Below are 57,671 nucleotides of genomic sequence, written 5' to 3' on the forward strand. Positions count from 1 at the left end.
AGCGGCAGGAGGAGCTGGCGATGAACGGCTGGGCGATGGAGGCTCGGCTGTATGCGGAGGATCCGGCCAAAGGGTTCCTGCCGTCGATCGGCCGGCTGGACGCGTTCGACCTGGGGAAGGCGGTGCGGGTCGACACGGGTGTTGTTCAGGGCGCGGAGATCACGTCCTTCTACGATCCGATGATCGCCAAAGTAATCGCGCACGGTGAGACGCGAGAGAAAGCGCGCGATGCTTTGGTGGACGCGCTGGACGGCGCGGTGGTCTGGCCGCTGCACACCAACGCCGGCTTCCTGGTGAAAACGCTGGACCACCCTGTTTTCGTCGCCGCCAAACTCGACACTGGCCTGATCGCGCGCGAGGGCGACGTCCTCATGCCGCCCGCCCTGCCGCGCGACGAGACATTAGTCCAGGCGGCGGCCGCGCTCGCGCGGCCGGGACCCATCGCCGGCTTCCGTCTTAACGCCGCGCCCTGCCTAGCCAGCTGGTTATCCGTCGGCGGCGAGCGCGTCGCAGTGGATTTCGACGGCGCCGAGGCAGTCGGCACCGAGGCGTTAGACAGCCTGCTCATTATGGAGGGCGGGCAGACCTGGGAAGTGATGCCTTGGCGCGCGTCTGGCACGATAGCGGGCGGAGCCGCCGATGGCGCGATCCTGTCGCCCATGCCGGGCCGCGTCATCGCCGTGGACGTGGCCGCAGGCGACCGTGTGGCTTCCGGGCAAAAGCTCGTGACATTGGAGGCCATGAAGATGGAGCACAGCCTGCTCGCGCCTTTCAATGGCGTAGTGGCGGAGTTGTCGGCGCAAGCCGGCGGGCAGGTGGCCGAGGGCACCATGCTAATTAGGGTGGAGCGGGAAGAAGACGCATGAACGATGCGCTCACGGCAGCGCGCGCCGCGCCGACCAGGTCGGCGACGCCGCCGCACGACGCTGACCTCACGTTCGAGATATGGCGACACCCCGCGCCGACCCCGCCCGGCGAGCGCGCGCGACCCCTCTTGAGCCCGGGCTTCAGTCGCGTTTTCGTCGATCACATGGTCACGATTCGCTATGCCGCCGGCTGCGGGTGGCACGACGCCCAGATAGGGTCGTGTGAGCCGATCCCGCTCAATCCCATCATCGCGGTCCTACACTACACGCTTGGCACCCTCCAAGAAAGCGATGGGGCGGGTCTCGGCGGCCTGGCGGCGCTGAAGGCCCGCGGCGCACACGACGCCACCAACCAGTTCGCTGCCTGACGTGACCGAGGAGCACTTGGGCCGGCGACGCGCTCCTTCCTCTCTCGCCTGGGCGTCGCCGGCCCGCTACGCAGCCGGACGATGGCCGTGCTGGAGTTCCACAAAGACTGTCTGCGCTCGCTCGAGCGGTCGGGGCGTCTCCGCGTCCTGGCTGCCCGGCGGGGGTTGGACTTTTCGTCCAACGACTATCTCGGGCTGGCCGGGTCAGACCGGCTGCGCCGCGCCGTCGCCGATGCGCTCGAGCGGGGAGTGGCGATCGGCTCCGGCGGATCGCGGCTGCTGCGCGGCAACGCGGAGGAACACGAGCTGCTGGAGGAGGAGGCAGCGCGCTTTTTCGGCGCGGAAGCCGCTTTGTTCATGGGGACCGGCTACGCCGCCAACGCGCTGCTATTCGCAACGCTGCCCCAGCGCGGCGACCTCGTCATCCACGATGCCCTCATACACGCTAGCGCGCACGAGGGCATGAGGCTCAGCCGTGCCGAGCGCATCGGCTTCGCGCATAATGATGCAGACGCCGCCGCCGACGCGATCGCGTCGTGGCGTCGTCGCGGCGGTGCGGGGACGCCCTGGCTTGCGGTAGAGAGCCTCTACAGCATGGATGGCGACCGCGCGCCGCTGGAGTATCTCGTCGCCGTGGCGGAGCGCGAGGGCGCGATGCTGTTGATCGACGAGGCGCATGCAACAGGCGTGTTCGGGCCGGAGGGCAGGGGGCTGGCGGCCGGGCTGGAGGGGAGGCCGGACGTGCTGACGCTCCGCACCTGCGGCAAGGCGCTGGGCTGCGAGGGCGCGCTGATCCTGGGCTCGTCCATCGCGCGCGACTTCCTGATCAATCGCGGGCGGTCGTTCATCTTCTCCACTTCGCCCTCACCGCTGATCGCGGCGGCGGTGCGCGAGGCACTGCTCCTCCTGCGTGACGAGCCTGAGCGCCGCGAGCGGCTGAGCGCGTTGATCCAACACGCCGGGCGCGAGTTCGCCCGCCTCGGGCTACCCACCACAGCCTCGCCGATCCAGCCCCTTGTCCTAGGCGAGGACCGGCGCGCGATGGAGGCCGCAGCCGCGCTGCAGGCCCGCGGCTTCGACGTGCGCGGCGTCCGCCCGCCAACCGTGCCGCCGGGCACGGCGCGCCTGCGCCTTTCCATTACGCTGAACGTCGACGAGGCTGCGGTGACGGCGCTCGCCGGTGCGTTGAAGGAGCTGCCGTGACGGGGACGGTCGTGGTTACGGGAACTGATACCGGGGTCGGCAAGACCGTGTTCTCCGCCGCGCTCGCGGTCGCACTCGGCGCACGATACTGGAAACCGGTTCAATCGGGGCTGGAAGACGGCGGCGACGCGGCTGCTGTCGCCGCTCTGGGGGTGCCCGCCGACCGGGTTCTGCCGGAGGCGTATCGCCTGGCGACGCCCTGCTCGCCGCACCGCGCGGCCGAGCTGGACGGGGTGGAGATCGACGTCAAGCGCCTGACACCACCGGTCGCGCCGGGTCCGCTGGTCGTCGAGGGAGCGGGCGGGGCACTGGTCCCAGTCACGCGCCGAATCCTCTACGCCGACCTGTTCGAGCGCTGGGGGCACCCGGTCGTCATGGTGGCGCGCACTGAACTAGGCACGATCAACCACAGTCTGCTCACGCTGGAGGCGCTGCACGCCCGCAGGGTGCCAGTCCTGGGCGTGGCGTTCGTTGGCGATCCGAACGAGGACAGCGAGGCCACCATCGCCGCGCTCGGAGGCGCGAAGCGGCTCGGTCGCCTACCACGCCTCGGCCGCCTCGCGCCGAAGGTGCTCCACGCGGCGTTCGCCGATCATTTCCGCATCGGCGACTTTCGGTGAGCGCGTCTTCCATATGGCACCCGTTCACGCAGCACGGCCTGGGAGAGCCCATCCCGACCGTCGCGCGCGCGAAGGGGGCGATCCTGCACACTGCGGACGGACGGGAGATTGTCGACGCAATCTCGTCCTGGTGGGTGACGACGCACGGGCACGCAAACCCGCGCATTGCCGCCGCGATCGCCGAGCAGGCAAGCAGGCTCGACCAGATCATCTTCGCAGGCTGGACGCACAAACCTGCGGAGGAGCTGGCGGCGGGCCTGCGCGCGATCATGCCTGCCGAGCTGACGCGCGTCTTCTTCTCCGACTCGGGGTCGACCAGCGTCGAGGTCGCGCTGAAGATGGCGCTCGGCTTCTGGCTCAACCGGGGCGAGCCGCGCCACCGCATTTTGATGCTGGAGCACGGCTACCACGGCGACACGATCGGGGCGATGTCGGTGGGCGCGCGCGGCGTATTCAACCGCACCTACCAGCCGCTGCTGTTCGACGTGGGCACGATCCCCTTTCCCGCCGGCCGCGAGCAGGACACGCTGGACGCGCTGGAGCGGGCCTGCCGCGACGGCGCGGCCGCCTTTATTGTGGAGCCGCTGATCCTGGGCGCCGGCGGCATGCTGACCTACCCGCCCATGACCCTGGCCGAGATGCGCCGTATTTGCGCCGTGCACGGCGTGCTGTTTATCGCCGACGAGGTAATGACCGGCTGGGGCCGCACCGGCACGCTCCTTGCCTGCGAGCAGGCCGGCGTCGTTCCCGACATATTGTGCCTCTCCAAGGGGCTCACCGGCGGTGCCGTGCCGCTGGCGGTGACGATGGCGACCGAGCCGATCTACGAGGCGCACCTAAGCGACAATCGCGCGCACATGTTCTTCCATTCGTCCAGCTATACCGCCAATCCGATCGCCTGCGCGGCGGCCAACGCCAATTTGGCGATCTGGCGCGACGAGCCGGTGATGGAGCGCGTCGCCGACCTTTGCCGCCGTCAGGCGGACTACTTCACCGCGCTGACTGCGCATCCGGCGGTGACGGGCGCCCGCCGGCTGGGCACGATTGTCGCTTTGGAGCTTGGCGGCGGGCGGGGTTACCTGTCCGACTTGGCACCCAGGCTGCTCGCTTTCTTCGCAGCGCGGGACGTGCTGCTGCGGCCGCTGGGCGACACGGTCTACGTCATGCCGCCCTACTGCATCAGTGACGCGGAGCTGGGCCGCGTCTACCAGGCGATCGAGGATGCCTGTGCGCTGGTCTGAGCCGTTGCGACTCGTCAGCCGGTCCTGACCATTCCGGTAGTCGATAGCTCGGTGCGCGGCCCCCTTGTTGCCTATGCCGCTGAGCCTACAGGAGGAACACGGCTTAGAAACGTGCCGCGGACCGGCTTAGCGCTTACGCTCATCGGCGGGTTGGATCAGCGAAGGTGTGGTGCTTGCTCGAGTCAGGCGACGGGGAGGCGGACGGTGCCCAGTGTCTTGTCAACTTCCGGCACGAACCGGCTGATCTGGACGGCGAGGAGGTCGGGTGGCCCCGGCCGAGATCTGACGCTGGCTGATCGGCCACAAGCCGCGCCGGCCGCAATGAAGGTCGGGTCCGTTCCACCGATGTCCCAAGCCGCATCTTCCGATGCGCGGCGCTCAGCGCAAAGAGGCGAGAAGTCGCCTCGCTTGGTCGAGATGCGGCTTATCGACCATCCTGCCGTCCAGTTTCAACGCTCCGGCCCCGCCGCTCGCCTCGAACGCGTCGACGATTGCCTGGGCATGCGCGATCTCCGCAGCACCCGGGCTGAAACCCGAGTTGATGATCGGCACCTGAACCGGGTGGATGGCCATCATGCCCGAGTAGCCGTCCCGCCGCCCGCGCGCCGCATAGGCGGCGAGCCCTGCGATATCGGCGATGTCGGGAAAGACGGTCTCGATTGCGGGTACGCCCGCCGCGTGCGCGCCGAACAGCGTCAGCGCGCGTACCATCTCGTAGGGCGCGGTGTAGCTGCCGTCGGCGTTGCGCGACGCGCTGGCACCGATCGCGGCGGGCAGGTCCTCCGCGCCCCAGGTCAGCCCGGCCAGCGCGTTGGTCACCTGCTGGTAGCTGCCGAGCTCGAATACCGCGGACGGCGTCTCGCTCGCGATTGGCAGGATCGGCGGCCCGACCCCGCCCATCATGTCGACCAGCGCGTAGACCGAGGCGGCCCCTTCCGCCTTGGGCAGCATGATCCCGTCGGGCCTGGCGCCGAGCACCGCGTCCAGATCGGCCCGCGCTTCGCCGCCACTTAGCGGATTGATGCGCACGAGGCACGGGACCGTTCGTGCACCGGCAAGCCACCGCGCGATAGCGGCCCGCGCGGCGGGCTTCCTTTCGGGCGCGACCGAGTCCTCCAGGTCGAGGATCAGCGCATCGGCACCGCTTGCCTCCGCCTTGGGAAAGCGCTCGGGGCGATCCCCGGGGACGAACAATAGGGACCGGGTTCTCATGCCCGCGGTTCACTTACCGACGACTGGGTCCCTGACGACGTCGAGGCCGCTCGCGTCATGCGGCCGGTCGGGCGTTCTCCGTATATCACCACGCGACCTGTACCGATGCCCCGATGATGCGCGGCGGATTCGAATAATCGGCGAGGTAGGCGGCGTTCGCCGAGAGTGCTTGGCTGAAGACCGCCTCGTTCAGGAGGTTGTTGACGTACAGCCTCACCGAATAGCGAGTATCGGGCGATTGCCACCTGATCGATGCCCCAATGAAATGGTAGCTCCCCTGGCGCAGGATGTTGTCGACTTCGGCGAAGAAGCCGTCGTTATAGCTATCATTCACATTCAGGGAGAACTCGCCGATCGGACTGGGGATCGTGTAGTCGGCGCCCAACGTGTAGGTCAGCGAGGGTGAGTTCGGCAGGGTCCTACCCTCCGCGCTCCTGGTCGACAGCACCGCGCCTTGATTGCCCAGTCTCGGAACGGCGAACGGGGCGTTCGGGAAATCCCTGAAGCGGGAATGCAGGTAATTCGCGCTCGCATTGACGCGGAGCCGATCCGTCAGCCTTGCTTCCACGTCGACGTCGGCGCCGTAGATCCGGGCCTCGGCACCGTTCAGGATGAGCGTCTGCGTACCGGTATAGATGGGCACCTGGATGTTCTTGTAGTCGTAAAAGAACCCGCCGACATTCAGCCGTACCTTGCGCCCGAACAGCTCGCTCTTCACGCCCGCCTCGTAGGCATCGAGCTGTTCCGGGTTGAACGCCGGATTGGCCGCGGCGCGGACGCTGAAGCCGCCGCTCTTGACCCCTCGATTATACGACACGTAGCCCAGGATGTCCTCCACCAAATCCTGGTCCAGTGATAAACGCCATGCGGGTTTCGCGAAACTTATCTTCTGGTCGCCCGAGTTGAACAGCACCAATCTTGCCCCAGTCGCGCTCGATAGGCCGATCGACTGCGCCGCGAACTCGCGCTTCTCGTCAGTGTAGCGAAAACCGGCGGTCACCCGGGTGCTCTCGGCTAGGCGGTACGTCGCCTGCGCAAAACCCGCGATCGAACTCGTCTCCTGCCGCGCGGGAAACAGCAGCCGCGCGAACGGGACCGCAAAGCTCCCGAAATTGTCGATCGTGAAGTCGGATACGGCGGTGTTGTCGAAGTAATACGCTCCGATCGTCCAGGTGAAGCGCCCGGAAGAAGGCGAGACGAGCTGGATCTCCTGCGTGAACTGCTCCGATATGTCGTCCAGGCGCACGATGGCCGTCGGGGTCGCCGACGGGATGTTGGTGAACTCGGCAAGCGGCGTCGACCGCCGAAATGCCGAAATGGTCGTCAAGGTCGCGAAGCCGAATTCGTGCGCCGCCGTCAGGGAGGCGCCGCCTCCCTGATATTCGTTCACGGTGTCGTGGAATTTGTTGGTGTCCCACTTTCGCCTGGGCTGCGGCGAGGGAAAGACCGAGCTCCGTCCGGGAAAGGTCTGGAAATTCGGCGCCTGCGCGCCCGAATGTTCGGAATAGTCCCCCTGTAGCCGAATAGTGGTCCGGTCGCCGATCTCGAACCTGATCTTGCCACGTACGGAGAACGAGTCATCGATCTTGTAGGTGTCGTTGCCGGTGGCGACGTTCGTGCCATACCCTTCGCCTTGCCGGGTATAGGACGCTGACAGGCTGGCCGCCACGCCGGCCGCCAGCCTGCCGGAAATAAAGGCGTTCGACCGCCATGTCTCGTAATTGTCGATGGAGGTGAGCACGGTGGCGCGAAACTCGTCGGTGGTGTCCCGCGTCGTGATCTGCAGGACGCCGCCGGTCGCGTTCCTGCCGAACAGGGTCCCCTGGGGTCCCTTGAGCAGCGCGACCTGCGAAACGTCGGCGAAGTCCAGCACCAGGTCCGATCCGCTGGCGTAATATACCCCGTCGACATACGTCGCCACGGGGCTTTCCAGCCCCGGCGATGCGAAGCTGCTGCCGATGCCACGGATACGCGGCGACAATTGGTTGAGGACGTTGAGCAACTGGAGGCCCGGAAGCGCCGCGGCCAGGTTCTGCGTCGTCGTCACGCCGACGCTTTCCAGGCGGGCCGCAGGCAGGGCGGTTATCGCGATCGGCACTCTCTGCAGGTTCTCGTCGCGTTTCTGCGCGGTGACGACGATCTCCTCCAGCGTGTCCGACCTCTGAGCGGTGTCGGTTCCGACGGCTTGCCCCGCATCCGCTGACGGCCCAGTGCGGGCGGCGCGCTCCGACGCCGGATTATCGACCGCCTGCGCGCGGGCGTCGGTTGCGAACGGAAGCGATCCGCAGAACATGAGACCCGCGAGCAGGATACCTTTCCCCATCATCTCTCTCCCCGGCGTTGGAGGCCTACCCGCCCTTGATCGGGTGGTGCGGGCCAACTGCATCTTTGCCTTGGAACCGGCATAAATTAGCCGCACACAAGCAGCAAATTGCAATATGAGAAGGTTTGATAGATTTAGCGGATCAATCTTGGCAGCTCAATGAACGACGGCAACGGCGCCTTTCCCAAGTCGCGGCGCCGGTGATCGGCGGCTACATCACGACGGTGGCCGCCGAGCGCGGCTGCATCGCGCGTTCCGCGGCCGCCGCCACGGGCAGGTCCGGATCCCAGTCGCGCGCGACGATCCGGCGTCCGCTGGTCTCGGCGGACCCGTCGCTCGCCAGCCACAGCATGGGCGGGGCCATGATCTCGGGCGGCAACAGAAACCGGTTGACGTTGGTGCCCTCCAGCCCGGCCGATTGCTTGCCGGCGGCGAAGACGGGCGCGCGGACGCCCACATCGCCGCCGGGGATAAACGCCGTGTCGGTGGGGCCGCCAGGAAGCAGGACGTTGGCGGTGACGCCGCTGCCCGCGAGTTCCTGCGCCCACACCAGCGTCGACGCCTCGACCGCCGCCTTGACTGGGCCATACGGGCTAAATCCCGGCATCCGCATGACGGGTACCGAGGTCGAGATGTTGACGACCCTTCCGAAACCACGCTCGACCATTGCGCCCGCAGCCGCCTGCGACATTTGGTAGACGCCGCTCAGATTGGTCGCGATCAGCCGCGCGCAGGCGTCAGGATCGGTTTCCCAGAAGCGCAGCCGTTTCGCCGGGTCGGGATCCATGAACCGGTCGCTCGTGCCGGCGGCGTCGCGCGGCACCAAGCTGCCCGGGCCCACGCCCGCATTATTGACCAGCACCCCAACCGGTCCGAACAGGCGTTCGGCCGCCGCGACGGTCGCCTCGCAATCCCGCCGCTCCGAGACGTCGGCGACCATGCCCTTGCACGCGCCCGCCGCCAGGCTCCGGGCATCAGCGACGGTGCGGTCGATCTCGGCCGGCGAGCGCGCGGTGATCAGCACTTGCGCGCCCGCGCGCACCAGCGCGAGCGCCAGGATCCGGCCGATGCCCCGTGCGCCGCCGGTGACGATCGCCACGCGGCCGATCAGGGATGAGTCGCGCATCTATGCTCTCCTTGGCTATCGTGCGATTCCGGCCGCGTCGATGCGGCATGGCCGGGTTAGATGTGCAGGCCGCCACTCAAGAGCAGGTGCTGCCCGCTCACGAACGACGACAACGGCCCAGCGAGATATTCCGCCGCGTCGGCCACCGCATCGACCGTCGCGCCGTTCTTGATCGGGCGCATCTCCTCGATGAAGGCGAACCCTTCGGCATTGTCGCCCGCGGAAAATACGCCCGCATCTTGCGTCGCGGTCGGGATGATCGAATTGACGGTGACGCCACGGTGGCCGATCTCCTTGGCGAGCACCTCGACAATGTAGCGCGGCGCCATCTTACTGGACCCATACAGCCCCAGTCCCGGCAGCGCGAACGCCGTCGTGCTCGACCCGATGAAGATGATGCGGCCGCCATCGACGACATGGCGGGCCGCCGCCTGAAGCGTGAAAAACGCGCCCTTGGTGTTCAGGGCGAACAGGCGGTCGAATTGCTCCTCGGTGGCGTCCGCGATCGCCTGATCGATCACCTCGATCCCGGCGTTGGCGACCGCGATGTCGACCTTACCGAATTGCGCCACCGCCGTCGTGAATAGGCGTTCGATGTCGGACAACTGCGACATGTCGCCATGCACGGCGATGGCGGTTCCGCCCCCCGCCTCGATCGCGCGGACCGTGTCGTCCGCCGCTGTCTTCCCGGAAGCGTAGTTGACGACAACCTTGGCGCCCAGCGCGGCGTACCGAAGCGCGATGGCCCGTCCCAGGCCCCGGCTGGAGCCGGTCACGACGGCGACTTGCTCGCTGAGATCGGTCATTTTGGAATTCCTTGGTGTTTGGTGGGAACGTCGGGCGATGCCACCCGGGTCGGGGGACGGCGGTACGGACCGGGGATCCAGGACGACCCCCACGTCCATCGGGTGATCACAACCGTCACGCCTCCGCCATCCGCACGATCGGCTTTATTGCCGTGCCGTTGACGCTGTCTTCGGCGGCCTGGTTGATCTCCTCGAAATCGTAGTACCGGACCAGCCGGTGGAAGGGGAAACGCCCTTGCCTATAAAGCTCTACGAGTTGGGGGATGAAGATTCGGGCGACGCTGTCCCCTTCGACGATGCCCTTGATCGTGCGCCCACCCGAAAATAGCCGGGTGACGTCGAACTCCGCCTTCCTGCCGCCGATGCCCGCGACTAGGCCGATCGTTCCGCGCGGCGCCAGGCTCTCGATACCCATCGATATCACCTCGGACACGCCCGTCGTATCGAGGACGAAGTTCGCGCCGCCCCCGGTCAGCTCGAGGATCTTCGCGGGCGTATCCGGCTCTCGTCCATCGACGGCGTGGGTCGCGCCGAGCTCCATTGCCAAATCGAGGCGGGACGGGACGACGTCGACCACGATGGCCCGGCCCGCGCCGCAAATCCTTGACGCCAGCAACGCGCTCATGCCCACGGCACCCGCGCCGAGGCACAGGAAGCTGCTACCCGTCGTTACCCGCAGCGAGTTCATGACCGCGCCCGCGCCGGTCTGGATGCCGCATCCCAGCGGACCCAACAGCTCAAGCGGCGCGTCCTTCGGCACGCGGATCGCGCTGCGCTGATTAACCGTCGCGTAGGTCGCAAAGGACGATTGCCCGAAAAAGTGGTCGCCAAGCGGCTCGCCATGTGCGTCGTGCAGCGCCTTGTGCCCGCGCCGGTCGGTGGCGGACCAGTTCATCGCGAAAGCATGGTAGCAGTAGGCCTGCTCGCTGGACAGACAGCGGTCGCACGCTCCGCAAAAGGCGAAGCTGAGAACCACATGATCGCCGATCTCGACCCCGTCGACATCGACACCGCGCTCGACCACGATGCCCGCGCCTTCATGGCCTAGGACGATCGGCAGCGGTGGCCCGACCTCCTGGTCACGAACAAGTATGTCCGCATGACACATGCCCGTCGCGACGATACGGACGACCACCTCGTCCGGACGGGGCGAGGACATGCGCACGGGTTCAATACGGAACGGGCCTCCCGCCTGCCGGAGAACCGCCGCGCGAACTTCCCTCATGACCTCATCACCTTCCCCCATCGCTTCGGGCCGTCCGGCCTCGCCGATGCTTACCCACGTCGGCGGGTCCTAGAACCTGAAGCCGGCCGTCACTCCGTAGATCCGCGGGGGTGCCTCATAGGCGACAAGCGACGCGAAGCTGAGCGTCGCGCCTCCGGTGACGATCAGCTCGTTGGTCAGGTTCCTGCCCCAGGCGGTCAGGCTGTAACGCCCGTCGAGCGACGTCAGCCGGACCGACGCGTTCAGCATCACATAGTCGTCTTGACGAATGAAATTGTCCGGCTCGAAGAACAGCTTCCCGTTGTAATTCGCAGTAACGTTGAAGTTTAGCTTGCCGAACGAAGCGTCCGTTACGTAATCGGCAAGCAGGTTGGCGGTGTACTTCTGTGCGCCGGGAAGCCGGTTGCCTGATGCGTCGAACGCCGCCTGGGTCGTGCCGCCGGGCGGGAACGCATTGGGTGTGGCACCCAGGGCGTTGAGATATTCGACGAACTTGTTGTCGACGATTGACAGGCCGCCCGAAAGGGTCAGCTTGCTAGTTAGGCGCGCCAAGAGGTCGACATCCACACCGTAGAGCCGGGCTTTCGCGCCATTGCTAATCAGGTTTCCGCCGTCGATGAATTGCGTGACCTGAATATTGTTGTAGTCGTAATAGAATCCACCAATATTCAGGCGCAACCGGCGGTCGAACAGTTCCGACTTGATGCCCACCTCGTAAGCGTCGAGCTGTTCCGGTTCGTAGGCCGGTGCCGCGGGGCTCGCGATGTTGAACCCGCCGCTCTTGAAGCCTCTGTTATAGGACGCGTACACCATCACGTCGTCATCGAACTCGTGGTTCAACGCTACGCGCCATGTGGGCTTGTTCGCTGTGGTCGACTGCGCGACCTCCTCACCCGGGACCGTGACGCCGCCGAACAGCTGAAGGTTGGTCTGGCCGCGGACACGACGCTTCTCGTAGGTGAAACGCCCGCCGAGCGTCAGCGTCGTGCGCGGCGTCAGGTCGATGTCGGCCTGCGCGTAACCTGCCACCGATTCGGTTCGCTCCCTGCCGAACGTCTCGATCGTGAGCGATGGCACCGACGGATCGGTCGAACCCGGAATCAGGGACGGGAAGAAGATGAGGTTCTGCGGCCGGTTCGCGTCCCTAGCGCGGAAATAGAACGCCCCCGCCGACCACCGGAAGGCCGAACCCGGGCTCGAGTTCAACTGCAGTTCCTGCGAGAAGCTGTTCGCCGGTGAGCGCGGAAACTCCACATAGAACGCGGGGATGCCCTGTGGGAGCGCGTCGAAGATGTTCCTGGCGGTGCTTTGCCGATAGGCGCTGACCGACTTGACCGTGGCGAAGTCCAGTTCATGCTCAATCTTGAGGCTGCCGCCGCCCGACTCGAGCTTGAAGTTGGAATTCACGTTCGAATAGTAGTCGCGCCGGCTTCCCAGGGGCCCGAGCGGCAGGACGAAGCTTGTGCCCGGCGTCGGGTGCAGTGCGTGAAGGTTCGCGTCCCGATCCAGATAGTCGCCCGCGAGCGTGATGCTGGTCTGGTCGGTCGGTTCGAACAGCAGCTTGCCGCGTATGGCGAAGGAATGCAGCAGCTGCGATGCGCCGCCGCCGGTGATGAGGTTGCGGCCGTAACCCTTTCCCTGTTCTTCGTACTGTGCAGACAAGCTGGCCCTGATATTCTCGCTCAGGCCGCCGGAGACGAAGCCGTTGAAGCGGACTGTTTCGTAGTTGCCCACCGTCGCGTCGGCGGTGACAGTCAGATCCTTGGTCGGCTCGCGCGTCGTGATCTGGATAACGCCGGCCGTCGCGTTGCGGCCGAACAACGTTCCTTGCGGCCCCTTGAGGACCGCGATCTGTTCCACGTCGGGAAGCTCTCGCAGCCCGTCGCGCTGCAGCGGGAGGTAAACGTCGTCGATATAAATCGCGGCCGTGTTCTCGCCGCCGTTGATCGACGACCCGACCCCGCGGATGCTGGTCTGGACGGAACCGGCGGCTTGGCGCAGCGTCAGGCCGGGGACCAGCGTGCTGATCTGCGCCAGGTTGGATATCCCCGAGTCCTTGAGCCGGTCGCCCGAGACCGAACTGACGACGATGGGCACGTCCTGAAGGTTCTCCGACCGCCGCTGCGCCGTCACGACGATATCCTGCAGCGCCGAGTCGCCGGGCTGCTGCCCCGCGGTCGCGGCGGCGGCGGGCTCCTGGTCCGTGACGACTGCAGGCTGTTGCCGCTCGGCGGTCGCGGGAGGCTGCGCTTGCGCCGCGTCCGCCTGCTGCGCCCGACCCACGCCCTCGAGCACGAATGCCGACATCATCGTCGTGGCGTACAAAAACACTTTCATGACGTTCCTCTCCTGGGACCGGCGGTTTGTCCGCCTGGCCGACGACAAAGGCGCGGGATAAACCCGACCGTTTCCGCGTCGCGCCGACGATATGATGGAGTGAACATATACCGTCAAGATGGATCATACTTGTGCAAATGCGGAACTCAGCCGCATTGCTGATGGTCAGCCGACCGCCCTGTACCGATCGACCCTGGGCGGTAAGGCCAACATGCTCTGCAATTGAGGCGCAATCGCCCGTATGTGAGGGGTCGCGAGATGACCGGCCATGTCCTCCTCGGACCGCCATTCCTCCACGAACACGAACAAATACGGCCGGTCGACGCTTTGCTGCAGCTCGTAGCGGACGCAACCTTCCTCGGCCCTGGTCGCGTCGCGCACGCCGGCCATCAAGGATTTGAACTCATCCACCCGGTCCGGCACCACCTCGAAATGGGCCAGCACGCGCATCGTCCCGTCGGTCATCCCATTTTCTCGGTGGAGAGCGGTGCCCGGCGCTCCCCGTCGCCTGAGAACATCGGCGACACCGCGTTAGAAAAGGCTTGCTCTCCCAATATCAAAAACCCCTTGCCAGCATCACTTATATTGACGATTACTGTCCAGTCTGAAAAATGATGTCAACCGCGGGCGGCTCGCAAGCGTCGCCGGACGACACGGAAAAGACGAGAGGAGCAGGATATGTCCGTTGCGACCCAGGAGAGGATCGACACGAGATGGGTCGATCGGACGCCCGAGCTCGACGATTTGCAGACGGGGGCGATCCGGCGGATCGTTAACCTTTCGCGCCAATTGCCGGGCGACTGGTCGGGCATGATGGGCCGGGACATCGTGCTGAGCGAGGATTTCAGCGCGCTCAGGTTCCAGATCAGCTACATGTCCTACGCGCTGGCGCTCGCGCATGTCCACCGCCTGCCCGCCGCGCCGGGGGTGTTCAAGCAGCCATTCGACAGCCTGATCAAGCAGCTGCTGCATCCCGACGTCTGGTACTATTGGACGGACGCCAGCACCGGCATGGGTCCGGCCAACAAGGACCTTGGCCCGCTTCCCCGCCAATGGGATCCGGTGGCCAAGGACAACATTATGTACAGCGCCTACCTGCAATCGATGGCGCTGATGTACCACTACCTGTTCCGCGACGACAAATACGCACAGCCCAAGTCGCTTCGTCTCCGCCTTAAGACGCTGTACTGGCATGAGGGCGGTTACACTTTTGAGTATGACGAGAAGCAGCTCACCGACCTGATCTATTGGCAAATGGCCGAGCAGGGGTTCCTGGGCGTCGCGTGCGAGCCCGGTCTGATCTTCCAGATCTGCAACCAACCCAGCATTATCGGGTTCCGGATGCACGACCTGGTCTATGGAGGATCGCTGGCACGCGACGCGGAGAAGGGGTATGTCGCCGCCTGGAAAGAATTTGGGATGGTTGATGAGGTCGGTAACTTCAAGACGTTGGTGATGTCGAACTCCCGCCAGCCGGTGACGATCGACAACTCACAGATGAACTGCTGGCTGATGACGCTTCTCCATAGCTGGAACCCGGAGATCGTCGAGCGACAGTATCCGATCCTGATGAAACGTTTCCTGCTCGACGGACCGAATGGGACCAAATGGATCAGGCCGCATGACGTGCCCGCCGATCGAGGCGAGGAGGTGCTCCTGCCGATCATCGACATGGCGTGGGGCGCCTGCGCAGCGTCGGAGGTCGGCGACGCGGAAACGCTGGACGGCCTGCTCGGTTACGCGGACCTGATGCTGAATCCAGCCTGGCAGGACGGCGGCTTCTACTACAAGCGGCGCGACGCGAATTTTGATGAGAACGGGTATTTCATCGGCATGGACGCCGCCGCAGGCAACGCGCTGCTGCATTATGCGCGGCTCAACGTGAAGGACGGCCTCAACAAGCTGTATACCGAACCGCTCGGAGAGGACCATTTCACCCAGCCGGCGTTGATCGACCTGCCCGACGATCTGGACGTGCGGCGCGCGATTTTCGATCCGGACCGCAACGCACTCGCCCTTACCTTGGGGACCCTAGCCGCCGGACGGACGATCCGGCTTGGCATCCGCGCGCCGGACGGGGCCGACCTGCCGCAGGTCGTCGTGGACGGCGAGCTGATCGAGGGTGGCGTTGAGCGCACGGCGACCGGCCTGACGCTTTCGTTCCACCACCGTGACCGCGCCACGGTGGTGCTGCAATGGTGACGGCGGCTCCGGTCGCGAGCTTCAGCCTTGTCGACCATCACAGTCGGTCGGTCACGGAGGCTGACTTCGCCGGATCCTACCTTCTCGTCTATTTCGGCTTCACGAATTGCAAGGTCGTCTGCCCCCGCTCGCTGGGCAAGCTCTCGCGGGTCCTGGACGCGTTGGGGGAGAAGGCGGACCGGGTGACGGCTCTCTACGTGACCGTCGACCCCACGCGCGACACGCCGGCGGTCATGCGGGCGTATCTGGAGCGCGACCATCCGCGGTTTTTGGGACTGACGGGCGCGGAGGATCGGATTGCGGACGCGAAGAAGGCTTTCCGGGTCTTCGCCGAGTTCAAGGGCGATGACGAAGCGCCTGACGGCTATGTCGTGCCGCACAGCGCGATCGCCTATCTCATGAATCCGGACGGCGAGCATCTGGACCACTTCATTGATGCGCTGGACGATGAGGAGGTCGCCCGGCGCATGGCCGCCGCGATCCGATAGAGCATCTCCGCACGGCGGCGATCAACAGGTCGAGCCATCGAAAACGACAACATAAAAACGCGCGACTTTTCGATTCCGGTGAGTCGCGGTCAAGGGATGAGGACGGTTTCATGATCGACATTCAGGCCGCGGTCGTCCGCACCCAGGGCGGCGCGTTCGGGATCGAGGCCCTCTCGCTCGAGGAGCCCGGACCCGGCGAGGTGCTGGTCCGCATCGCTGGCGTCGGCGTGTGCCACACCGATCTCGTGGTCAGGGACCAGTATTTCCCGACCCCGCTGCCGGCCGTCTTGGGGCATGAGGGGTCGGGCGTGGTGGAGCGGGTCGGGCCGGGCGTGACAAAGGTCGCGCCCGGCGATCATGTGGTGCTCAGCTACGCCAGCTGCGGCCAGTGCGCAAACTGCCAGAAGGGCCTGAACGGCTACTGCCCCGACCTCTACGGTCGCAATTTCGCCGGCACCCGCCCCGACGGCAGCCACCCCTGCAAGGACGGCCACGGCCACGAGGTCAGCAGCTACTTCTTCGCGCAGAGTTCCTTCGCGGACCTAGCGCTGGCGACCGAACGGAACACCGTCAGGATACCCAAGGACGTTCCCGTCGAGCTAATGGGTCCGCTGGGTTGTGGCATCCAGACCGGCGCGGGTGCCGTCATCAACGCGCTCAAGCCCGGTGCGGGAAGCAGCATCGCCGTGTTCGGGGCGGGTTCGGTCGGTCTGGCGGCAGTCATGGCCGCGCGCGTCGCGGGCTGCGCGGTAATCGTGGTCGTCGACCTGAACGAGGACCGGCTAGCGCTGGCGCGCGAACTGGGCGCGACCCACACCGTGAACGCGGGCGCTGACGATCCGGTGGCGGCGATCCAGGCGCTGACGGGCGGCGAGGGCGTGCAATACTCGCTGGAGTGCACCGGCCTGCCCCAGGTCGTCCGCCAGGCGGTCGACAGCCTGCGCCTGACGGGCGTTTGCGGCGTGATCGGCGTTGCGCCGCTGGGAACGGAGATCGCCCTCGACATGAACGGCATCCTGTTCGGTAGAACCGTGCGTGGGATCATCGAGGGGGACAGCATCCCCGACATTTTCATTCCGCAGCTAATCGAACTTTGGCGGCAGGACCGTTTCCCGTTCGACAAGCTGGTTCGTTTCTACTCGCTCGACGAGATCGAGGACGCAGTCCATGCCTCTGAAAGCGGAGAAGTGCTCAAGGCGATCCTCCTTCCCGATCCCTCCATTCGCCCCGCATGACGATGAGCGGCGTGCTTTCTAATCTGTCGTTCAGGGCGGCCGCGCTCCGGGGCTCGGCGACGGCGCTGATCATCCCGGACGAGCGCTCGTTCACCTTCGCCGAGATCGACGCGCTGGCGGCACGGTTCGCGGGAGGGCTTGCGTCACAGGGCATCGAGCGGGGTGCTTCCGTCGTCCTGTATCTGCCTAATGGTTGGCGATGGGTCGTCGCTTATCATGCGATCGCCAGGATCGGAGCCGTGGTGATCCCGACCAATATCCTACTGACGCCGCAAGAGGTGCGGTACATGGCGCAGGATGCCGGCGCGCTCGCGCTGATCGTGCCGGACGAGGCGCAGGCGCTGTTTGACGCGCCGGTCGGTTTTGTGGTCACGCCGGGCGGCGCGCCGGGAACGGTTCCGTTTGACGATCTGACCCGAGCGGCGCCATTAGCGCCTGCGACGACGGCACCGGACGACCTGCTGGCGATCAGCTATACCTCTGGCACGACGGGCAAGCCCAAGGGCGTCATGCTGAGCCATGGTAACGTCATGGCCAGCGTCACTCACACCGCGACGATCCATGTGCGCCATGCGGACGACCGGGTCTATTCGGCGCTTCCTCTTCCGCACGTCTATGGCAACGTGGTGATGAACGCCTGTTTCCTGACCGGCGCCGGCCTGGTCTGCCCGCAGCGCTTCGATGCGGGCAGGGCGATTGCCGCGATCCCCCAACATCGCATCACGCTCTTCGAGGGCGTGCCGACTATGTACTACCAGATGCTCGCTCATCCTGCGATGGACCTGACCGACTTCTCGTCACTGACGCGGTGCACGGTTGGCGGCCAGACTATGCCGACGACCAAGCTCGACGCGGCGGCGGCGCGCCTGGGCTGCCCCGTGCTCGAGCTGTGGGGCATGACCGAAGTGGCCGGTCCCGCGACGTCGCACTCGCCCTACTGGCCCGCGCGTCACGGCTCGATCGGTCTTCCTTTCCCCGGTACGCAGGTGAGCCTGCGCGACCTGGAGCATCCTGGCCGCGAGGCCGCGCGGGGCGCGCCGGGCGAGCTCGCCGTACGCGGTCCGCTGGTGACGACCGGCTATTGGCGCTGTCCGGACGCCACGGCCGAGGCGCTTGACTCCGAAGGCTGGCTGCTCACGGGCGACATCGCGACCCGCGATGGGGATGGGTATCTCTTCATCGTAGACCGCAAGAAGGACATGATCCTGACCGCAGGCTACAACATTTACCCCGCCGAGCTCGAACAGGTTATCGCCATGCACGTCGATGTCGGGATGGTCGCGGTGGCGGGATTTCCCGACGAGGAGAAAGGCGAACTGGCCCACGCCTTCGTCGTACCGCGCGACGGTGCCACAGTGACTGTCGAGGCGCTGGTCGCGCACTGCCGATCGCACTTGGCGGCGTACAAGGTACCGCGCGCTGTCCACTTCGTCCAAGACCTGCCTCGTACCAGCTCGGGCAAGATCATGCGTCGTGCGCTCACCGCGCCGGACGCATCCGCTATTTCCGGCCAGGGAGCCCTGCCATGACCATCGACTTCTTTAGCAACTATACCATGACCATCGACGGCGAGGCCGCGACCTCTCAGGCGAGCTTCGAGGTGATCAACCCCGCCACCGAGGACGTGATCGCGACGGCGCCCGACGCGAGCAGGGAACAGCTCGACCGGGCGGTGAGCTCGGCCAAGGCGGCGTTCGTCGGCTGGAGCAGGCGGCCCTTGACCGAGCGGCAGGCGCTGGTGGCCGGGATCGGCGACGCGATCGAGCGCCATTCGGAAGATTTCATGCGCCTCCTGACTCTGGAACAGGGAAAGGCGCGCGCCGGGTCGGAATGGGAGATCGGCGGCTCGACTATCTGGTGCCGCGAGATCGCGACGCAGGAACTTGCCGTGCATATGGCCGAGGATAGCGGCACGCGCACCGTCGAGACGCGGCGCGTGCCGTTGGGGGTAGTCGGCGCGATCACGCCCTGGAATTTTCCGGTTCTTCTTGCGATCTGGAAGATCGCCCCCGCGCTGGTCGCGGGCAACACCATGGTTCTGAAGCCGTCGCCCTGGACGCCGCTATGCTCGCTCAAGCTCGGCGAGTTGTTGCGCGACATTCTACCGCCGGGCGTGCTCAATGTGGTCTCGGGCGGCAACGACTTGGGCGCGTGGCTGACCCGGCATTCCGACGTGAGCAAGATCAGCTTCACCGGATCAACCGCCACCGGTCGCAAGATCATGGAAAGCGCGTCGGGCAACCTGAAGCGGATCACGCTCGAGCTCGGCGGTAATGATCCAGCGATTGTCTTACCCGACGTCGATATCGAGAAGACCGCCAAGGAGCTGTTCTGGGCGGCGTTCCAGAACTCGTCTCAATTCTGCGTCGCGGCTAAACGATTGTATATCCACGAGGATATTTACGACGAGCTGTCGCGTGCGCTGGTCGCCTATGCGGGAACGGTCAAGGTCGGCGATGGGTCGCATCAGGGGACGGATCTGGGCCCGATTCAGAACAGGATGCAGTTCGACAAGCTGAAGGAGATGCTGGCGGACGCGAAACGCGATGGCTGCCAGTTCCTCACCGGTGGCGACATTCCGGACAGCAAGGGCTATTTCGTGCCGATCACCATTGTCGACAATCCACCCGAGGACAGTGCGGTGGTGGTCGAGGAGGCATTCGGACCGATCCTTCCGCTGCTGAAATTCAGCGACCTGGACGATGTGATCGCGCGCGCAAACGATACCGAATACGGGCTCGCCGCATCGGTCTGGGGCAAAGACATCGACGCGGCCCGGGCAGTCGCCGAGCGGATCGAGGCGGGAACGGTGTGGATCAACGAGGTCCACACCTTTTCCCCCCACGTCGCCTTTGGCGGTCACAAGCAGTCCGGCATCGGCATCGAGAACGCGCTAGAGGGCCTGGGCGAATATACCAATTCGCAGACGATCGTCACAAATCGGGCGGCCTGATCCGCCCCGGAACGACGGTCGTCACAGGTCTGTTTACATCATCCCCACTATCGCTTGAGCGGAATATGCCTTTGCCCGAAACCAACTCTATAGGATCGCATGATCACGGTCGCGGCAAATGTAGGCCGAGCGGTTGAGCGTCGCCGTGAAAAATCCGTCATGGCGCAGCAACGTCGCCGCGGAGCGCAAGTCCCGAACGCGCGAGAAGCTGCTCGCGGCGGCGGCACGGGTCGTGTCGGAGCTGGGCGAGACGCGCGCGCGGATCGACGATTTCATCGTCGCCGCGGGCATCTCGCGCGGGTCGTTCTACAACTACTACTCGACGCGCGAGGAATTACTCGACGATTTGTGGGCGCGCGTCGGGAGCGAGCCCTTCTACGACATACAGCAGGAGTCGCGGTCCGTATCAGATCCCGCCGAGCGTTTCGCGACCGAAGCCCGGCTGATCTTCCGGCGTGCCGCGCGCGATCCGATCTGGGGCTGGCTCGTCTACAGCCTGTCAGACATGGGCAAGGTGCCCCAGGATCTTCTGGGTTTTCCAAAACCCGATCTCATCATCGGACACCGGCAAGGCCGCTTCCGGTTTCTCGACCTCGACTGCGCCAACGATCTGGTCGTCAGCGCGCTTCGGCGTGCGCTGTTGGGCATATTGCGTCAGGAACGCGACGAGGATTACGGCATGGGCATCGTCGAGTTGCTGCTTCGCGCACTCGGTCTGGATCACGAGGAGGCCAAGGCGATCGCCATCGGCCTGCCGAACGACGGGTCGGACGTCCGCACGTCGCCTCCCGTCAGGAAGGCGGTTCAGCTTCAGCGATAGGGCGGCGTTCGGCCGCGCCTTCGACGCGCCCTGGGATGCTAGTCCGCGTCGGCGCGTCGGTTCATGGCATCCTTCTTGGGAGAAGCCCCGAACATTCGGGCATATTCACGGCTGAATTGCGACGCGCTCTCGTAACCGACGCCGTAGGCGACGTCGGCGACACTGGCCCCGTTCGTGATCAATAGCCCCCGGGCTTCCAGCAGCCTGAGCCTCTTGCGGTACTGGAGCGGCGTCATCGAGGTCAGCGTTTTGAAGTGCTGGTGAAAGCTGGAGGAGCTCATCCGCGCCGCCGAAGCGAGCTCGCCCATTCGGACCGGGGCGGACCCGCGATCGCGCAGGATCCGGATCGACTCGGCGATCCGCTGGGTCGGGCTGCCGTTGGAGACTACCTTGCATATCTCGCCGGCACTGCGTCCGGTCAGCATCAGGTAGCACAGCTCGCGCATCAGTCCCGGATGCAAGATCGCTATGGCGTCCGGAGTACCGACCAGCCGCATCAGCCGGACGACACAGTCCAGAACCGCCTCGTCAACGGTCTCGACGAAGGCGCCCAGACCGCTCCCGCCGCTCGCGCGCGGAGGGTGCGCCATCTCTTGCCTGACCTGCCGTATCGTCCCCACATCGAATTCGAGCGCGACCGCGAAGTATGGCTCCTCCGATGTCGCCTGCGTCACCCGACCGACGGCGGGAAGCTCGACGCTGACGACAAGCGCCTGGCCGACGCCGTAATGGACGATCTGGTCGTCGAAGGCGACGTACTTTGCTCCTTGGGCTACGATGCACAGCGATGGCCGGTAGATCGCATGCATGGGCATCTCGAGCCGGCTGGCCTTGAATAGATATAGGCCCGGCACGGGCGTGAGGTGCAGGCCGTCGCCAAATCCTTGATCGTCCAGATAGTCGGCGATGACCTTCTTCAATTTTGTGATCATGGCCCAGCCGGACGGAGTTTCACGCAGGAGCGTGGATCGGGTCTTCTGTCAGAGCTTGGGCGATCGCACGCCGACGGGCAAGTCGTTTTGGAAGATCAGGCAGAAAACCCGCGTGATCCGGCATTCACCCTCATTCTCCCGCCGAGTACGGTGATCCCTTCAGAGATCGACGGTCGTGCGTGGGCATTATGGCCGTCGACCACGCAACAGAAAGTATTCAATCGTGAACGTCTCGGGCAACACCATCCTCATCACAGGCGGCACCTCTGGCATCGGACTGGAGTTCGCTAAGAGCTTCCTCGGGCTGGGAAACACGGTAATCGTTACCGGCCGCGACAAGTCCAGGCTCGACGCGATCCTGGCGGCGCATCCAGGCCTACGCGGCATCGTCAGCGACGCCGCCGACCCGGCGGCAATTACCCGGCTGCACGAGCAGGTCGTTGGCGAGTTCCCAGCCATGAACGTCTTGGTGAACAATGCCGGCATTATGCGTATCGTCGGACTAGCCGATCCACGGTCGCTCGAGGACGTCACGCAGGAGATCGACATCGACCTCGCCGGTCCAATCCGGATGGTGCAGCAGTTCCTCCCTGATCTGCGGACCAAGCCGAATGCGACGATCGTGAACGTCTCGTCTGGGCTGGCGTTCGTGCCGATCCCGATCTCGCCGATCTACTCAGCCGCCAAGGCCGCGCTCCACGCCTATACCCGCTGCCTGCGCGATCAGCTCAAGAACAGCGGCGTGAGCGTCGTCGAGGTCGCCCCTCCGCTGACCGAGACCCCGCTTTTCTCCGACGAGTTCAAATCGATGATGAAAGGGGCCAAGGGCATGCCCGTCGATGTGCTCGTGAGAAAGGCGATAGCCGGGCTGAAGGCGGGGAAAACGGAGATACGGCCCGGCCAGAGCAACGCGCTCAAGATCTTCAGCCGGATCGCACCTGGGTTCATCTTCGCGCAAATGGGTAAGGTCGGCCCGCCGGCAACGGCCTGACCCGGCCGGGCACCACGCCCGCGCCAGCCCTGCGCCGTCCGGCGGGTCCGGTGTGTCTACCGCCGGCTCCGCCGGACGTGCAGCTTGACGTACTGGCGCAAATGATCAACTGGCTGCCCAATATGGACCAGTGGAGGTAGTGGTCAACGCGGTGCTCGAAGGCGACACGAATTCTGGCAACGCACCCGAACGCGGCTTTCCCGGTTTTCCGGCAGAGGGATCGCGACCAGGACGTCGGCCCGCCTCCGGGATACCAGAGCTACGGGACTTCGACCACCGCGTGGCGGTCGCCCGCGACCGTCGCTCGCGCATGCGAACACGCCTTCTGGACGCGACGTTGAACGTCTGGGCTGCGGAGGACGGGCGAACGAGGCAGCCGTGCTCAGGCATGTGATCGAAGCCGCGGGCGTGTCCCGCGCTACTTTCTACAAGCACTTCTCCTCGCTCGACGAAGCCGCAGCCGTCCTGGGCAGCCGCCTCTCCGACGAAATGGTGGAGGAGTTGGATCCGATATAGGGCAAGGTCGCCAATCCCTTGATGCGCGCGAGCATCGGCATCCAGTTCTTCCTGTGGCGAGGGTGTCACGACCGAACCTGGGGGCGGTTCGTGTCCCGAAGCCACCATGTCGTGACCGAGCGGTCGAGGTTCATCACTCATGTCGGCACTGACCTGCGCGACGGTCTGGAAGGTGGTGCCTTCGCCTTCGCGCGATCGGACGCGGCGCTGACGCTGAACAACGGCGCGCTCAAGGAGGGGATCGCGGCGCTGAGTCGGGGCGTGAGCGAGCCGGCGTCGTTCGTGAAAGCCCTGGCCGCCATGATCCTTCTGGGGTTCGGCGTCGACCGCGAAGCGGCCGCGGTGGCGGTGGGCGAGGGCGCGGATCTGTTGAGGCACGAGGCGCCGGGTCTGTACGCCTAGTGGCTCGCCGACGACCAAGGGGCGTAGTGATCCGGCGCGGCACGGGATGCAATCTGATGAGGTCGCGCGCGGGTCTTGCACCCGACCGACAGTCAAAGTAGACACTTTGTCATCCGTTCAACAGGGCAGAGGAGAGCGAAATGGCAACTGCGTTGGTCGCGCCGGAAGGCGACATCCTGGATCGTCGCAACACCGCCCAGACGTATGACGAGGCGGTCCTTTATGCGATGGATCTGGTTGAGCAGCACTTCCACGAGGAGAATCCCGATCAGATTGACGCCTGCATGCGGCTGTATGCGACCGACGCCGTCTGGGAGGCACCTGCCCGGGGCGTGATCTATCGCGGCCAGGACGACATTCGGAAGAACTACCTTGCCGTCTTCGAGGCGGCGGAGAACATCGCCTTCTTTGGGATCGAGCGGTTCGGCACTCCCGACCGCGTCGTCGACGACATGTGGGTGACGTTCCGCGTCCGCGGACCCGGATTCGAGAACTGCCCCTACCCGGTCGGCACCGACGTGAAGATGCGTCTGGTCCACATCTTCCATATCGAGGACGGCCTGATCAGCAAGGAGATCGGCTACGAGTGCTGGACCATCGATCCGCGTCCCGGCGTCAGCCCTCTCACCTATTGAGACGCGGGCGGGGCAGCCTACGCCCGTTGATCTTTCCGCGAGCCGACACCGCCGCGCTCGGCTCGCCGACTTGCGGTGTCGTCGTAGGCTATGCTGACCGAAAGTGATCGGCAGGTGATGCGCGAGACCGATGAAGGACAGAGGGAGTTCCCCTGCCGACGCGACCGCGACATAGTGGCAGGTTTCCGAGTCAGATGGTGAAGAGTGCGATTTTCATCCCCGATGCGGCACCGTGATCGGGCTCAAGTGATCGCGCGTCACTTCTGATCAATGCCACGTTCTCGCTCGACGTCGTGGACCACGCCCCATCCCGTGATGTCGCCTGGACAACATGTGTGAGCTTCCCGCGCGCACGCGGCTAAGCGCCATGGTGTGAAGGCGCGCCACGCCGCCACCGCTTGGGGCGGATATCGTCGCATGGTGGATGTCGAGGCCCCGCGACCACGACCTTGCCGCGACCGGGATGAACGGCTGCTAATGTCCATGGCCGCATCGGTAAGCGGGGAGGCGACCGTCGCCCCGACGGCTGTTTGTGTCGCCAAGCTTCGTTCCTCTCGCTTTCACTGGGCATCCGCGCCTCGGACAGACATCGGAGCTGCCCCGATCTTCGGCCGTTCGCGGACAGGTCTAAGCCGGCCTGCGCGGTGCCGACAGCTATCGGGAATGGCTCGATGATAACGGGGCGGCGTCCTCATGGCCGCTGATCGCCCTCCCGCCTTGCCGGGCTTGGGTCGCACCTGGGTCAAGCAAGGTTGGCCATTTCGGCAGGAGCGGAGCTGGGCTGCACTCCGACCCGTACCGCCGACGATGCGGTGCGGCGGTGGCACATCGACCGTTGGTGGAGTACTCGGACCCGAGCCGACCTGAAAAGCAGGCATCTTAGAAGCTATAGCTCAGGCCGGCGCCGTAGACGCGCGGATCGTTGACCGTGACGGATACGATCCCCCCAAACCTGAAGCCGTTCACCGGGTGACGTTCGTCCGTCAGGTTGCGGCCGAACGCGAAGACCTCCAATCCGTTCTCGAACCCAAGCGAAGCACGCGCGTCCAGTCTGTGCCAACCATTTGTGCTGAGACGTAGCTCGTTGACTGAGTTGAAGAAGCTCGTGGTCTCCCAGGAATAGTTCGAGCCGATTTTGACTGTCGCATCGTCCAGGACCTTGAACTCGTAGGTCGCCCCGACGCCGCCGGACCATCTGGGCGCCTCGTTCAGCCTGTTGCCGCGCCGATCCGCTCCCGCGACGCCCAGCACGGTGCAGGGCGGGTCACCGTTCTGCGGCGTGCCGGCCGTGATCGTCTCGCAGAAGCTGGTATACTCCGCATTGAGGTAGGTCGCTTGCGCATTCAGCGTTAGACCCCGGACCGGCCGGACGACCAGCTCGCCTTCGACGCCCCTGACCCGCGCCGTGCCGGCATTCTCGACCGTGGTGATGCCGAGCAGGATCGTCCTGCGCAGCTGGATGTCCCGATAGTCGTAATAGAAGCCGGCTAGGTTAAGAGTAACCGCCCGGTTCAGGAATTGTGACTTCACGCCGGCCTCGTACGCCCAAAGCGTTTCGGCCCCGAAGGTGTTGGCGCGGTTGCCCGCGCCCGGTAGCCAGGCGAAGCCGGGCGACTGGTATCCTTGGCTGGCCTTGGCATAGATCAGTACGTCGCCGGACGGTTCGTAGTTGATCCCGACCGCCGGCAGGACGGCCGTGTCCGACACCTCGCCGTTGATCGGCGCGAAGGCTCCGGCGGCCGAATAGTCGATCGAGAAGTCGCGCTTTTCGTGATTGATCCTGAGACCGCCCACGACGGTCACCGTGTCGGTCAGATCGTACTCGAGCTGACCGAAGGCGGCGACGGCGCTCAGGTCGCTTTTCGTCCGCGGGGTCGGCCGGGCGTCAAGGTTGGCCCGCGTATAGGTCGACGGAAGGATGATCAACTGCGCCTCGGCCTCCTCCGAGAAGTAGTTCGCGCCTACCGTAAAGCGCAATGCGTCGTGGTCGTAGACGCCGCGCACCTCCTGGTTGAAGGTCCGGTTGTCGTTGGAGAAGATCGGCTGGATGAGCCGCGCCGCCGAGCCGTCGATGTCGTAGACCGTCAGGAACTCGAACTCGCGGTAGCTGGTGACCGAGGTGACCGTGAACCGGGGGGAAAGCTCCAGATCCACCGTCAGCGCGACGCCGCCGGTCTGGAGGCGGGTGGTCAGGTCGTCCTCGATATTGGTCGTAAGGTTCCTGACCGCGTAGATTTGCCGGCCGTTCACAACCGTCGACGGCGTGAACAGGTCCTCCGACCATTTGCGGGTATAGTCGACCGACAGCAGCGCGTCGAACCCTTCGGATCCCAGATACCCGATCTTCCCGCGACCCGAGAACGAGCTGGCCCTGCCGATGTCGTTGCCCGTCAGACTATTGCGAAAATAGCCGTCACGCCGGTTGAAGCTGCCCGAAACGCTTCCCACGAAATCGCTGGCGATCGGGCCGCTGACAAAGCCGCCCACCGTCGCGCCGTCGTAGTTGCCGTAGCTCGCATCCAGCTTGCCCTCGACGGTCCTGCCGGGCGCGCGGGTGATGATGTTGATCGCGCCGGCGGTGGCATTGCGACCGTACAAGGTGCCCTGCGGGCCGCGAAGCACCTCCACCCGCTCGACATCCTGCAGCCCGAAGAACCCAGCGTCGGGTTTGGACAGGTATACGCCGTCCAGATAAATGGCCGTCGCCTGGTTGGCGCCGATAGGCACCCCCTGGCCAGCGATGCCGCGCATCGAGACTAGGTTGGTCGCGTTCAGGCCAGCGGACCCAGTGATCGTGAGCCCCGGCACGCTGCCCTGAAGATCGGCGATGCTGGCCGCGCCGCCGCGGGTCAGCGTGTCAGGGCCGATAGCGCTGATCGCGATGGGGACGTCCTGCAGCCGCTCGGCGCGGCGCTGTGCCGTGACGATGATGTCGCTAGCGTCCTGTTCGGCCCCTTCCGGCCCGACCGGATCGGCGCGGCGCGGGGCCTCCGCGCTGCCGGCGGATTGCGCGAGCGCGGTGGAGGGCGGGGATAGGAGGACGGCGGCACCAAGTAGGGCGGTCTTCATCGACCGCGTCTTGCCCGCCACGATGGCCTGGCGTGCGAACACCAACCTTCCCTCCCTGCTTCATTATTTTATGCCCCGAGTATTCTTCCGATCCGCTGTACGGTCAAATCGAAATAGTTCGGCAATTGATGCCGAGAAGTGATCAACCTCCTATCGTCGTCGTCACTGACGCCGGATCACGATCCGAGTGATCGTCCGCGCCGGATCATGAAGAGTGATGTCGCGGCGATGCGCGCGGCGCATCGCTTGTTCCGAACTGCCATCAGCCTCTCGGCCCCGCGCGGCGCTATCGAGGGCGGCCACAATGGAAGGTTCAGCCGGATGACAGCCCAAAGCAGCAGCCGGCCGCTGGTCGTGGTGGTCGGCTGTGGCCCGGCCGGGCTTGCCGCCGCCATCGAACTGGGCCGGCACGGCGTTCGCGTCCTGCTCGTCGAACGTAGTGCGCGCGCCGGTCACGCCCCGCGCGCCAAGACGACGCATACCCGCACGCGCGAACATCTGCGCCGATGGGGGATCGCCGACCGTCTCGCGGCGGCGTCGCCCTTTGGCGTCGACTTCCCGTCGCACATCACCTTCGTCACGCGCCTGGGCGGCCATCTCATCGCGCGGCTTGAGCATGGCCTCAATTGCGCGCCCGCCCGTGACGAACGCTATTCCGAGCACAGCCAGTGGATCCCGCAATATAAGCTGGAGGCGGTGTTGCTGGAGCACGCGCGGTCGCTCCCGACGGTCGAGATCGAGTTCGGCCGGGAACTGGTCGGCTTCGACCAAGATGACGACGCCGTCCGCCTGCTGATCCGCGACGTGGAATTGGGTACGACGCGCTCGGTCGTCGCGGACTATCTGATCGGTGCCGACGGCGCGCGGAGCACGGTCCGCGCTGGGGTAGGCGCCAGGATGGTCGGGACGTACGGCATATCGCGCAACTACAACACGATCTTCCGCGCGCCCGGCCTGATGGACGCGCATCCGAACGGGCCAGCCATCATGTACTGGCAGGTGAATGACGAGCTGCCCAGCCTGATCGGGCCGATGGACGAGGGCGACCTCTGGTATTTCATGCCGACCGGGCTGCCCGACGGCACGACCTACACCCCTGATGAAGCCGCCGACGCGATCCGCCGGTCGACCGGGATCGACCTTCCCTCTGAGATCCTAAGTTCCGATGAATGGGTAGCGAGCCGCCTCGTGGCGGACCGTTACAGCTGCGGACGCGCGTTCCTGGTAGGCGACGCGTGCCACCTGCATCCACCATATGGTGGGTACGGCATGAACATGGGCGTCGCCGACTCCGTCGATCTTGGCTGGAAGATGGCGGCCGTGCTGCAAGGGTGGGGCGGCTGCGCACTCCTCGACAGCTATGAGATCGAGCGGCGGCCCGTCCACGGGATCGTGATGGACGAGGCCGAGCTCAACCACGCGATCCCGCCCAACCAGCTCGTCCGGCCCGGCTTGGAGGACGATAACCCGGACGGCGACCGGGTCCGCCGCGAGATCGCCGAGCACGTGACGGCGACCAAGCGGAACGAATTTGAAGCCCTGGGCGTCGTACTCGGCCTGCGGTACGAGGGTTCTCCCGTCATCGTCGACGATGGGCGGGGAGCGGACCACCATTGGTCGCGCGACTATGTACCGTCCGCCTTGCCGGGCTGTCTCGCGCCGCATCGCTGGCTGGACGACGACACGTCGCTATACGACCTATTCGGGATGGGATTCACGCTGCTAGTCATGGACGGGGCGCGTTCCGACGACATGGCGCGCGCGTTATTCCAAGCGGAACGCACGGGCACGCCGCTCGAGATACTGCATGTCGACGATCCGGCGTTGCGGGGCCTGTACCAAGCGCCGCTCGCACTGATCCGTCCCGACCAGTACGTGGCTTGGCGCGGCGACCGCTGGCCGGACGACGGGCTCCTGGACATCGTCTCCGGTCGAGTGCCTGCACCCCCGATCAAGGACGCCGCTTGAGCTCGGACGAGCCCGGTCGGGCGGAACGCCGGGACGAGCAGGACGCGCTGCGGACGCGCCTCGATTCGCTACCCATGAGCCGCGCCCAGTCGATCGCTGTCGCCCTCACCTTCGCGCTGTCGGCGCTGGACGGGTACGATGTGCTGGCGATGACGTTCGCCGCGCCCGGCGTCACCCATGATTGGGGTGTTGGCAAAGGGGTCCTCGGCCTCGCATTATCGGCCGGCTTAGTGGGCATGGCGCTCGGATCGCTGGTTCTGGCGCCGCTCGCCGATGTGGTGGGATGCCGCAAGATGGTCGTCGCCAATCTGCTCATCATGACGGTTGGAATGGCGCTTTCCGCGCTGTCCAGCTCCATTGGCTCGCTGATCGCTTGGCGCATCGTGACCGGTATCGGCATCGGCGCCATGGTGCCGATTATCGCGCCGCTTTCGGCCGAATACGCGAACGAGCGCCGACGCCCGCTTGCCATCGCGATCATGTCGATCGGCTATCCGGTCGGCGCGACGGTCGGAGGTTTCATCGCGGCCGTGCTGCTGCGGTTTTACGACTGGCGCGCGGTGTTCCTGTTTGGCAGCGGCATGGCGCTGTTGCTGCTGCCCGCAGTACTTCGCTGGCTGCTGGAACCGCCCGAGTTCCTGATCGAGCGACCCGGCGAGCCAAGCCTGTTCCGGCTGAACGACTATCTATTCAGGTGCGGTGTCGACCCCGTCGACGCGTTGCCCGCTCCGACGCGACGATCTACCGAGACCGCCTATTCGGCCATCTTCGCGCGGGAGCAGCGCGGCACCACCTTGATGATTACGGCCGTCAACTTCCTCTACACCACCACCGTCTATTTTGTGCTGAGCTGGATGTCGCAAATCGTGGCAGACGCCGGCTTCTCGGCTTCGACGGCCACGGCGCTCGCGGCTCTCGCGGCGCTCGCGGGAGTCTTCGCGCAACTGTTCGTCGGCGTGGCCAGCGCGCGCGCTGGGCGGCGCATGCTGGTTCCGGCAGTCATGCTCGCGGCCGCAGGCACAACCGCGCTGTTCGGTTTCGTGCCGGCTTCGCTGGTGCCGCTGGCGTCGATGGCCGCCCTGCTGGGCGCCTTCATCTACGGCGGCATCGCGGGTCTGTACGCCGCCATCGTCACCAGCTTTCCCACGCGGATGCGCGCGACGGGCGTGGGCTTCGTCCTGGGGATCGGGCGGGGGGCCGGCGCGCTTGCCCCGGCCGTCGCGGGCGCGCTGTTTGCGGGCGGGTTCGCGCTCGGGGTCGTGTCGGGCGTGCTCGCGCTGGGCGCGTTGGCGGCCGGGCTGCTGCTGGCTGTGGCGCGGCGTCAGGCGGCGTGATCGGCGTCCGACATGCTTAGAGCCTGGGCGTGCTGCGTGGCCGTCCGCCGAACCTGATCGCACAAGTGTTCCGCCATCGGGGTCAGCGGCATGTCCGGACGCCGGACGAGGCACATCGGCGCGGCACCGACTGGCTCGATCTTCAACGGCGCAACCAGCGCGGCCGCGAGGGGAAAGTCGATCCATTGCTTGGGCAGGACCGTCAGCAGGTCGGAGTTCACCACGGTAAGCATGGTGATAAGCGCCGACCGCGCGTGAACCACGATCCGTGGCGGCGGTAGCCCCGCCATCACGAACATGCGGTCGAAGTCGCCTTCTGTGGTGCGGCCCGAAAGCGCCGGCCTGATCCAGTGCGCGTCGCCGACATCGGCCAGCGTTCGGGCGTCGGCCAGCCGATGGCCCCGGCGCGCGACCACCATGCGCCGGGTCTCGTAGAGCTTTTCGACGACAAAGCGGCGCGAATGGCCGCTCTCGAACGGGCCGACATAGAAATCGATATGCCCGCTCAGCAGCTCGCGCTCAATCGGCGCGAAGAAGCTTTCGTGGATCTTCAGCAACGCGTCGGGGTAGCGCTTGCGGAACTCGGTAACGGATTTCGGCATCAAAGTCATCGACGCCGCCGTCGACATCGCGACCGAGACCTCGCCCGTCGCGCGCCCCTTCAACTGCTCGATCTCCTCAACCGCGCGACGAAGCTCGGACTGCACGGATTCGGCGCGGCCCACGAACGCGCGTCCCATGTCGGTCAGCCGCACGCCCTTAGCATGACGCTCGAACAGCGCGACCCCGAGCTCGTGTTCCAGTTCGCGGATACTGCGCGAGATCGCCGGCTGTGCGACGCCCAGCTGCCGTCCGGCCGCGCGCAGGCTGCCCAGTTCCGCGACGGCCAAGGTGTCGCGCAGATGGGACAATTTCATGAACGGCTCTCCACGGCTTCGAGCGATGCCCCTCTGGCATCGCTAAGGAAGTTTACATCTCTCTTCAACGGTCGTCGCGAGACGTACCGTCGGTCCTAAGGGTCCGAAACAAGGACCCATCACTGGAGGGTGGACATGCATTCCGGGCGCGCGATGTATCTTTTGGCGGCGCTCGTCGCACCGATCCTGCTATGGACCGGGTCCGCTCCCGCCCAGCAGACGCCGCCCGATCCTCCCGTCGCGACCCGGACCAGGCAGGACGCGAGCGGGGACGCGGTCAGCGTGGACGGCGGCCTTGAGGATATCGTCGTCACCGCGCAAAGGCGCGCCCAGAATCTCCAGGACGTGCCGATCGCGGTCACCGCCGTATCCGGTGAGGCGCTGGTGGCATCGGGGGTGACCGACACGCAGCAATTGGTGGCGGTCGTGCCGGGGCTCTCGACGCGGAGCACCGCCGGATCCTTCCAGCCCTATATCCGGGGCATCGGGACATCGTCCAGCATCGTCGAGAACCCGGTCGCCCTCTATATTGACGGTGTCTACTATGCGCAGCAACGTGAGGGCCTGCGCGAACTGAACGATGTGGAGCAGATCGCGGTGCTCAAGGGGCCGCAAGGCACCCTGTTCGGCCGCAACGCCACCGGCGGCGTCATCCAGATCACTACCAAGGCACCCGAGCGGACGTTCCGGGGCGAGTTCGGTTCGTCCATCGACAATTATGCGCTGATCAGGAGCGATCTGTACGTCACCGGCGGCTTGACCGAGCATCTCGCGGCCAGCCTTTCGGCCCAGTTCTCGACCCAAGGCGACGGTTGGGGGAACAACCTGACCACCGGCAACGACACCTACCGGCTCCGCCATTCCGTCGGGGTCCGGGGAAAGCTCCTGTTCACGCCGACGGACCTGACCTCGCTGCTTCTGATCGGCGACTATGCGCAGCGTGACGCGTTGCAAAACAGCTATCAGAACTACCCGGGCACACGGTTGAGCTTCGTGGACCTGGTGCCGCTCGACAGCGTGTATGACAGCTACGCCGGGACCGACTCCTTCCAGAAGTTCAAGGGCGGCGGCGTGAGCCTGCAGATCGATCACGAGTTCGACTTCGCCAATCTTCTCACGATCAGCGCCTACCGCCGTGGCAAGGGCGACTACCTGTTCGACAACGCCGCCGATCCGGCCTCGTCGTTCGTGGTCCGGTCGCCCGATGCGCCGAACGAGAGTTTCTCCCAGGAGATACAGCTGACCTCGCCAACAGGTGGCCGCTTCAACTGGGTCCTAGGCGCGTTCTACTTCTCCAGTCTGAACGGTGTCGACCCGATCCGGCGCGACATCCGAGGCGCGCTCGCGCCAGCCCCGCTGTCGGTGACGGTAAATACCACGGTGGGCGAGGAGGAGACGGAGTCGGTGGCGCCGTTCGGCCAGATCGACTGGGAGTTTATAGACGATACGACGATTACCCTGGGCGCGCGGTGGACTTATGAGCGCCGCAAGGTCGACTCCACATCGACGTTGTTGCGGGTTAACGGCTCCACGGCTATCCAGACGAGGAACGAAAGCAGCACCATCCGCGAGCCGTCCTTCCGCGCGGCGTTGAGCCACGAATTCGACGACGACGTGCTTGGCTACCTGTCGTTCAACACCGGCATCAAGAGCGGTGGCTTCAATGTCCTCAACCCGGCCAACGCCGGCTATCTTCCCGAGAAGCTTGAAGCCTACGAGGTCGGCCTCAAGACTCAGCTGCTCGACCGTCGTCTAAGACTCAACCTCGCGGGGTTCTATTACGACTACGCCAATGTTCAGGTGATCCAGTTTGCCAACGGCTTCCAGTCAATCGTCAATGGCGCGCAGGCGCGGCTCTACGGCCTGGACGTTGATGTCGAGACCGAGTTGGCCCGGGGACTAAGGCTGTCCGGCGGGTTCGAGATCGCGCGCTCGAAGTTCGTCAATTATCTAAACGCCGTGTTCACGACCCCGCGCCCGACCGGGGGCGCCATCATCACCGCCGGCGACGCGACAGGCAATCGCCTGCCGCTCGCCCAGGAGTTCACGGGCACCCTTGCCCTAGACTACCGGCATGACCTCGATCGCGGTGCCCGCATCGACTGGAACGCGACCGCCAATTATAACGGCAATTACTTCTTCGAACCTGACAACTTCCTTAAGCAGGACGACTTTATCTATCTGAACGGGTCCATGATCTACACGCTGCCGGGCGGCAAGGCGAGCCTGATGGTGTTCGTGCGGAACCTCCTGGACGAGCGCGTCATTAGCCAGCCCACCGCCCAGAGCTTCGGCTATCCCGTGACATACGGCAGTCCGCCGCGTACGTTCGGGGTAGGTGCACGCGTCGACTTTTAGAAGACCGTCAAGGATCAGGATCGACTTGAACTGCCACAGCCTCGGATCCGGCCGCCTCGACGCGACTTTCGGCGGGATCGGGGACGACGCCGGCGCCGGATCGTGCCCGGTCCCGCCCTCGCCCGGTCGGGAACCGTCACGGTTCGGTGGGTAGGCTGCGTAGCGCTGTTCGACCCGACCACGGCGTGATCACCCGTGACCCCTCAAGGTCGGCGACAAGCCGACCTGACTCCGGCGCGCGCGCATCGGCACCGTCGCGAACCGATGGAGCGGACATTTCGAATGCGCTGACCGTCCTGCTCGCCGCGGCCGCCGGGCTGATGGCCGCGAACGTCTATTACGCCCAACCACTGGTGGGTCCGATTACCGCTTCGCTGGGCATGGCGCCCTGGGCGGCGGGCTTGATCGTGACCGCGACTCAACTCGGCTACGGGGCCGGGCTGCTCCTGCTGGTGCCCCTGAGCGACTTGGTGGAGAACCGCCGCCTGACCCTTACCTCGCTCGGGGTGCTAAGCCTCGCCTTGGTCGCGGCCGGCTCGTCGGCCCAACCCGCAACCTTTCTGGGCGCGGCCGCGATGGTCGGCGTAGGCTCGACGGGGGTGCAGATCCTCGTACTATACGCGGCGCATCTCAGTTCTGATGCGGAGCGCGGGCGATCGGTCGGTAACGTCATGAGCGGTCTCATGATTGGCGTCATGCTGGCCCGTCCCGCCGCCAGCCTAGTGGCCGAGGCGGGGTCGTGGCGCGCTGTATTCTATGGGTCGGCCGCGATCACCGCCGTTCTGGCCGTCGTGCTGCGGCTGCGCCTTCCGCCGCGCCGTCCCTTGCCGGGCGTGGGCTATCTCGACCTGCTCGCGTCGATGGGCCGCCTGTTCCGGGATACGCCCGTGCTGCGGCGGCGGGCCTTCTATCAGGCGTGCCTATTCTGCGCGGTCAGCCTGTTCTGGACCACCGTCCCGCTGCTCCTGGCCGATACCTTCCGCTTTTCACAGGCCGGCATCGCCTGCTTCGCCCTGGCGGGGGCAGCGGGCGCCGTCACCGCGCCGCTCGCCGGGCGGGTAGCGGACCGGGGTGGGAGCCGACCTGCCACCAGCCTTGCGATCGTCGCCGTGGGCGCGGCGCTGGTGCTTGCACAATTGGGGCTTTCGGGGCCGCGCCTCGGGCTAGCGGCCTTAGTGGCCGCCGCGATCCTGATCGACGTGGGGGCGACCGTCAGCGTGGTGCTGGGGCAGCGCGCGATCTTCTCGCTCGGTGCGGAGGTGCGAGGCCGGCTGAACGGCTTATACATCGCCATCTTCTTTGTCGGCGGAGCGGTTGGTTCGGCGCTCGGTAGCTGGGCCTATGCTGTCGGTGGCTGGTCATGGACGATAGGGGCCGGATCGGCGCTGCCGGCGTTGGCGCTGGCCTTCCACCTCGGCGAACCTCGCTCTTAGTGATACGATCTTCTGACCCGCCCGTTCCGGATCGACTGCTAATGAGGCGACCGATCAGGTGGTTGATGGTCCAATAAGACCCTGAATCTTGGGGTCGGCTGCCCGAAGATGGCCGGACTGCACCGCGCGTCCACTCCGGGCCGCGATGAGCTACATCGGTTCTTTTCACTTCCGGTCACATTTATTTTGCGCCTATGCGCGAGTGTTCGCACGCCCGCAACCGGCTAAACCGCTGAGCTCCAACCCAGTCGCACTTATTGCGCTACACTGACAGTTCTGAAGCTGGACTGGGCCAGGATTTACATAATCAGGATTATCGCTTCGACGGCATATAGTGGGCGGATTCTAATTCGAGGTGCGAATTCCGGGGTTTTATAGGGGTTTCACCCCTTTAACCCAGGAGTAAGCAACGATGGCGCGGTACCAGCATCTGACACTCGAAGAGCATCGAATGGTTTATCACATGGTTCAGGCGCGACGGCCGGTACAGCGGGCTGGCGGCGCGTCATGCTTCAACGATTTACCGCGAGCTCGACCGCAACGGGCATTATGATGAGCATCCGCCATTTCGCGAGCTACCTGCGACGTTGGCGGCCGGCAGGTTCACTGGTTTGCCATGAGACGAACTACCACTATGTCTGCAGCACCCATGGTCGTTGTCAGGATTTGCGGCGGCTGCTGCCCTGCGCCCGGCGCTCGCGTCGACCCCGCTACGGGCGCAAGCCGCGCGGCTTCAAGATACCGGTCGCGAACACCATTGCCGCCCGTCCACCCGAGGTTGCGGAGCGGCGCTCGTTCGATCACTGGAGGACGATCTGATCGCGTTCCGTCATGCTCACGGCAAGGCCAACCTCATCTCCCTGGTCGAACGCCGTAGCCGCTGCGCGGTGCTCCTGCGCAGCCCGAACCGACATAGTGCTGGCGTGATGACGGGCATCGATCGGCGCCTGCGCGCCCTGCCGGCCTCGCTCCGGCGCAGCCTCACTCTCGATCGCGGCATCGGGCTCGCCGGCTATGGACTGCTGCAGCAGCGGCTCGACGTGCTCTCTAGCTTCGCCAGCCGTCGTCGCCGTGGCAAAAAGGGCTCGGTCGAGAACGGCAACGGGCGCATTCGTCGCTTCCTGTTGCTTGACAAGGACCTGGCCCGCATACCGGACGAGGAACTGACGCTCGTCGCGAGTTGATGAGCATACTTGATGGGCTTGCGCGCTTGAGACTGCCCCTGAGATTCTGACTCGGAAACGGGCAACGTCATAAATCATTACGAGATTGACTGATCGTTCGACGCTTGTCTGGGGAGCTTCCGGGAGGGTCTTCTGAACGAGCATGAGCGACGATGTCCTGGCATCAGACTGAGCAATGGACAGGTCCCTTATGTAATTGGACCATCGTAAACCATTAAGAAAACATTTCGGGTCCTATTCTACGCCCCGGCTCAAATCGCTTGCGACTTACCAGGTCATAACAATGACCTGCATAACGGCCGCTACGACAGAACCGCTAGAGCCTGTCCAGTTCCAAGGAGGCTGGTTGACAGTTCATGGAGGTCGGAAACGTCGCGAGTCAGTTCATTATCGCGGTACGCACCGTTACATCCGGGCGGGACTTGACCTCGACCCTGGACGCCGTCACCCGGGAGCTCGGGTTCGACTACTTCGCCCTAATCCACCGCGCAGATCTGCGACTCCCATCTCCCGGTATTATCCACCTCGACACCTACCCGCCGGGCTGGGCCGAACGCTTCATCCGCGACGAGCTCTACATCGACGATCCCGTCCTACATGCGGCAGCCCGCACCGCACTCGGCTTTGCTTGGGCGGACGTTCCGCAGATGATCAAGCTATCGTCCGCCGCCAAGCACCGCCTCGCCGAGGCCGGGCACGCTGGTTTGGGCGCGGGCTTCACCGTCCCGTCCAACATCCCGGGCGAGCGCCGCGGCTCCTGCTCCTTTGCGGTTCGCCCTGGGCTGGAGTTGCCAAAACAGACGCTATTGGCGGCGCAGCTTGTCGGTCTCTTCGCCTTTGAAGCCGCCCGGCGTGCGATCGGTGCCGGCGGTCCTGCCCGATGGCTACCGCGCCTCAGCCCGCGGCAGCGCGAATGCATCATCCTTGCCGGACAAGGCAAGGCAGATAACGTGATCGCGCAACTGCTGGGCTTGAGCGAGAACACCGTCACCAACTACCTTGCCGCCGCCCGTGAGCGTTATGGCGTGGCGTCGAGGGTTCAGCTCGTCATATGTGCGCTATACGACGGCGAAATCGGCTTTACCGAGTTGATCGCTCGCTGAGCAGGTCTTCCGGCACTCGCTCGGGCGGGTAGTCGTCCGGGCTGTCGCCGGTCGGCCCCAGACCGATGGCCGCCAGCGCCGAGCCCTTTGCCACCAGCCAGCATGCGCGGGCATAGTGCGCCTCCCAGCAACGACGGGCACCTTCTTCGTTGCGATCGACGTCGCGGAGCAGGATCGTCCGCGTCGCCTCACGCCAATCCAACCCCGTTTCCGCTGCCGTGAGCAGCCGCGCGAACAAGAGCCCGTGGATTAGGTCGTAGTGCGTCAGCGTATCGTCCGGATTGGGCGGCTCGGGCAGGATGCGCGGGCAAGTCGGATAAGGCGCAAGCGTCATTGAGGTCCCCCGATCGGTATGACGGACGCGCACGCTTACAGGCTCTCATCCCGTGCGGGGCCGGTAATCCTGAAATGGGATAATCCCGTTTTCGGATCAGAGGAAGCGCCGTCTTCAACAGCGCGCGTCCATGCCGAAAAGCCTACGCACACCCGAGCAGCGGCTGCTGCAACGCCTGCTGATCGAGTTGCGGACCTCGGCTCACCTCACCCAGGCGCAGCTCGCCGCCAAGCTCGAGCGGCCCCAGTCCTTCGTCGCCAAGTACGAGATCGGCGAACGCGGGATCGATGTTATCGAGTTCTGCGCGATCACGCGAGCGCTCGAACAGGAGCCCACCGCAGTGCTGGCGCGGCTGGTCGAGACCGCGAACCTCTGAACGAATAAGTCGCTCGATGCCAACGAGTACCGAGCACTCTCCAGCATTCCGTCAATAGGCAGACCTCCACATATCGCCCAGTCGACGGGCTTTTGCTTCCTTGGCTCTCGTCATCACGAGGGAGCAGACGATGATTTCGATAGTGAACGGCACCGGTTACGGGGCGCACCGACGATTGCTTGACGGCATGTTCGCCGACCGCAAGCGCCTCTTCGTCGACCTGCTTGGCTGGAATGTGCCGGTCGTCGCCGGCCGGTTTGAGGTCGATCGGTTCGACGACGATCACGCCACCTACATCATAGCTGGCGATCGGCGGACCGAGCATGATGGCTCGCTCCGGCTGCTGCCGACCGAACGGCCGCACATCCTGGACACACTTTTTGCCAAGCTCTGTCCTAAAGGCGTCCCGAGCGGACCGGACACCTACGAGATCACCCGCCTGTGCCTGCCGACCCGGCACACCGCGCCCGATCGCCTGCGCATCCGCAACCGGCTAATATCGGCGATGGTCGACCATGCATTGGCGGTCGGCATCACGACTCTGACCGGCGTCGTCGCAGAGCCGTTCCGCCGCCAGGTGCTCGCGATGGGCTGGCGCGCCGACGCGCTCGGCCCGGATCAGGTCATCGACACCGCGCATCTCGGCGCGTTCCGCATCCACATCGACCGCGACACACCCGACCGGTTGGCCGCGACCGGCATCTACACGCCCGGCCTCCTGGCATTCGAACAAGAAGGGGCGGTCGCGTGAGCGGCGCGGGCAAGGCCGCCGAGCGTGCCGACCGGCTGGACGCCACGCTCAATCGGGACGGCTACTGCATCGTCCGGCGCGGGGTCGCGCCCGACCTCGTATGCCGGCTCCACGCCGACCTCGACCGGCGCTTCGCCGAGACGCCGTATTGCGAAGGCGGCTTCTACGGCGCGCATACCAAGCGGTTCGGGAGCTTGCTCAAGCGATCAGACGAGGCAAAGCATCTCGTCCGTCATCCGCTCGTGCTCGATCTCGTCGAGCGCCAGCTTGGCCCTTGGTGCGACCGCTTCAACCTCAACCTGACGCAGGCGATCGAGATCCATCCGGGCGCGCTCCCGCAGCTCCCGCATCGTGATCAGGATATGTGGGCAGGCCCGAAAGGAGAGCTCGAGTACCTCGTCAACGTCATGTGGCCGCTGACCGAGTTCACGGCCGAGAACGGCGCGACCGTGCTCTGGCCGGGAAGCCACCATCGGCAGGGCATGCCGATGCTGCCCGACGAGGAAGCGGTGATCGCCGCGATGGAGCCGGGCGACGCGCTGCTATTCCTTGGCTCGACGCTCCACGGCGGCGGGAGCAACCGCGCGAGGTTACCGCGGCGCGGCGTCATCGTCAGCTATTGCCTGGGGTGGCTCAAGCCGTTCGAGAACCAGTGGCTTGTCTACCCGCCCGATGTCGCGCGCCGGTTCGATCCCGAACTCGCCGCGTTGGTAGGCTACAGCCAGCACCGCCCCAACCTCGGTAACTACGAGGGCCGGTGCCCGTCGGTCCTGCTGTCCGATGCGGTGCCCGACCACCTCGCGGCCACCGACGCGCTACGACCCGATCAGGCCGCGCAGCTCGCCGACTATGTCGACGGGCAGCGCCGGGCGGAGTGAGCCGGCATGGTCGCGGCCACCTCGGAGGAGGACGAGAACGCCCGCGCCGCGCGGGCCGCGAAGGGATCGCCCTTCCTCAGTCCCGAACAGGCCGTGTTCTATCTCGGCCTGTCGGTACGGACGCTCCAGGATTACCGGTCGGCGGGCAAGGGGCCCCGGTTCCGGCGTCACTCGCGGCACATCCGCTACCACATCGACGACCTCGACGCCTGGTCCAAGGGCGTGAGCGACGGGGAGGGCGAGCATGCTTAGCCGCATGATCGCTGGCGTCGCGGCGACGCTTGCGGTGCCGCCGACTCCGCGGCTGGTCTGGAACGCCAGCGCCAGCGCCCCGACCGGGCTGTATGTTGTCACGCCGGGCCCGGCCGTCGCGCCCGGCGACATGGTGATCGCGCGCATGCCTTTGCCGGTGCGCCGGTTCGCCGCCGTGCGCCACTACCTGCCCGAGAACGTGCCGCTCGTGAAACGCGTCGCTGCGGTCTCCGGGCAGAAGGTCTGCGCGTTCGGCGCGTTCGTGTACGTCGACGGACACCCCGTCGCGATCCGGCGACCCGCGGACGGGCATGGTCGTCCGATGCCCTAGTGGCGCGGCTGCATCCGGTTGGCCGAGGGTGCGGTGCTTCTCCTCATGGAGCGCTCGGACTCGTTCGACGGCCGTTACTTCGGGCCGACGTCCTCCGCTGATGTGGCGGGACGTGCTCGGCTGGTCTGGGCGGCGCGGGCCGGTGTGTGAACGCGCGAGTGCAGGTCGCCGAGCAATGCGGGCGGTCGCCCTGGCTGCCGCGCTTCTCGCGGCTTCCCCTGTCCATGGCGCAGGCGTCGCCGACTGGCGGCCGTACATCGCCGAGGCGTCCAGGCGCTTCGGTGTGCCGGTCGCCTGGATCGAGCGGGTCATGCAGGCCGAGAGTGGCGGACGCACCCTGTTGGGCGGGCGCCCGATCACCAGCCGAGCGGGCGCGATGGGGCTCATGCAGCTCATGCCGGGCACCTGGGCCGAGATGCGCCGCGCGCACGGGCTGGGACCGGACCCGCACGATCCGCGCGACAACATCCTGGCCGGAACAGCGTATTTGCGGCTGATGCACGACAGGTGCGGCTACCCCGGCCTGTTCGCCGCCTACAACGCAGGCCCGGCCCGCTACGCGGTCCACCTGTCGTCCGGACGTCGGCTGCCCGGCGAGACGCGCGCCTATCTCGAGAGCGTCGCCGGAGCCGCGTCGATGGCGGTTGATGCTCCGAGGCCGGCCAGGTCTATCTTCTTCGTCCTTGGCGAGCGTGACGGCAAGCCTGCGCCCTCAAAGCACGCCAGCCCCGGAACAGGCCTGTTCGCTCTGATGGTTACTCCCTTCCCCGGGCGTGAACACTAAGCCGCTCGGCGGCTCCAATCGAATTAGGGCTGCTGTTTGTACCGGTCGGTGGTGGAGGCGGGAGCGCCGCCGACCTTCGAACCGCTGGGTTTGGCGGTCGAGGCCGCCGCATCTCGACACAAGCGGAGGCTGTCCTGCTTCGCATTCGCCGGGCGTCGCCGAAGGTGGCACGATGCTTCGCTACGCCAAACCGCAAGCTTCAGCTTTCGCGCCAGGCTACCAAGGCCCTTGAGTTCGTCCAGGCGCCGAAAGGCGGCGCCCCGTTCGCATCCGTTCGGCTCATACACCCAAACCGGGCGCGCTTCGACCGCGAGATTGCAGATCTCGCCAACGACGTGGTCCTGCGCGACGCGCGCCGGACGCCCGCCACCAAGATTGGCGGTGTACAACGCGCTCGCGATCAGCCTGCCGCCGTCCGGCGACGCCTGTGCGAAGAGCCAGATGACCGTAATCGCCAGTCCAACGAGGAGGCCTGCCACCGGCTTCATAATGCTACATGCGATTAGGAAGGCGAGTGCTGCGAGCAGGCCGAAACTGACGGCAAGGGACGACTTAGCGGTAGAAGACGCGACGGTCGGAGCCAGTAAGGCGAAGAGCACGCTGAGCCAGACTATGAGTGCAAGTGAGGATGCGGCGAAACCCAGGAAAGCTTTTCCGAACAGGCGATGCGAAGGCTCGCGGCAGGCCATCACCAGTCCTCCTGCCAGTCCTCCGACAATCATCGTCGCGATCACCCAGAGAAGGATCCGGGTCTCGTAGAGAAAAAAGGCGAGCGCCGTCATGAAGAACGTCGCCGTCGCGCACGCGCCGCAAGCGCGGATGATGGTTGCCGCCTCCATGGTCTGGGGCGCGATCGAGCGGACGGTCGACGTCCACGCAGCCGGAACGATGATGATCGCCGCGAACACCACTGATATTATGAACCCGAAGAGCAGGAGGAAAAGCCAGTCGCCGGCCTGGGTGACGGGAAGCGGCGCTTGCCCGAGTTGACCGAAATAGCCGCTGAAAATTGTCCACAACCATATGCCCATGGCCGCGGCGACGCCGACCAGTATGGGACTGAGCTTGAGACCGGTGTCGAGGAGTGGCGCGTAGCGCCTGTTCTGCTTGAGAACCCAAGCGAGCTTACGATCGGCGGGTAGGGGCATATCTTTCTTCCATGTCCTTCGAGTTGGGGTGCACGGTCGCGCGGCAGGTCTCGACCTTTCGGGTCAGCGGATTTGCTTTCCCTCCCTCAGGCCGACACACTGCCGCGATGCGGTCCTACGCCCTCCTCGCGGCTTGGTCGTTCCTGGCGGGGGTGGGCATCCCTCTCATCGGCGTGCTGAACAGCGGCATGGCCCGCGCCCTTGGCAACCCTTTCGCCGCGACCGCCGCGCTGTTCCTGACCGCCCTCCTGGCCGCTTCGGCGCTGACGTTGGCGATCCACGGTGCGCCGGCTGTAGGCTCGATCGCGACGGCACCCGCGCGAAGCTACCTCGCCGGCCTGTTGATCGGCTTCTACGCGCTGTCCGCGACCGTCATCATCCCCCGGTTCGGGGCCGGCAACTTCATCGCCTTCATCCTGTTCGCCCAGCTCGTCACGTCCGCGCTCCTCGATCATTTCGGCCTGCTCGGCCTGCCTAAGCGTCCCATCGATGCATATCGATTGGTGGGCATGGTGCTTCTGATCGTCGGCTTGATTATCACGCAGTGGAGTGCATTACGAAATGACATGGGCTCAGGCTGATCCAGACTCTACACTGATCTACTAACTTCTCCTCGCGCGAGGCTCGCTTCCGTCGCGTAACCTCTTACGAAACTCGTTCACTTTGTGTTCTCATCGGGTGTGAATCAGCTCAATCCCACGATAGTGTCGGCCGCGATCATGTTAGTGCCCGCTTTCGCCCGCTTAGGCTTGTGCATGCACGACGTGCGTATGCGCAACCGGGCCGCTGATGCGCTCGCCAGCGGCCCGGCCGAGCGGCTGGAGCGGCAGCCAGCGACGCTCGACAATGATCATTAGGCGCTTCCATTTTAGGCGGTTCGGGATTGGGAAATCATGCGACGATCAGTTCGACGAGGAGGGTCTATGGCCGGTTCGCCGCCGCATCCGCGCCCGTGGTGGCGCAAGCTGCTTGACTGACCGGGGCAGGACGCCTCGTGCGCGAAAGCGCACGACCGCGCTCTATGGCTGCGCCACCGAGGCCGCGAGGGCGGTCTCGGCCCTTCGGGTAACGATCGCTGGCGCGGGGTGCCCGCGCGATCGCGCCTGCTTATCGACGCGAGGCCTGGGTCGGGCGTGAGGAAACGCGATGATGAATCGCGCTAGTCGCGCGATGGCGGATCGTGGGCCTCGTCGTCATCGCCCCCTTCGCCGCCTCCCAGGGTCCCGGCGTGCCACGCGGGTTTCGGCCGGCAAGGAGTTGCGTCGGGCAAGCTCCGCTAGGAGAAACGGGCGCGGCGGCGTTTATCTGCTCTTCGAGCAGCGCCGCGCCCGTTTCGCCAAGCTGCGCTAGCCCTCCCGTGCCTCCTGCCGGCCGAGAGCCCCACGCGGCGCTTGGGACCCTGCGAGGACGGCTCCGGGTGCGATGACGACGAGGCCGGGCTGTGCCCTCGGGTCCGCGTGCGAAGGGAACCGGCCGCTGCGCGGCCGGTGCGTTTTCGATGTTTGCTGGGCCGCTGGTCGCGGCCCTTTTCAGTTGCTCGGACTCACCAGGTACGATGGAATTCTGTCAAGAAAACAACGAGCTTAGGGCTATTCCTGACATGATGTATAGATGTTCTTGCCGGTGAGATAGTTCACCAGCAGATGTCGAGAGGAGCAGTTGAGATGAACATCGGATACTTCAAGAAGAACGCGCAAGGGCTTTACTTCGGGCACATCGCCGCCGCCAAGTTCGAGCTTCCCCAGCTCGCGCTACGGCCGTGCGAGTCGACCAAGGAGCGCGCGCCGACGTTCGAGGTCATGACGCGGACGCCGGGCAACCGGTTGATCCAGGTCGGCGCGTTGTGGGAGGCGCGGGCGAATGGAACGGGCGAGGTGTTCCTGCAGGGGTCGGTCGACGATCCGAGCTTGCCCGACCGCGTGTCGATCGCGTTGTTTCACGACGGCGCGGATGGAATGAACGTCGCTTGGCGGCGCGCGCGGGTCCGTCGCGACCCGTTCCGCCAGCCGGTCGACGCCCGCGAGCCGGTCGGCGGCGGGGACGACGCGCACGAGGACATGCCCTTCTAACCGCTTGGCGGGAGGGTCGCACGGCCTTCCCGCCACCCTTCGACATCGCCCGTCACATGCGGGCGGGGCGGCGAGAACCGCCCTTCAACGGACCGAAAGGACCGAACGATGACGGCCGCCCGCAACGCTTCCGCACCCCGCGCCTCGTTCTATGACGAGGTCACCAACCGCATCATCGCCGAGCTTGATGCCGGGCGCTTCCCATGGGTGCAGCCCTGGGGCACCGTCGGCGCAGGCCCCGGCCTACCCCGCAACGCCGGGTCCAACCGGCCTTATTCCGGCGTCAACATCCTTGTCCTGTGGGGCGCGGTGATCGAGCATGGCTATGCCGGTCAGGGATGGTTGACGTTCCGGCAGGCGCTTGGCGTAGGCGGGTGCGTCCGCAAGGGCGAGCGTGGCACGACCGTGTTCTACGCCGACCGCTTCACCCCCGAACAGGAGAAGCAACGCGTCGCGCGCGAGGGTGGCGAACCCGGACAGGTTCCGTTCCTGAAACGCTTCACCGTGTTCAACGTGGCGCAATGCGACGGCTTGCCCGAGCGGTTGACCGACATCGCGCCGCCCATGCCCGAATGCGAGGCCGTGCCGGCCGCCGAGGCGTTGATCGCGGCCACGGGCGCGGACTTCCGCATCGGCGGCAACCGGGCGTTCTACGCGCCCGCCGAGGACTTCGTGCGGGTGCCCCCGCAACCCGCGTTCCGCGACCAGATCAACTATTACCGCACCGCGCTTCACGAGCTTGGCCACTGGACCGGCCACCGTTCGCGGCTCGCTCGCGACCTGTCGGGCGCGTTCGGGACGGCCGGGTATGCGCGCGAGGAGCTTACCGCCGAACTCGCGTCAGCCTTTCTATGCGCCAGTCTCGGCATCGTGCCGACCGTGCGCCACGCCGACTATCTCGCTGGATGGTTGACCGTGCTGCGCAACGACAACCGCGCCATCTTCCGCGCGGCGAGCCAGGCCAGCAAGGCCGCCGAGTACCTACTCGCCTTTCGCGACAACCCCAATCCCGAGCTTCCTAGCCCCGCCAACGACGACGGGGAGGGATGACGCGCGGCGCGTATCGCCGCTTAGCAAACCGGCCCCGCCTACCCACAAAGATCGACGGGGCCGGTGCTCACAAGGAGCCAGACGATGAAACTCGCTCACATCCAACTTTGCAAGCTGTCCGTCAGCCGGGCCAACATGCGCTACGCTAAGCGCGCGCCCGACGTGTCCGACATTCTTCCCTCGATCCGCAAGCGCGGGGTGATCGTTCCCGTGATCGTGCGCCCGAACCGCTGTCCCGAGCATGTCGAGGGAGGGTCGGAGGACACGTTCGAGATCGTCGCGGGCGCGCGGCGCTTCCACGCCGCGCAGATCGTCCGCGACGAGACCGATATCGTCGATCCCATGCCATGCGCGATCATGGAGGCGGGCGACGATGCGGCCGCGCTGGAGGCGTCGTTGATCGAGAACACCCAGCGGCTCGATGCCGACGAGGTGACGCAATGGGCCACCTTCACCCGGCTTGTCGTGAAGGAGGGGCGCACGATCGAGGACATATCGGCGACCTTCGGCTTACCGCCCCTGGCCGTCCGGCGCATCCTCGCGCTCGGCAACCTGCTACCCCGCATCCGCGCGCTCTACGGGGCGGGGAAGATCGACGCCGCCACCATCCGGCCGCTCACCCTCGCCACGCGCGAGAAGCAGAAGGAATGGCTTGTCCTCCACGACGATGCCGACGTCTATGCCCCGAGCGGCACGCAAGTAAAGGCATGGCTGTTCGGCGGTGCGTCGATCCCGACCCAGGCTGCGTTGTTCGACATCGCATCCTATGAGGGCGCGATCGTGACCGACTTGTTCGGCGAGGGCGGTTACTTCGCCGACCCGGCCGCATTCTGGACGGCGCAGGAAGCAGCGATCGAAGCGCGCCGGGCCGCGTATCTGGACGCGGGCTGGCGCGAGGTAATCGTGCTCCCGCAGGGCCAGCACTTCGACCGCTACGATCACGAGCAGGTCGGACGGACGGACGGCGGGCGCGTCTATGCGACCGTCAACCAGCGCGGCGAGGTGGCGTTCCACGAGGGCTATGTGACCCGGCGCGAGGCGAAGAAGATGGCGGCCGGCGGCACGATCAAGGCGGCGAAGCCGACCCGGCCCGAAGTGACCGGACCGATGCAGACCTACCTGGACCTGCATCGCCACGCCGCCACCCGCGCGGCGTTGCTCGGCCATCCGGGCGTCGCGATGCGCTTGATGGTCGCCCATGCGGTCATCGGTTCCTCGCTATGGACGGTCAGGGTCGAGCGGCAATATGCGCGCGACCCGGAGACGGCGGAGAGCGTCGAAACGTGCGCGGGCGAAGGCGCGTTCGACCAACGTCGCCGCGCGGTGCTGGCGATGCTCGGCTTCGACCCCGAGCGGCCGACGGTCGCGGGCGGGAACGGCAGCGACTACGACCTGACCGCCGTGTTCGTCCGCTTGTTGGCGCTTCCCGATACCGCCGTTTCAGAGGTGATCGGGATCGTGATCGGCGAGACGTTGGCGGCGGGAAGCGCGGTCGTCGAGGCGGTCGGGCTGGAGATCGACGTGAAGATGGACGCGGCATGGCAAGCCGACGCGGCCTTTTTCGAGCTGATCCGCGACCGTGACGTGCTGTCCCGGATCGTCGGCGAGGTAGCGGGCGACATCATCGCGCGCGCCAATGCGGGCGAGAAGTCCAAGGTGCTGAAAGGCATCGTCCGCGATCACCTCGCAGGGGCAAACGGACGGACCAAGGTCGAGGGGTGGGTGCCACGCTGGATGGCGTTCCCGCCCAGCGCCTACACCGAGCGGGGCGGCGTCGGGACCGTCACTCGCCACGCCCGCATCGCCGATTTGATCGTGCCCGAGCCCGAGCCGGAGCCACCGGTTGCGGGTGGAGCGGTCGAGATCGAGGCCGTGCCGGTCGTCGAGCCGGAGCGTTTGGCGGCGTAGATCGAGGCGGGCGGCGGAGCGATCCGCCGTCCGTTCTCGCGCGCTGGACTAAGGAAAATCGCGTGCTGGATCGTCCTGGCGGGCGATGAAGCACGGAGAAAATCGCGCCCGCACGGCTATGCCGTGCGGGCGTTTCGTTGTCATTCTTCAGCGCAATTTGGTCCCGGATTTGGTCGCCGAGACCTTTGTTTTGGACGGGCTTTGTTGTGCTGACGAAATACCAGAATGCGTCAGCGATCGTCGGATCGCATGCGGTAACCTGTCGCCTCGTGGTTGGGAGAGCGAGGCAGGGACTGCGCGGGGGAGGTCATCGGGGGCGGTTGATGGGTAAGGTGACGGGAGAAGGGGGTAGGCAGCGTAAGGCAAGATAGAAAGCTACGGCACCGTCGGTCCCGTAAGCCATTGTCTGCACATCATTCTCTGGGTGCCGGGACGGCACTGGTGCGGGCGCGACAGTGCCGTTCGCGCCAAGAACGGCGGATTTCCGCCACTTTCACCGGCACCGGTTTTCTTGGGTCTGCGGACGACCCATGCTCAGCGCCATTTCTACCGGAAAGGCGAGATCATGGCCGGTGACGACGGCCTGGAACCTCATCTCGGGAAGATGCGCGCGAAGGGCAAGGCCGGGCGCCCGTTCCTCAGCCGCGTGCTCGCCGCCTCCAACCTCGCGCGCGGCGGTGCGACGGGCGCGGGAAGCCGCCGCGCGTTCACGGGCAGCCGGGTCGGCCGCGGAGCAGGCGTTGGGCGCGTGCTGGGCAGCCGGGACCGTTATGGCGCACAGCGGCGACGGCGCGTCATGGTCAAGGCGCGGATCGTTAGGCTGGCGGGCAAGGGCATGAGCGCCGCCCGCGCGCATCAGCGGTACGTGCAGCGCGACGGCGTGACGCGCGACGGCGAGCCCGGCCGGCTCTACGGCGCGGACGCCGACCAAGTCGACGGCAAGGCTTTCCTCGAACGCCAGGGCGGCGACCGCCACCAGTTCCGCTTCATCATGTCGCCGGAGGATGGGGCCGGGTATGAAGACCTGAAGCCGCTCACCCGGCGGCTGATGGCGCGGATGGAGGAGGATCTCGGGACCAAGCTCGACTGGGTCGCGGTCGACCACTACAACACCGGCCACCCGCACACCCACGTGATCGTCCGCGGCAAGGACGACCGCGGCCGCGATCTTGTCATCGCGCGCGATTACATGAGCCACGGCATGCGCGAGCGCGCGGCCGAGCTCGTCGACCTTGACCTTGGCCCCCGCAGCACGCGCGCGATCGAGGACCGGTTGCGCGCCGAGGTCGAGCAGGAACGCTTGACGAGCATCGACCGGTTGCTGCTGCGCGCCGCCGATACGGATAGGGTGGTGCGGCCGGTCGGGTACGACGCGTTCGAGCAGACGGTTCAGATCGGGCGCTGCAAGAAGCTGGAGCGGCTCGGACTCGCCGAGCCGGACGGGCCGGGCCGGTGGCGGCTCGCCCCCGAGCTGGCCGACACGCTCCGGCGCATGGGCGAGCGCGGCGACATCGTGCGCACCATGCAGCGCGCGATCACCGCCAGCGGACGCACGACCGCGATCGCCGACCAGATCGTGTACGAGCCGACCGCGCCCGACGTCCGGCCCCTCATCGGCCGCGTGCTCGAACGGGGGCTGTCGGACGAGCTGAACGACCGGCACTATCTGCTGGTCGAGGCGACCGACGGTCGCACCCACTATGTCGAGCTCGGCCTGGGCGAGCATGTCGGCGCGATCGGGACCGGTGCGGTGGTGCGCGTCGATCCCGTCGAGATCGGTGCGCGCGAGGTCGATCGGACCGTGGCTGCGGTGGCGGCGGCGAACGGCGGGCGGTACAGTGTCGACACGCACCTCCAGCACGACCCGAGCGCGACCGAGGCGTTCGCCGAAGCGCATGTACGCCGCCTGGAGGCGATGCGGCGGCTGACCGGCGGGGCGGAGCGCGAGGCAGACGGGACCTGGATCATCGCGCCCGACCATCTCGACCGCGCCGCCGTCTACGAGGGGGCTCGCGCGAAGGACCGGCCGGTGACGGTGACGACGCTCTCGCCGCAGCCGATCGAGAGGCTGATCGGTGCCGACGCCGCCACCTGGCTTGATCGCGAGCTGGTTGCGGCCAAGCCCGAGCCGTTGCGCGACGCCGGCTTCGGCGCCGAGGTCGGGGAGGCGCAGGCGCGCCGGCAGCAGTGGCTGATCGCGCAGGGGTTCGCCGAGGAGGTGGCGGGCGGGACGACCTACCGGGTCGGCATGGTGGACGAGCTCCGCCGCCGCGAGGTAGTTCGCGTCGGCGCGCAGCTGTCGCGCGAGCTTGGCGTGCCGTTCGTCGAGAGCGGGGCCGGTGAGAGGATCGCCGGGAATTATCGCCGCCCTGTCGATCTGGTGAGCGGGCGGTTCGCGATTATTGAACGCGCACGCGACTTCACGCTGGTACCCTGGCGGCCCGCCCTCGAGCAGCAGATCGGCAAAGCTGTGTCGGGCGTCGTCCGCAGCGATGGCGTGAGCTGGACGATCAGACGTGGGCGAGCTGGACCGAGCATCTTTTAGGTGAAATAGCTGGTGGAAAACGGAATGGCAGCTTTAGAGCTTCGAGTTGTCGATGCCGGCTATTCGTTCAGCTGAGTCTCCTCGAATTTCCGATCTTCAGCTGGAAGAGAATGGAATAAAACAGGGATTCAGCCTACCTAGCTCACTGCTTCCGGCCGTTACCGCTGCCTCGTTTAGGAAGCTTCGCGAGCTCGGCTGGGGTGACCTGAATTCCTGCCAGCATTTCCGAAAGGGACATCTCAAGCCCAGCTGCAACCCGTGCTAATGTCGTAAGCGCGACGTTCTGTGTGCCGCGCTCAACGCGCCCGTAGAACGATCGGTCAAGTCCGGCGAGCTCGGCCATCTGTTCCTGGCTGTAACCGCGGTCGCCGCGCAGCGAGCGCAGGCGCGCGCCGAATCTCTCGTTTAGGGGATTGACCATCCAAGGCTAAAATTACCTCACTCGCGGCTTGAAAGGCCACGGCCTTGAAGTCCCGAAAGTCCATCGGCATAATAGCTGTACTCCGGCGGAGGTAGCCTGCGATGTATCGTCTCCTGCGTTATTCCCAAACGGCTGCCCGAGCCAATGGAACGATGCGCCGAATGCGGCCGACGTCCGCTCCTGGGTCGTTCCCGCCGCGAAGCTGCGTATTGATCGGTCAGCGTTTGGTATCGCCGTTGAACTCCGGCGCGGCATACGCGATGCGTCCGCCAACGATCGTCAGTAGGCTCTTAGTCGCGGGCAGGGCGGCTGCAGGCACCCTTATTACGTCCTGTGAGAGCACTGCTATGTCGGCGAGCATGCCAGGCACGAGCATCCCTTTTTCGACCTCGGCGGACTCGGCGTACGCCGGCCAGCGGGTCAGCACGGCAAGCCCCTCCTCGCGCGTGAGCGCGCCGGGGTTGGCGTCAGCGGTAATCGCAGCAAGCATCGCGAATGGCGGAAATCCCATGTCCGAGCCGTATGCAACCGGCACGCCAGCCCGCAGCCACTGCCCGATGGGCGCCGTGGGCCGCGGCTGCGCCAGCACGATCCCAAGCCGCTTGGCGCGTTCGAGCTGAGGTCCAACTATGCCATTGGCGTGCTCGAGCCGAACACGCGCGCGTCGCCAGCGCTCGGGCGGTGCCATTCTCTCCATCTCGTCAAGCACGAGGCCTGCCATTGCATCTCCCACCGCGTGAAGGTGGAGCGGCTCGCCGCCAGCAAGCGCGCGAGCGAGCTGTGCATGAAGGTGCTCGGTCGTGAAGTTCGGTCGTCCGCGCCAGCCTGGGCGATCACGATACGGTTTCGACTGGAAAGCCAGTCCCTCGATAGGCGTGCCGTCGAGTACCCACTTCACGCCCGAAACGCGCGTGAGTGGCGGCAAGCGAGACTGCAACTTGGCCCAGGGATCGGCACTTTCTGCTTCTGCTACGCTCATTGGAAAACGGATAAGACGCAGTCTGATCGGCAGCTGAGCGCGGCCCAGTGCACGCGCCAGCGCTGCCGGCGTCTGGTCGCCTGACATGACCTGCACAGAAGTGACGCCCTCACGAAGGCGACGATCTGTATAGCCGCGCCAGTGCGCCAGCTGGGCCTCATCGCTTGCCGCCGATTGCAGCTGCCGGAGCACCCGCCAGCCGGCATATTCGTCGAGCTTGCCTGTGATCCGGCCGCTGGCGTCGCGCTCGAGTTGTCCACCCAGCGGATCAGGCGTTCGGTCGTCGAGGTTCATCAGCTCGAGACCGCGTGCGTTGAGGACCACCCCGTGCCCCCACCAAGCCGACAGCACGACAGGGCGGCCTCTGGCAGCTGCGTCCACTGCGGCCCGCGCCGCTGCGACGTCTCTCAACGCCGTGGCGCCCACCACCGCGTGCACCCACGCACCGGGAGGCGCCCCCTGTGCTGCCTTCCCAATGGCAGTGGCAACGGCTTCCAGGGGGGGATCCGACTGGGGCGATGCGCCGGTATCGGCCGAAGCGCCAAACGGGACGTTGCCCGGATGGTCGTGGGCATCGTTGATGCCCGGTATCGCCATACGGCCGGCAAGATCGAAAATACGTGTACTTGGTTTCGCAGACTTCAGGATCGTGCTGCTGTCGCCGACCGCCGACACTCTGGCGCCGCGGATTGCGATTGCCTCCACATATGGCTGCTCGGCATTGCCCGTGTATATGCGCCCGCCGTGCAATATCATGTCGGGGCCTGAAGAATGGGCAGCTGGCGCGGCGGCGGTCAGGAGAAGAGGGACAGCAAGCGTTCGCAGCGCGGCACGGATCAATCGAACTCGCATCGGCGTCCTCCTACTCGCCAGGCTCGCACGAACTACGGGCGCCGTCCATCTCGTAGGCTACGGCCGCCGGCTCACACGACCCTTCATTATCCCGCCGACCAAGGCCACAAGGCAAGTGCTGAACGAGCGTCCGAAGCCGGGCGGGTAGAAAAGCGCCTGAGTGTCTGCTCCTGGGTCTTTTCCGAATTGGACGTGGTTCGTCGGTCAGGATCAGATCTCGGTGCGCTCCGCCAGTTCAAGGGCGTCTTCGACGTCAACCCCGAGGTAGCGGACCGTGCTCTCGATCTTGGCGTGGCCGAGCAGGATTTGAACGGCGCGCAAGTTGCCCGTCGCCTTGTAGATGATCGAAGCCTTGGTTCGCCGGAGTGAATGCGTACCGTACTCCTGAGGCTGAAGACCGATACCCGCCACCCATTCATGAACGAGACGGGCATACTGTCGCGTGCTCATATGAGCCATGTAGTCGTTCCGGCTGGGGAAGACGTAGTCGTTGAGCGTTCCGCCTCGGCGTTCCAGCCAGGCCCGCATCGTCTTCCGTGCCGCCTCCATAAGCTCGAACTGGACCGGCCGCTTGGTCTTTTGCTGCACCACGATGGCGCGGTCGCGAACGCGCCCGCCCAACACGACGTCGCCAATCCGGACTTTGACCACGTCGCAGCCGCGCAGCTTGCTGTCGATCGCGAAGTCGAAAAGTGCCCGGTCGCGCAGCCGACGATGCTGGTCGAGCCAGAACCGGATCGCCCAGACCTGCTGCTGTTTCAGCGCGCGCTTTGCGCCCAGGAGCCGCCCCTCGTTCCAAGGGCGGCGTTCTTGAAAGGCAGGATCAATGGAAGAGTGACCCAACGCTCATCTCCGTGGAGCTGGCTTCCCCGCATACAGCATCGATCCTAATTGTCGGTTACCGGCGCATCCCCTCGGGCACGGCTGCGTCGAACCAGTCGGGGCAGCTACTATCGATAAACTTCGTGATGCCATTCTCGACGTGCAGGAGAAGGCGGCGCTCAAGGCCGCTGTTATCGAATACGAGGGTGCTATCTGCCAACTCCATTGCGGCGGCCAATCTGCGGAGCGAGTCGGGGTGCCGACGCACGACAGCGTTTTGCGGAACGTCATGACCGCCCTCGGCAACGCGCTCATCGATCCGTGCGCGGGAAAGTTCGGGCGTGTCGATCCCGACATAGGCAAGGCTAACGCGAAAGCCGGCACCCTTCGCCCTTCGCATGAAGGCCAGAGCGCTGCTACCGGCGAGGGTGGTCTCAATGCTAAGGCTGTCCCCATGAGTGATCATCGCGTTGCGCCGCTCAATTGCTAGCCGCCCTGCGCGGATCACGTCGACGCTGCCGCTTGCCGGATCAAGTTCCGTGGCGATTTCGTCGGCGCTGATGTAGGGAACGTCGCCCCTAAGCATGTCGTTGAAGAGGGTCGTCTTGCCGGCACCGTTGGGTCCGGCGAAGACCCATAGGATCGGCGCGATCAAGCCGATTGCCGCGCCGACGTTGCTGAGCCAAGATCAATTTTGACCGTTTCTATGCGTCCATCGGGATGCCTGCGGACCACGTGCCCGGCGGGAGTGTCCTGTTCACGGTAGCTGACCGTGCGACCGCGAGCCAGCAGACTATCGGCGGCGTCGCGGCTGGTCAGCCTCGCACGGCGTTTAAAGTTTTCGTCGAGCGCTTGAGGCGTCAGCCTGTCGATGGCATCGTCTGAATTCATCATTCCGATCTATCGTGTCCGCGCCGTAGTGGGAACCCGGCTAATATGGGGATGAACGAGCGTCTGCTGTCGGGAAGCGTTGAGGTTAGGCTGGACGTCCGACTCTGAGTCGAGGCTTATAAGTCAGATCGCCGTCGACCAATCTCGATTTCCGTCCTCGCGACGCGCGTCGTGGGATTGTTCAGCGAGAGGTAAACAATGCTTTGGGCACGACCACGTGCACACCCTTGTTGCGATCGACCAGTTCGGTGATCTCGACGTCTCCGGCGACGCTGACGAGCATGTAGGCGTCGTCCCGCGTCATGCCCTTCTCCGCTACCAGGAAGTCGATCATGTTGCGTAGCGCCTTGCGCGTGGCGTTGCTCAGGTCATCGTCGAAGCCCATTGCTATGTAGGCCTTCGGCGTGTCGGCGCGCGGATAGGTCTGCCCGGTCCTTTTGTGCAGGACGAACTCCAACGTGCCGGTGAGCGAGGTCTCCAGCGCGGTAACGTCGACCTCCCCGTTGCCCTGCGCGGCGTGGCCGTCACCGGCCTGAAAGAGCGCGCCGGGCGCATGGACGGGCAGGAACAGCGTCGTGCCCGCGACTAGCGCCTTGTCGTCCATGTTGCCGCCGTTGACCGTCGGCGGCGCGGAGTCGTAGCGACCGAACGAGGGTGGCGGGGCTACGCCCATGCTGCCGAAGAAGGGAGCGAGCGGGACTTCGATGCCGGGTCCGAACCGGCCGATCATCCGCTTTCGATCAAGCGGCACGATCTTCATGCGGGCGTAGGGAAAGTCGTCGGTGAGGAACCCCGCGCCATATCGAAAGGCGTTGTAGGCGTAGGGGATCGCAAGTTCGACCCTCCGGATGCGGACTTCCAGCGTGTCGCCCGGCACCGCGCCCTCGATCGCGATCGGGCCGGTCAGGATGTGTCCGCCGGGTCCGCGCGCGCTCGCCGGCACGCCGTCGTAGACCGCGCGCAAAGCGGGCTCGATCTGCGCAGGGTCGACGCCAGCCTTTTCGAGCCCTGCGGGGCTGTTGGTCAGAAGCGTGTGGATCACCACAGTGTCGCCGGACCGGATTGTCAGCACCGGCTTGTCTGCGGCGTCGTAGTGACCCCAGGCGACCGTCTGCGGCGTCGCCTTAAGCTCGTAGGTTGCCGTGTGGGCGACGCTCGGGAGGGCGATGGCCGCCAACGTGGCGAAGATCAGGTTGCGCATGGTCGTTACCTCGCGTGCATCTTGCCAATCTGCGCCGTCCGCGTGGCGATTGAAAGCCTGCAGTTGCAGGTGCCACCTCCTACAGCTGTTCGCAACGGCCTCATCAGCAACCGCCGGAAGCTGTGGGTAGCAGCCTTGATTGCGCACGGCGGATAAGTCCCACGCTTCGCCGTGTTACATGGCGTCCCGCCGCTGTTAGGTTCACATGAACGAGCGGCCGGAGGTGGGAACGGCCAGGAAACCGTTGAATGGCGGGTTATGAGTTTGCCGGAACATCGGCCGGCTGGCCGAAGGAGGCTTGACGCGGTTTGAGCCTAGCTCGGACGAGCGGGCATTCAGGTCAAGGGTAGCAGTCGAATCGAAGCAGCTTCGCGCCGGCTCGGCCCACCTCGTCTCCCCCGGTCGCGCTATGCCGCTACCGGCAACGGCTTGTCCGGCAGCAACCGTTCGAATACCGCGACCAGCGCCGCGCGCGTATAAGGCTTTCTGAGCACCGGGCGGTCCCCGAGATCGAGACGATCGCCGTGGTCGTTGTACCCCGTCGAGAAAGCGAACGGGATGTCGAGCCGTGCCAGCGCATCGGCGACCGGATAGCTTTTCTCCCCGCCCAGATTGACGTCGATGATCGCCGCGTCAAAGCCGTGCCTTGCCAGTAGCGCCAGCGCCTCGGCGACGCTGGCGGCGGCGTGGATCGCGGAGCAGCCGAGATCCTGGAACGCCATCTCGATGTTCATCAGGACGAGCATCTCATCCTCAACGACGAGCACCCGGCGGCCGGCGAGCAGGCCTGTCATTTCTCCACCGAGCCGGGAGCGGGGATGTCGATCGTGCAGGCCACCCCGTAGCTCGGATAGTCGAGCGTAACCCTGCCGCCCAGCTCGTGCGCCAGACCGCGCTCGATGACCCATGACCCGAAGCCCTTGCGCGACGGCGGCGTCACCATCGGGCCGTCCCGCTCCCGCCACTGCAGCACCAGGCGATCGCCCGCTGCCTCAGGGACCACCGTCCAGTCGATCGCGACCGTTCCCGCCTCGTTCGAGAAGGCCCCGTACTTGACCGCGTTGGTCGCGAGCTCGTGGATCGCGATCGCCAGCGAGAGCGTGGTCTTGGGCGACAATCGGACGTTGTCGCCCGTCACCGTGAACCGCTCGGGGCGGCCGGCGATCACCTCGAACGGATGCAGGGCAATGTCGACGAGATCATGCAGGCCCGCTCCGTCCCAGTTGCTGCTCGTGAGCAGATCATGCGACCGCGATAGGGCGAGGATGCGCGACTCGATCGCCTCGCGGATCGCGGCGAGCTCGGCTGGCCCGCGCAGCGCTTGGGTGACGATCGACTGCACGGTCGACAGCGTGTTCTTCACTCGGTGGTTGAGCTCGTCGATCAGCATCTTGCACCGGGCGTTGTCCTGCCGATGGTTGGTGAGGTCGACTAGCGATACGAACTGCTGCACGACCGTCCCGCTCTCGTCGCAGACCGGGCTGACGAACATCGACGCCCAGAACTCGCTGCCGTCCTTGCGCTTGTAATGGATCTCCGGCTCGTGCTCGCACTCTCCGCGAAACGCCGCTTCGACGATCGACATCGTGTCGGCCGCGACCCCGACCGCCAGGAGCGACTGGAAGCTCTTGGCAAGCACCTCCTCGCGCGCGTAGCCCGTCAGCGCCAAAAAAGCGTCGTTTGCGAAGATCACGGGGTGGCCGGGCTCCTCGTCGGTGAAAACCATCGGCATGCGGGTCTTCTGCGCGGCCACTACGAACGGGCCGAGATCGCGGCGGAACGCGTCGACCGACGCTTCGCCCTCTTTCTGAACGTCTGACTTCGCCGCTACGTCCGCCATCCGATTATCCTCGGTCGGCCTTGGCTTACTCCTGAAAGCTCGGGGTACCTAAATTTATTTTGGGTCCACGAGAGCCGGCCGCGGTGCGGCTGCCCATTGGCGCACCGGCCGCGGTGCGGCTGCCCATTGGCGCAATCGCTCGCGGACCTGAACGAGCGTCCGTTCCCAACGTCCGCCGAGGGTGCCGTGGGTAGCGGCATGTGGGTCGAGGTAGCCGACATCGATATTCGGCTGAGGGGATTGGTTGGTAGCGTGCTCGAACTTGATCCCTCGCTGTAATCTGCAATGCGCCCAACCGCAGATAACCCGCCGGCACTGAATCGCGAGCCTTTCCGACTGCCTTCCCGCAAGCGTATACCTTGCGCCACTGCT

At 65.6% G+C, this 57,671-nt stretch carries 53 protein-coding genes and 1 pseudogene; 34 read left to right on the forward strand and 20 right to left on the reverse strand.

Features of this window, described 5'->3' with window-relative positions; genetic code table 11:
* The 5 genes from ACFE7F_RS06135 to ACFE7F_RS06155 form a co-directional block, all read left to right on the forward strand.
* Nucleotides 1-866 (forward strand): biotin/lipoyl-containing protein (locus tag ACFE7F_RS06135; protein ID WP_375402966.1); only part of this gene is annotated, 866 nt, incomplete at its 5' end.
* Complete coding sequence (locus tag ACFE7F_RS06140) at nt 863-1,234, forward strand: hypothetical protein (protein ID WP_375402967.1); 372 nt, start codon at nt 863-865, stop codon at nt 1,232-1,234. The genes ACFE7F_RS06135 and ACFE7F_RS06140, both read left to right, overlap by 4 nt.
* An 81-nt stretch (nt 1,235-1,315) precedes the next feature.
* Entirely contained in the window at nt 1,316-2,437 is a 1,122-nt protein-coding gene (locus tag ACFE7F_RS06145; protein WP_375402968.1) for an 8-amino-7-oxononanoate synthase, read from the forward strand.
* On the forward strand, nt 2,434-3,057 hold the full coding sequence (bioD, locus tag ACFE7F_RS06150) for a dethiobiotin synthase (RefSeq protein ID WP_375402969.1): 624 nt from the start codon (nt 2,434-2,436) through the stop codon (nt 3,055-3,057). The genes ACFE7F_RS06145 and bioD overlap by 4 nt, the downstream gene beginning before the upstream one ends.
* Nucleotides 3,054-4,298 (forward strand): adenosylmethionine--8-amino-7-oxononanoate transaminase, encoded by a 1,245-nt coding sequence (locus ACFE7F_RS06155; protein WP_375402970.1) that lies wholly within the window; start codon nt 3,054-3,056, stop codon nt 4,296-4,298. The genes bioD and ACFE7F_RS06155 overlap by 4 nt, the downstream gene beginning before the upstream one ends.
* A 378-nt stretch (nt 4,299-4,676) precedes the next feature.
* Here the strand turns inward: ACFE7F_RS06155 and ACFE7F_RS06160 are convergent, their stop codons facing one another.
* The 7 genes from ACFE7F_RS06160 to ACFE7F_RS06190 form a co-directional block, all read right to left on the reverse strand.
* On the reverse strand, nt 4,677-5,510 hold the full coding sequence (locus ACFE7F_RS06160) for an HpcH/HpaI aldolase/citrate lyase family protein (RefSeq protein ID WP_375402971.1): 834 nt from the start codon (nt 5,508-5,510) through the stop codon (nt 4,677-4,679).
* 85 nt (nt 5,511-5,595) lie between these two features.
* Complete coding sequence (locus ACFE7F_RS06165; protein WP_375402972.1) at nt 5,596-7,833, reverse strand: TonB-dependent receptor; 2,238 nt, start codon at nt 7,831-7,833, stop codon at nt 5,596-5,598.
* A 211-nt stretch (nt 7,834-8,044) separates the two neighbouring features.
* The gene (locus tag ACFE7F_RS06170; RefSeq protein WP_375402973.1) at nt 8,045-8,959 is read right to left on the reverse strand and encodes an SDR family NAD(P)-dependent oxidoreductase; all 915 of its coding nucleotides are present in this window, start codon (nt 8,957-8,959) and stop codon (nt 8,045-8,047) included.
* A 56-nt stretch (nt 8,960-9,015) separates the two neighbouring features.
* Nucleotides 9,016-9,765, reverse strand: a complete 750-nt coding sequence (locus ACFE7F_RS06175) for an SDR family oxidoreductase (protein ID WP_375402974.1) — start codon at nt 9,763-9,765, stop codon at nt 9,016-9,018.
* 115 nt (nt 9,766-9,880) lie between these two features.
* Nucleotides 9,881-10,990 (reverse strand): NAD(P)-dependent alcohol dehydrogenase, encoded by a 1,110-nt coding sequence (locus ACFE7F_RS06180; RefSeq protein ID WP_375402975.1) that lies wholly within the window; start codon nt 10,988-10,990, stop codon nt 9,881-9,883.
* Nucleotides 10,991-11,059: 69 nt separating this feature from the next.
* Nucleotides 11,060-13,327, reverse strand: a complete 2,268-nt coding sequence (locus ACFE7F_RS06185) for a TonB-dependent receptor (protein ID WP_375402976.1) — start codon at nt 13,325-13,327, stop codon at nt 11,060-11,062.
* A gap of 165 nt (nt 13,328-13,492) precedes the next feature.
* Nucleotides 13,493-13,792, reverse strand: coding sequence for a putative quinol monooxygenase (locus tag ACFE7F_RS06190; protein ID WP_375402977.1), 300 nt, complete (start codon nt 13,790-13,792; stop codon nt 13,493-13,495).
* Between the two features lie 213 nt (nt 13,793-14,005).
* On the opposite strand from ACFE7F_RS06190, the gene ACFE7F_RS06195 reads away from it, so the two are divergent.
* From ACFE7F_RS06195 to ACFE7F_RS06220, 6 genes are all read left to right on the forward strand, one after another.
* Nucleotides 14,006-15,529: a hypothetical protein gene (locus ACFE7F_RS06195; protein ID WP_375402978.1), complete on the forward strand. Its 1,524-nt coding sequence runs from the start codon at nt 14,006-14,008 to the stop codon at nt 15,527-15,529.
* Nucleotides 15,526-16,017, forward strand: coding sequence for an SCO family protein (locus ACFE7F_RS06200; protein WP_375402979.1), 492 nt, complete (start codon nt 15,526-15,528; stop codon nt 16,015-16,017). Before ACFE7F_RS06195 ends, ACFE7F_RS06200 begins: the two co-directional genes overlap by 4 nt.
* A gap of 110 nt (nt 16,018-16,127) precedes the next feature.
* Nucleotides 16,128-17,252: an NAD(P)-dependent alcohol dehydrogenase gene (locus tag ACFE7F_RS06205; protein WP_375402980.1), complete on the forward strand. Its 1,125-nt coding sequence runs from the start codon at nt 16,128-16,130 to the stop codon at nt 17,250-17,252.
* A 2-nt stretch (nt 17,253-17,254) separates the two neighbouring features.
* The gene (locus ACFE7F_RS06210) at nt 17,255-18,781 is read left to right on the forward strand and encodes an AMP-binding protein (protein ID WP_375402981.1); all 1,527 of its coding nucleotides are present in this window, start codon (nt 17,255-17,257) and stop codon (nt 18,779-18,781) included.
* Nucleotides 18,778-20,205, forward strand: a complete 1,428-nt coding sequence (locus ACFE7F_RS06215; protein ID WP_375402982.1) for an aldehyde dehydrogenase family protein — start codon at nt 18,778-18,780, stop codon at nt 20,203-20,205. The genes ACFE7F_RS06210 and ACFE7F_RS06215 overlap by 4 nt, the downstream gene beginning before the upstream one ends.
* Nucleotides 20,206-20,338: 133 nt before the next feature.
* Nucleotides 20,339-21,025: a TetR/AcrR family transcriptional regulator gene (locus ACFE7F_RS06220; RefSeq protein ID WP_375402983.1), complete on the forward strand. Its 687-nt coding sequence runs from the start codon at nt 20,339-20,341 to the stop codon at nt 21,023-21,025.
* A gap of 38 nt (nt 21,026-21,063) precedes the next feature.
* On the opposite strand, the gene ACFE7F_RS06225 is transcribed toward ACFE7F_RS06220, so the two are convergent.
* Complete coding sequence (locus tag ACFE7F_RS06225) at nt 21,064-21,945, reverse strand: AraC family transcriptional regulator N-terminal domain-containing protein (protein WP_375402984.1); 882 nt, start codon at nt 21,943-21,945, stop codon at nt 21,064-21,066.
* Nucleotides 21,946-22,180: 235 nt separating this feature from the next.
* On the opposite strand from ACFE7F_RS06225, the gene ACFE7F_RS06230 reads away from it, so the two are divergent.
* The 4 genes from ACFE7F_RS06230 (at nt 22,181) to ACFE7F_RS06245 (ending at nt 24,501) form a co-directional block, all read left to right on the forward strand.
* Nucleotides 22,181-22,948, forward strand: a complete 768-nt coding sequence (locus tag ACFE7F_RS06230) for an SDR family oxidoreductase (RefSeq protein ID WP_375402985.1) — start codon at nt 22,181-22,183, stop codon at nt 22,946-22,948.
* A 378-nt stretch (nt 22,949-23,326) separates the two neighbouring features.
* A complete protein-coding gene (locus tag ACFE7F_RS06235) occupies nt 23,327-23,464 on the forward strand; it encodes a TetR family transcriptional regulator (protein ID WP_375402986.1) in 138 nt (45 codons plus the stop codon).
* 21 nt (nt 23,465-23,485) lie between these two features.
* On the forward strand, nt 23,486-23,866 hold the full coding sequence (locus ACFE7F_RS06240) for a hypothetical protein (RefSeq protein ID WP_375402987.1): 381 nt from the start codon (nt 23,486-23,488) through the stop codon (nt 23,864-23,866).
* Between the two features lie 140 nt (nt 23,867-24,006).
* The gene (locus tag ACFE7F_RS06245; protein ID WP_375402988.1) at nt 24,007-24,501 is read left to right on the forward strand and encodes a nuclear transport factor 2 family protein; all 495 of its coding nucleotides are present in this window, start codon (nt 24,007-24,009) and stop codon (nt 24,499-24,501) included.
* Nucleotides 24,502-25,380: 879 nt separating this feature from the next.
* Here the strand turns inward: ACFE7F_RS06245 and ACFE7F_RS06250 are convergent.
* Nucleotides 25,381-27,612, reverse strand: coding sequence for a TonB-dependent receptor (locus ACFE7F_RS06250; protein WP_375402989.1), 2,232 nt, complete (start codon nt 27,610-27,612; stop codon nt 25,381-25,383).
* Nucleotides 27,613-27,891: 279 nt separating this feature from the next.
* On the opposite strand from ACFE7F_RS06250, the gene ACFE7F_RS06255 reads away from it, so the two are divergent.
* Entirely contained in the window at nt 27,892-29,538 is a 1,647-nt protein-coding gene (locus tag ACFE7F_RS06255) for an FAD-dependent monooxygenase (protein ID WP_375402990.1), read from the forward strand.
* Between the two features lie 74 nt (nt 29,539-29,612).
* The gene (locus ACFE7F_RS06260) at nt 29,613-30,872 is read left to right on the forward strand and encodes an MFS transporter (RefSeq protein ID WP_375402991.1); all 1,260 of its coding nucleotides are present in this window, start codon (nt 29,613-29,615) and stop codon (nt 30,870-30,872) included.
* Here the strand turns inward: ACFE7F_RS06260 and ACFE7F_RS06265 are convergent.
* The gene (locus tag ACFE7F_RS06265; protein WP_375402992.1) at nt 30,860-31,789 is read right to left on the reverse strand and encodes a LysR substrate-binding domain-containing protein; all 930 of its coding nucleotides are present in this window, start codon (nt 31,787-31,789) and stop codon (nt 30,860-30,862) included. The genes ACFE7F_RS06260 and ACFE7F_RS06265 overlap by 13 nt on opposite strands.
* A 162-nt stretch (nt 31,790-31,951) precedes the next feature.
* On the opposite strand from ACFE7F_RS06265, the gene ACFE7F_RS06270 reads away from it, so the two are divergent.
* The 5 genes from ACFE7F_RS06270 (at nt 31,952) to ACFE7F_RS06290 (ending at nt 37,867) form a co-directional block, all read left to right on the forward strand.
* Entirely contained in the window at nt 31,952-34,147 is a 2,196-nt protein-coding gene (locus tag ACFE7F_RS06270; protein WP_375402993.1) for a TonB-dependent receptor, read from the forward strand.
* A 185-nt stretch (nt 34,148-34,332) separates the two neighbouring features.
* A complete protein-coding gene (locus tag ACFE7F_RS06275; protein ID WP_375402994.1) occupies nt 34,333-35,580 on the forward strand; it encodes an MFS transporter in 1,248 nt (415 codons plus the stop codon).
* A 552-nt stretch (nt 35,581-36,132) separates the two neighbouring features.
* Nucleotides 36,133-36,399, forward strand: coding sequence for a hypothetical protein (locus ACFE7F_RS06280; protein WP_375402995.1), 267 nt, complete (start codon nt 36,133-36,135; stop codon nt 36,397-36,399).
* A 107-nt stretch (nt 36,400-36,506) separates the two neighbouring features.
* A complete protein-coding gene (locus tag ACFE7F_RS06285; RefSeq protein WP_375402996.1) occupies nt 36,507-36,764 on the forward strand; it encodes a hypothetical protein in 258 nt (85 codons plus the stop codon).
* Nucleotides 36,765-37,186: 422 nt separating this feature from the next.
* Nucleotides 37,187-37,867: a LuxR family transcriptional regulator gene (locus ACFE7F_RS06290; protein ID WP_375402997.1), complete on the forward strand. Its 681-nt coding sequence runs from the start codon at nt 37,187-37,189 to the stop codon at nt 37,865-37,867.
* Here the strand turns inward: ACFE7F_RS06290 and ACFE7F_RS06295 are convergent.
* Entirely contained in the window at nt 37,845-38,201 is a 357-nt protein-coding gene (locus ACFE7F_RS06295) for a hypothetical protein (RefSeq protein WP_375402998.1), read from the reverse strand. The two genes, ACFE7F_RS06290 and ACFE7F_RS06295, sit on opposite strands and share 23 nt — an antisense overlap.
* A 130-nt stretch (nt 38,202-38,331) precedes the next feature.
* Between ACFE7F_RS06295 and ACFE7F_RS06300 the strand changes: the two genes are divergently transcribed.
* The 6 genes and pseudogenes from ACFE7F_RS06300 (at nt 38,332) to ACFE7F_RS06325 (ending at nt 41,573) form a co-directional block, all read left to right on the forward strand.
* Nucleotides 38,332-38,577 (forward strand): multiprotein-bridging factor 1 family protein, encoded by a 246-nt coding sequence (locus tag ACFE7F_RS06300; RefSeq protein ID WP_375402999.1) that lies wholly within the window; start codon nt 38,332-38,334, stop codon nt 38,575-38,577.
* 130 nt (nt 38,578-38,707) lie between these two features.
* Nucleotides 38,708-39,328: an acyl-homoserine-lactone synthase gene (locus ACFE7F_RS06305; RefSeq protein WP_375403000.1), complete on the forward strand. Its 621-nt coding sequence runs from the start codon at nt 38,708-38,710 to the stop codon at nt 39,326-39,328.
* A complete protein-coding gene (locus tag ACFE7F_RS06310) occupies nt 39,325-40,206 on the forward strand; it encodes a phytanoyl-CoA dioxygenase family protein (protein WP_375403001.1) in 882 nt (293 codons plus the stop codon). Before ACFE7F_RS06305 ends, ACFE7F_RS06310 begins: the two co-directional genes overlap by 4 nt.
* 6 nt (nt 40,207-40,212) lie before the next feature.
* On the forward strand, nt 40,213-40,458 hold the full coding sequence (locus ACFE7F_RS06315) for a helix-turn-helix domain-containing protein (RefSeq protein WP_375403002.1): 246 nt from the start codon (nt 40,213-40,215) through the stop codon (nt 40,456-40,458).
* 4 nt (nt 40,459-40,462) lie between these two features.
* Nucleotides 40,463-40,939 (forward strand): annotated as a pseudogene (locus tag ACFE7F_RS06320) (S26 family signal peptidase).
* Nucleotides 40,940-40,964: 25 nt separating this feature from the next.
* Complete coding sequence (locus ACFE7F_RS06325; protein WP_375403003.1) at nt 40,965-41,573, forward strand: lytic transglycosylase domain-containing protein; 609 nt, start codon at nt 40,965-40,967, stop codon at nt 41,571-41,573.
* A gap of 23 nt (nt 41,574-41,596) precedes the next feature.
* On the opposite strand, the gene ACFE7F_RS06330 is transcribed toward ACFE7F_RS06325, so the two are convergent.
* A complete protein-coding gene (locus ACFE7F_RS06330) occupies nt 41,597-42,721 on the reverse strand; it encodes a hypothetical protein (RefSeq protein ID WP_375403004.1) in 1,125 nt (374 codons plus the stop codon).
* Nucleotides 42,722-42,828: 107 nt separating this feature from the next.
* Between ACFE7F_RS06330 and ACFE7F_RS06335 the strand changes: the two genes are divergently transcribed.
* The 6 genes from ACFE7F_RS06335 (at nt 42,829) to rlxS (ending at nt 50,293) form a co-directional block, all read left to right on the forward strand.
* On the forward strand, nt 42,829-43,302 hold the full coding sequence (locus tag ACFE7F_RS06335) for a DMT family transporter (RefSeq protein WP_375403005.1): 474 nt from the start codon (nt 42,829-42,831) through the stop codon (nt 43,300-43,302).
* A 99-nt stretch (nt 43,303-43,401) separates the two neighbouring features.
* Entirely contained in the window at nt 43,402-43,578 is a 177-nt protein-coding gene (locus ACFE7F_RS06340) for a DUF6771 family protein (protein ID WP_375403006.1), read from the forward strand.
* 807 nt (nt 43,579-44,385) lie between these two features.
* Nucleotides 44,386-44,790, forward strand: a complete 405-nt coding sequence (locus tag ACFE7F_RS06345; protein WP_375403007.1) for a DUF736 family protein — start codon at nt 44,386-44,388, stop codon at nt 44,788-44,790.
* Nucleotides 44,791-44,898: 108 nt separating this feature from the next.
* Complete coding sequence (locus tag ACFE7F_RS06350) at nt 44,899-45,840, forward strand: ArdC family protein (RefSeq protein WP_375403008.1); 942 nt, start codon at nt 44,899-44,901, stop codon at nt 45,838-45,840.
* An 84-nt stretch (nt 45,841-45,924) separates the two neighbouring features.
* Nucleotides 45,925-47,748 carry a ParB/RepB/Spo0J family partition protein gene (locus ACFE7F_RS06355; RefSeq protein WP_375403009.1) on the forward strand — a complete coding sequence of 608 codons (1,824 nt, stop codon included), beginning with the start codon at nt 45,925-45,927 and terminating at the stop codon, nt 47,746-47,748.
* 565 nt (nt 47,749-48,313) lie between these two features.
* Complete coding sequence (rlxS, locus tag ACFE7F_RS06360; RefSeq protein ID WP_375403010.1) at nt 48,314-50,293, forward strand: relaxase/mobilization nuclease RlxS; 1,980 nt, start codon at nt 48,314-48,316, stop codon at nt 50,291-50,293.
* Nucleotides 50,294-50,435: 142 nt separating this feature from the next.
* Here the strand turns inward: rlxS and ACFE7F_RS06365 are convergent, their stop codons facing one another.
* The 8 genes from ACFE7F_RS06365 to ACFE7F_RS06400 form a co-directional block, all read right to left on the reverse strand.
* Complete coding sequence (locus tag ACFE7F_RS06365) at nt 50,436-50,714, reverse strand: helix-turn-helix domain-containing protein (RefSeq protein ID WP_375403011.1); 279 nt, start codon at nt 50,712-50,714, stop codon at nt 50,436-50,438.
* Nucleotides 50,715-50,931: 217 nt separating this feature from the next.
* A complete protein-coding gene (locus ACFE7F_RS06370) occupies nt 50,932-52,545 on the reverse strand; it encodes an amidohydrolase (protein ID WP_375403012.1) in 1,614 nt (537 codons plus the stop codon).
* 210 nt (nt 52,546-52,755) lie between these two features.
* Entirely contained in the window at nt 52,756-53,388 is a 633-nt protein-coding gene (locus tag ACFE7F_RS06375) for a tyrosine-type recombinase/integrase (protein ID WP_375403013.1), read from the reverse strand.
* A 55-nt stretch (nt 53,389-53,443) separates the two neighbouring features.
* Entirely contained in the window at nt 53,444-54,022 is a 579-nt protein-coding gene (locus ACFE7F_RS06380; protein WP_375403014.1) for a zeta toxin family protein, read from the reverse strand.
* Complete coding sequence (locus ACFE7F_RS06385) at nt 54,019-54,261, reverse strand: hypothetical protein (RefSeq protein ID WP_375403015.1); 243 nt, start codon at nt 54,259-54,261, stop codon at nt 54,019-54,021. Before ACFE7F_RS06385 ends, ACFE7F_RS06380 begins: the two co-directional genes overlap by 4 nt.
* 178 nt (nt 54,262-54,439) lie before the next feature.
* Nucleotides 54,440-55,459 carry an acetamidase/formamidase family protein gene (locus ACFE7F_RS06390; protein WP_375403016.1) on the reverse strand — a complete coding sequence of 340 codons (1,020 nt, stop codon included), beginning with the start codon at nt 55,457-55,459 and terminating at the stop codon, nt 54,440-54,442.
* A gap of 407 nt (nt 55,460-55,866) precedes the next feature.
* A complete protein-coding gene (locus tag ACFE7F_RS06395; protein ID WP_375403017.1) occupies nt 55,867-56,253 on the reverse strand; it encodes a response regulator in 387 nt (128 codons plus the stop codon).
* Nucleotides 56,250-57,299, reverse strand: a complete 1,050-nt coding sequence (locus tag ACFE7F_RS06400) for an HWE histidine kinase domain-containing protein (protein ID WP_375403018.1) — start codon at nt 57,297-57,299, stop codon at nt 56,250-56,252. Before ACFE7F_RS06400 ends, ACFE7F_RS06395 begins: the two co-directional genes overlap by 4 nt.
* Nucleotides 57,300-57,671 lie beyond the last annotated feature (372 nt).

It is taken from the genome of uncultured Sphingomonas sp. (genome assembly GCF_964235535.1).
In the GTDB taxonomy this organism is placed as follows: Bacteria; Pseudomonadota; Alphaproteobacteria; order Sphingomonadales; family Sphingomonadaceae; genus Sphingomonas.

Coding starts and splice junctions, on each gene's coding strand:
- ACFE7F_RS06160 (WP_375402971.1), bottom strand. CDS start 5,510: ATGAGAACCCGGTCCCTATTGTTCGTCCCCGGGGATCGCCCCGAGCGC.
- ACFE7F_RS06245 (WP_375402988.1), top strand. CDS start 24,007: ATGGCAACTGCGTTGGTCGCGCCGGAAGGCGACATCCTGGATCGTCGC.
- ACFE7F_RS06205 (WP_375402980.1), top strand. CDS start 16,128: ATGATCGACATTCAGGCCGCGGTCGTCCGCACCCAGGGCGGCGCGTTC.
- ACFE7F_RS06280 (WP_375402995.1), top strand. CDS start 36,133: ATGAGCATCCGCCATTTCGCGAGCTACCTGCGACGTTGGCGGCCGGCA.
- ACFE7F_RS06210 (WP_375402981.1), top strand. CDS start 17,255: ATGAGCGGCGTGCTTTCTAATCTGTCGTTCAGGGCGGCCGCGCTCCGG.
- ACFE7F_RS06355 (WP_375403009.1), top strand. CDS start 45,925: ATGAAACTCGCTCACATCCAACTTTGCAAGCTGTCCGTCAGCCGGGCC.
- ACFE7F_RS06165 (WP_375402972.1), bottom strand. CDS start 7,833: ATGGGGAAAGGTATCCTGCTCGCGGGTCTCATGTTCTGCGGATCGCTT.
- ACFE7F_RS06305 (WP_375403000.1), top strand. CDS start 38,708: ATGATTTCGATAGTGAACGGCACCGGTTACGGGGCGCACCGACGATTG.
- ACFE7F_RS06175 (WP_375402974.1), bottom strand. CDS start 9,765: ATGACCGATCTCAGCGAGCAAGTCGCCGTCGTGACCGGCTCCAGCCGG.
- ACFE7F_RS06395 (WP_375403017.1), bottom strand. CDS start 56,253: ATGACAGGCCTGCTCGCCGGCCGCCGGGTGCTCGTCGTTGAGGATGAG.
- ACFE7F_RS06400 (WP_375403018.1), bottom strand. CDS start 57,299: ATGGCGGACGTAGCGGCGAAGTCAGACGTTCAGAAAGAGGGCGAAGCG.
- ACFE7F_RS06260 (WP_375402991.1), top strand. CDS start 29,613: ATGAGCCGCGCCCAGTCGATCGCTGTCGCCCTCACCTTCGCGCTGTCG.
- ACFE7F_RS06335 (WP_375403005.1), top strand. CDS start 42,829: ATGCGGTCCTACGCCCTCCTCGCGGCTTGGTCGTTCCTGGCGGGGGTG.
- ACFE7F_RS06190 (WP_375402977.1), bottom strand. CDS start 13,792: ATGACCGACGGGACGATGCGCGTGCTGGCCCATTTCGAGGTGGTGCCG.
- ACFE7F_RS06265 (WP_375402992.1), bottom strand. CDS start 31,789: ATGAAATTGTCCCATCTGCGCGACACCTTGGCCGTCGCGGAACTGGGC.
- ACFE7F_RS06390 (WP_375403016.1), bottom strand. CDS start 55,459: ATGCGCAACCTGATCTTCGCCACGTTGGCGGCCATCGCCCTCCCGAGC.
- ACFE7F_RS06365 (WP_375403011.1), bottom strand. CDS start 50,714: ATGGTCAATCCCCTAAACGAGAGATTCGGCGCGCGCCTGCGCTCGCTG.
- ACFE7F_RS06370 (WP_375403012.1), bottom strand. CDS start 52,545: ATGCGAGTTCGATTGATCCGTGCCGCGCTGCGAACGCTTGCTGTCCCT.
- ACFE7F_RS06195 (WP_375402978.1), top strand. CDS start 14,006: ATGTCCGTTGCGACCCAGGAGAGGATCGACACGAGATGGGTCGATCGG.
- ACFE7F_RS06325 (WP_375403003.1), top strand. CDS start 40,965: ATGCGGGCGGTCGCCCTGGCTGCCGCGCTTCTCGCGGCTTCCCCTGTC.
- ACFE7F_RS06185 (WP_375402976.1), bottom strand. CDS start 13,327: ATGAAAGTGTTTTTGTACGCCACGACGATGATGTCGGCATTCGTGCTC.
- ACFE7F_RS06385 (WP_375403015.1), bottom strand. CDS start 54,261: ATGATGAATTCAGACGATGCCATCGACAGGCTGACGCCTCAAGCGCTC.
- ACFE7F_RS06330 (WP_375403004.1), bottom strand. CDS start 42,721: ATGCCCCTACCCGCCGATCGTAAGCTCGCTTGGGTTCTCAAGCAGAAC.
- ACFE7F_RS06145 (WP_375402968.1), top strand. CDS start 1,316: ATGGCCGTGCTGGAGTTCCACAAAGACTGTCTGCGCTCGCTCGAGCGG.
- ACFE7F_RS06350 (WP_375403008.1), top strand. CDS start 44,899: ATGACGGCCGCCCGCAACGCTTCCGCACCCCGCGCCTCGTTCTATGAC.
- ACFE7F_RS06300 (WP_375402999.1), top strand. CDS start 38,332: ATGCCGAAAAGCCTACGCACACCCGAGCAGCGGCTGCTGCAACGCCTG.
- ACFE7F_RS06285 (WP_375402996.1), top strand. CDS start 36,507: ATGACGGGCATCGATCGGCGCCTGCGCGCCCTGCCGGCCTCGCTCCGG.
- ACFE7F_RS06315 (WP_375403002.1), top strand. CDS start 40,213: ATGGTCGCGGCCACCTCGGAGGAGGACGAGAACGCCCGCGCCGCGCGG.
- ACFE7F_RS06215 (WP_375402982.1), top strand. CDS start 18,778: ATGACCATCGACTTCTTTAGCAACTATACCATGACCATCGACGGCGAG.
- rlxS (WP_375403010.1), top strand. CDS start 48,314: ATGGCCGGTGACGACGGCCTGGAACCTCATCTCGGGAAGATGCGCGCG.
- ACFE7F_RS06255 (WP_375402990.1), top strand. CDS start 27,892: ATGACAGCCCAAAGCAGCAGCCGGCCGCTGGTCGTGGTGGTCGGCTGT.
- ACFE7F_RS06240 (WP_375402987.1), top strand. CDS start 23,486: ATGCGCGCGAGCATCGGCATCCAGTTCTTCCTGTGGCGAGGGTGTCAC.
- ACFE7F_RS06170 (WP_375402973.1), bottom strand. CDS start 8,959: ATGCGCGACTCATCCCTGATCGGCCGCGTGGCGATCGTCACCGGCGGC.
- ACFE7F_RS06295 (WP_375402998.1), bottom strand. CDS start 38,201: ATGACGCTTGCGCCTTATCCGACTTGCCCGCGCATCCTGCCCGAGCCG.
- ACFE7F_RS06345 (WP_375403007.1), top strand. CDS start 44,386: ATGAACATCGGATACTTCAAGAAGAACGCGCAAGGGCTTTACTTCGGG.
- ACFE7F_RS06140 (WP_375402967.1), top strand. CDS start 863: ATGAACGATGCGCTCACGGCAGCGCGCGCCGCGCCGACCAGGTCGGCG.
- ACFE7F_RS06180 (WP_375402975.1), bottom strand. CDS start 10,990: ATGAGGGAAGTTCGCGCGGCGGTTCTCCGGCAGGCGGGAGGCCCGTTC.